Origin of the sequence: Palleronia caenipelagi, assembly GCF_007004065.1 — a bacterium.
Taxonomy (GTDB): domain Bacteria; phylum Pseudomonadota; class Alphaproteobacteria; order Rhodobacterales; family Rhodobacteraceae; genus Palleronia; species Palleronia caenipelagi.
This window is the reverse complement of record NZ_VFSV01000008.1, coordinates 113,356-158,992: the sequence shown is the minus strand read 5'-3', so window position 1 is coordinate 158,992 and position 45,637 is coordinate 113,356. Positions and strand designations below refer to the sequence as shown.

The window sequence follows — 45,637 nt, the reverse complement described above, 5'->3', positions numbered from 1 at the left end:
GGGCGATGTCACCGGGCTTGATCTTCGCACGGGCGGCGGCCTGCATGCCGATGGCAAAGGGCTCGACCATGGCGCCTTCGGCAAAGCTCACGTGGTCTGGCAATTTGTAGGTGAACGCGGCGGGATGCACGACCGAAGGCGTCAGGCAGCCATGGACCGGCGGCGTCGCCCAGAACCGCACTGATGGATCGACATTGTAGACCCCGAGCTTGGCGGCGCGCGAGCGCATATTCGGAATGCCCGGCTCCATGCAGACGCGGTCACCCACGGCGAGGCTGGTCACATCGCGACCGACCTCGCTCACCGTCCCGGCGGCCTCGTGGCCCAGCACCATGGGCTCGCGCACCACAAAGGGGCCGATTTTCCCATGGGTGTAATAATGCACGTCGCTGCCACACACGCCGACCGTGTGGATCGCGATCCGCACATCCTCCGGCCCGAGTGTGTCAGGCAGGTCGATCTCCCGCAGCGAGAGGCGGTCTTTTTCTTCGAGCACGAGGGCCTGTTGTACCATGGAAAGGATCCTGTTCCTGGGTCTCAGTCTCCAGCCGCCTCAAGCAGCCGGAGCGCAGTCGTCTCATCGGTCACCAGCGTATCCACCAGCCGCTACCGCACCGAACGTTGAAAGATCGTTACCGCGTTGAACCGGTCCGCCGCAAGGATCAGATGCAACGGTAATCCCCCGCGATTTTAAGGGGATGCGGAAGTAGAATTTTCTCGGCAGGGTGAACGGGGAGCTTCAGATGGGCCTTGTTGCACGAATCGAGTGAGGGATTCACTGCGTGAATCCAGCGTGATAGCTGGAAGTTATGAGCAGTTGGTCCCCTACGAAGGACAAGACCACGAACTGGTCGGCTTACAATGAAGCACTGTGCCAGCGCGGATCGCTGACGATCTGGTTCGATCCCGACATGATGTGGAAGCCGCCGCCCAGCGGGAAGCGTGGGCGGCAGCCGGGTTTCAGCGATGAAGCTATCCAGACGTGCCTGACAATGAAGGGTGAAGGGCGCTCGGAAAACAGTCCGGTGGACTGTTTTCAGCCCTGAACRGGCGGAGCCCCGGGCAAGTTTGGCATGGTCGCCATTGGGAGCGCCATTGGTCCGAGCGACAATGGCRACGAGACAAACGACCGGGTTCGTTCAGAGCCTCCTGCGGCTGGTTGGGTTGGATTGGCGAGTGCCGGACTTCAGCACCCTGTGCCGCCGCCAAAAGACGCTGAATGTGGCGATCCCGTATCGCGGCGGCACGGGCCCGCTAAACCTGCTGATCGACAGCACCGGCATCAAGGCCGAAGGCGAAGGTGAGTGRAACGCCCGCAAGCACGGCGGAGCCAAACGGCGCATCTGGCGCAAGGTGCACATCGGTATCGACGAGGAAACATTGGAAGTCCGGGCCGTCGAAGTCACCGGCAGCAACATTGGCGATGCGCCCATCCTGCCAGATCTCCTSGACCAAATCCCGTCTGACGAAGAGATCGGTTCCGTGACGGCAGATGGCGCCTRCGACACACGCAAGTGCCACGAGGCAATCGCTGCCCGTTGTGCCGCTGCGATCATCCCGCYCCGCAAGAACGCCAATCCCTGGAAACCAACGAGCCCCGGAGCCATCGCCCGCAATGAGGCACTGCGCGCGTCCAAATATTTGGGTCGTGCCATCTGGCGACGATGGTCTGGCTACCACCGCCGGAGCCGGGTCGAGAGCAAGATGAACTGCATCAAGCTGCTCGGCCAATCCCTCATGGCCCGAGACTTCGACCGCCAGGTCGCCGAGCTGCAAGTTCGTATCGCCGTGCTGAACGGCTACACCGCGCTCGGCGTACCCATGACTGTGGCCGTAGGATAGGTCCGTCCGGGAAAGGGAAACCGCGCTCAGACCCCGATTTGTGCAACAGCGCCCAGACGAAGCCTGGATTTCGTGCGAAATGGACTGGGAAAACATGCAAACTGCAGCATGAGGCTCCAAGGCTAATTCGACAGTCATTTCATTTTAAATAAAAATTTGGTGACCCCGGCAGGATTCGAACCTGCAACCTGCCCCTTAGGAGGGGCGTATTCATATTCCTATTTCCTATTTTCTTTCAGTTGCTTAATCGTTTTGAGGGTGTCCGACCGTGCACGACCTGTGCGAACTCGTTCTCGAATTTCAGCTTCATTCTGCTCGCCATGAGCATAAACTCTGTCGGGCAATGTTGGGTCTTTCCAGCGTCCAGCCTTTGCCGCTGACATAGGGTCAACGCCTTGGCGAACTCGCAGCTCGGTGTAGAATCCATGACGGCCAGCCGGATGGGCAGACAAATAGGGAATACCGGCATTTTTGCAGATCGTGCGCCAGCGTTTGGTGTAGCCTGTACTTGATCCATACCCGAACACGCGGGGTGACATGCGTTCGCCAGTTTTGCGGTTTGCAGGGCATTTCGGGGGCAGGTTAGCAAGCTGGATCATCATGTCATGTGATATAGCAACCCACTGCGCTGGATGCCCTTTCGCCGCCTTGAGCCAGACGCGCTTATTCATCAGGTCAATGTGATCCGGCTCAAGGCTTATTGCCTGATCTATCCGAGCTCCTGTTTCGAACATGAAGTTCGCAAGCGCCGCATTGTAAATGTCCGCATCAGCACAAAAGGCTGCCAACCATTCGCGATCTCCAGGGGTGCGCTCTACCCTGCTCTGCTTCCCTCTGAATTCGTCTTGGTCAATCCGCTCCTTTTCGGAATATCGTTTGACTTTTATGGGCGGACATTTCCCTAGATCATGCGCGTTATTGATAATGGCGCGGATTGGTGACACGATCTCGCGCCACATCGTATCTGTTGCGCAGTTTGGTTTGAGCTCCACACCAAGGTCGCGTAGATATTTCGGTGTGATCGTAACGACAGCCATGTTCAGGAAGTCGTCGGCTTTATGTCCGAGCGCCTCAATAATTTTAAGTATTCTCTCCGCTTCAGCGGGTTTGGCTTTGTAAAGTAGGATCGCCTCATTCATTGTGAGCCGCTCCGCTTCGTCTCCAATGAGGTAACGACGGATTTCCCGGGCCTCATAGTGCGCGATCCAGTCTTTTGCGCCTGCTTCTGTAGATGATCCAGTGCTGAGCCTGAGATACTTCGTGATTGGCCTGCCGTTGTAATCGACCCGACCGTGCGCTTGCCAGACTTCACTGTCTGGTCTGAGTTTTGGACGGAGTGGCATTCCATTCCCTCGCGGATGATTGCGTCCATTTGTTCGCCTGTGATGACAGGCGTCCCGAAGCATTTGTAGCGGTACCCGAGTTCGTTTGCCCGCTTTCTTATTGTGTCAGCCTGAACCTTGACGCCCCTTTGATTCAGTAACGCTGCCCATTCCTCAGGCGTTTTCCCACTATCTAGGATAGTAGAGCCTGTAAGAATCGGCATTCCTGAATCTGTGGGGCGGTTAGACATTAGACGCTTCCGTTCAACCGGACCCGGACGGTGGTGGCGGTATCCGCCGCGGCTTCGGTGGCCGCGCCGATCAGCTTGTTGCCGGTCGCGGTGGTGGTCACGTTGGCGGTGTCGGCCTTCCAGTAGACTTTCGCACCGGGGGCGATAGCTCCGGCGACCTTAGGCAGCTCGAAGACGCCCACAACGGAAGCCTCGAAGGGCTGATTTGCGGCGGCGCTGGTGGCGGCGATCCCAAAGAGAGCGTTCATCACGACACCTTGGCCAGAGGTCACGGGATCGGCGCTGGTGAAGGTCAGCGTGTCCCCTTTCTGGATATAGTTGCGCATCAGGTGAGTCCTTTGCTGGTTTTCGGGTAGATGGTTCTCGGGCGGGAGCCGCCAGAAAGATTGGTGATTTCCGCCTCGATGGCTGCCAGCGCTGCGGCCATTTGGGCGTCGGATTTGTAGGTCAGGGTTTCGCCATCAAGCGTCACGGTGGTAATCCCCTTGAACCGGGCGCGCCGGAGCCGGTCCCGCGCGCTCAGAAGTTCATCGAGCGTCATACGCTGCCCGCGATGCGGTGCGCCGGGCGCCAGTCCAGCCAGCCGCAGCCGAAGTCGAGGAAGGCGCGGAACTTGAGCCCCAGCGTATCCCAAGCCTCGGTGCGTTGGATCTGGACCCCCTGCGCCGCGCTGAGATACGCGTACTGCATGGCGGCCAGCCGGGCCGGGTCCGCGAAGACGTACCAAAAATCTGCGGGCAAGCGGGGTTCGACCAGCAGCGAGAGTTTCCCCCCAAACGGGTTCACATCGTCCACCTTGTTGGGCTGGATCGACGCGAGCGCCTTTTCGGCTTCGGTCTCATGGTCTGCCCCCACCAGAACGTAGCGCGGCGCGACGGAGATAATCGTTTTGCCGTCCTGTCCCGTCCGGGTGCGCATCTTGCGGCGCATTTCGATCAGCAGGTTGACGCTCGGAGCGCCCTCAAGACCTGGAGCGGAGACGTTGCCCCGGCTGTCATCGAAAACCGGAGTCCCATCCGACATTGCAGGGTTTCCAGTTATCAACTTCACCAGCTCGTCGGCTTCGGTCTGTGCCGCAGCCTCGCCCAGCGCAGCAGTCATATCGCCCAGCAAGCCGAGGTCATCATTGATAAGGTTCTCCCGCGACACGCTCAGCCCGCGCGCCAAGGTCCCGAGCTTCATCGTTTCACCATTTTCGGTGCGGCTGGTGGCCTTGATTTCGCCAGCCTCCGAAAGCGGTTCGAGCCGCCCCATTTCGCTCAGACGGATGGCCGTGTTTTCCTTGAAGTTCGGCAGTGTTCGCTGGCGACAGAGCTTTTTGAGCGGGCTTTCTGCGGCCTTGTAGGTGTCGAGCGCCACCTTGTTCGCCGCGTTCGAAACGACAAGAGGGAAGTCGCTGGACGTGTGTGCCGCCCGCGTGAACACCTCGTCGGAAGACATGCCCCGCGTCGAGACGCCGTTGCGGGCGAGGCTGTCAGCGGCCATGTCGCGCAGGCTCATGTTGACATAGGCGCGGGCATCTTCGGGTAGATCGCCACCCGCCATCCGATAGGCCATCGCCTCGGACTGGCGGCGGGTGATGACCGCCGGGTCATCATTGGCGGGGGCATGGCTGCGGATGATCGGTGCGCTGCGCTGCCGGTTCTGCTGGGCGTCGAAGATTTCGGCCTTGGCGCGGGTCAGGTCCGCTCCGGCGTCGATCAGATCATCGGCAACCTGGGCGTCGAGATTCGCAGAGCGGACCAGCGCCCGTATCTCCCTGCGGCGGGTTCGCTCAGCCTCGTCCACGACGGGCGGATCGGTCGTGATAATGTCTTCGGGCATGGTTTCTGTCCTTTCGTTGTCTCTCAGTCTTGCGTTCGGATCGGCAGGGTTTGAGGTCAGGGTCACTTCGGTCAGGCACCAGTCCACCGCGCGGCGGGTCCGGGTTCCACCGCTCGCGCCGTCCGCCCAGCGGCGGACGCGATAGCCGATGGAAACGCCCCGCAAGGTCCCGTCCGCGATCCGTTCCAGAACCGGGGTCACGTCCGCCGCAGCGCTCAGCTTGAGCAACGCAATCGCCTGATCGCCCTCGATCCTGATCGCCGCGACCGTGCCGAGGGTCGCCCGAACGCTGTCGGTGCGGTGGCTGTCGAGGACCGGGAGCCCGGTCACATTCGCCGTTTCGAGGCCCGAACAGACCAGAATTTCGGTGAACACGCCGCGCGCATCACGTCGCTGGACCGGGGTTCCGGTCGCAATCACCGCCTCGACGGTGCGCGCGTCGGGATCGAAGGTTGCCGGGGCCAGAGAAGCATCAAACGGCATCGGTGTTCCCCTTGGGGCTGGTATGGGTCGGGGTGAAGTTAAGGCCCAGCTCGGCCTCGCGGGCACGGTCGGCGTGGATTTCCTCGTCGATATCTTCGGCGGACCAGCCCAATTCATTGATCGCTTGGGACCGGCTTTTCAGGCCGAGGGCGAGCGCCTTCTCGACCGCTTCCAGATCCTTGGCCGGGTCCACCTGCTGCGGGCGCGGCATGATCCAATCGGCGGCAGTGTCGCTCGGAATATCCAGCCTGCCAGACAGGATCTCGCCCAGAAGCCAGCGCTCCCAGACGGGGCGCAGGACCTGCGGGACAAGGGTCGAATATTGGACCTGTTCCATGCGGACTCGGAAGGGGATCAGACCCGCCCGCAAGCTGCTGTAATTCGCGTTCGTCAAATCACCCGACAGCAAGAACTCAGGGACCCCAAGCGCTGCGGCCATCGCCTGCAAACTCATGCGCAGGAGCGCCGGGGCGTCCTTGATCTGATCGGGCGCGGAGAATTTTACATCGGTGCCGTAGGGCAGGAACGTGATCGCGCCGGGCTCCCATTCGGGATCTCCGAACACTTTATCGGTGCCGCCGGTGTCGCTCGTATCGGTGACAAAGGCTGCGGCCATTGCGGACAGCTTCGCGGCCATCAGCAGCGCGTCTTTCCACTGGTCCAGCTCATTGGCCGTCAGGATCGCAGGGGCCAGCCAAGACAGCCCGCGAACCTGACCGGGACCGATCGGGTGGAAAAGGTGCAGAACGTCCGCTGCGTCGATCCGGCGGGCGGGGCTCTCGTTGGTGAAAACGGAGTGCGGACGCTCGGGGTGCAGCCAGTAGGCGACCCTGCGACCCGCAGCGTCGAACTCGATGCCGTTCACAATCATCCGACCGCCTTCCAGAACAGCCGTGCGCGCGGTGTCGATGTGATCCGGTGCGAGGGTTTGCACCCGCAGCCCGTCCGGGGTGTCGTGCATCAGCGCCAGCCCCTCTCCCCAGACCACCATGTCACGCGCCATCTGGGCCAGAACGCCCGCGAGGTCGGTCCGCTCCGAGTGATCCGCCCGCCCGCTCCAACGCTCGAAAGCCAGCTCAACATCGCGGCGCTGGCTGCGCTGCAAACCCCGGACCGTCAGTCGCGGCCCGGTGCCGATCAGAAACGTGACCAGATTGGCGACCGCATTGGACAGGTAAGGATTATTCGCAGCCATGTAGGCTGCCCGGCTGCCGACGATGTGATGGCCCGCAGCAACTTCCGCGTTCAGTCGGTGAAACGTCCCCATGCCGTTGCCGCGACGCCCGCCGGTGGCGGCATCGAGGCTTCGATGGAAGGTGCCGCCCGTGCCAGCCTGCGGCGAACGGTAAGCCGCAGGGGTTTCGATAGCACGGGCGGCGGTCGCCAGAGCGCTCGCGGCCCACCGGCGCGCTCCGGCCATCCCGGCTGTTATGGTGCCAAAGTCCACCACCGGAACTACACGTCCACCCGCGACCGCGAGCGGATCTTTTCGACGTATTTCACGAAGTCATCGTAGGCCGCAGTGGCAACCTCCTCCCCGTATTCGTCCGCAAGGTCTTCCTTGAACTGCCGCGCGATGCGCCAGCCGTCATTTTCCAGAGAGAACGTGAGGAATACGTCTTCATACTCGTTCGGACCTCGGCCCGGTTTGCCGGGAACACAAAGCTCGCCGTCCACGAAGCCGACACGAACCTGCCCGCCGCTGATAAACGTGTTGAAGTTTCCATGGTGCGCGGCGGCGCAGGCATCTTTCACCGACACCCCAACGGACATCAGCTTTTGCGCGACCCTCGCTTGCAGCAGGTCACGGAACTGGAACCGCATTTCGGGCGCGCGACCCCGGCCCGGCCATTCCGGCGTCGGCACAAGACCGTGGCGCTTGCGCCACGTACGAAAGGTTTCAACAGGCACTCCAAGGATGTCTGCGGCGGTGCGGGCACCTACGTCCCAGTCAGTCAGCTTTACGTTCATGATGAACTCCTATTGTCTAGTATCAACAATAAGGTTCAGCATGAACCTTAGTCAAACACATTCGGTGTATCGCTGTTGAAACTGTGACAGGGTGATCCATGCGGGAATGCTCAGAACGTCACCGCCGCGTCGGACAACGCGACATCGAGCGGAATTCCGTGGTGAACGGTGGCTTTGAGGGCATCGCGCAAGCGGGAGCGGGCTTCACGGTCCATTGTCTTGAGTTTTTTCTGCATCCAGAAAGCGTTTAGACGTTGCTCACGGTAGCTCAGGACAAATGCTCGCACATCGCCAAGAAAGAGCCAGTCCAAGTTTATCCCTTCCTCCGCGCAGAACCGGAGTATGTCGGTGCTAATCTGAATATCGCCGTCCACGATTGTCAGAGACGGCGGGGCGGTGTCGGTGAGCTTCGCGAAATAGTCGAGCCGTCCTTGAACAGCTTCAACACGTGGGGTGTCGTCTCCAGTGGCAGCGGGTGCGCAGCCGACGGGTGCGGCGGCAAGGGCGGTCAGAGCGGTGCGGCGGGTCATTGACATGGCGCGCCCTCCATCAGCTTGCGGGTCTGACGCAGAGCCGCGCGGACATAGCTGCGGGCTTCGCGCTCGGACTGGCTGTAGCCGCCGCGACGCTCGGTTCCGTCGAGGGCGAGACACAAGCAATCATGGATTTCGTAGAGACGACCGGCAGGCAAGCCGGGGGCATTCGCGCAAACGCGTTCGTTGGGCATTGTCAGGGTCTCCTGATAAAGTTATCACATAAGGTGCAACACTGCACTTTTAGCGCAGGCTGCACTATTAGCGCAAGGTGAAAATGATGACTCCTTCACAATGCCGCGCTGCGCGTGCGCTGCTGTCCATTTCTCAAGACGCCCTTGCAGCAAAATCTGGAGTAGCCAAACGAACGATAGCCAGCTTTGAAAAAGAGGATCGCAAGCCATACGATAGAACGATTGACGCGATTCGCGTTGCGTTAGAGTGCGCCGGTGTTGAGTTCATTGCCGAAAATGGAGGCGGGGCAGGCGTGCGGTTTAGAAAGGCGAACAATGGACATTAGTGGTGCACTCAGTGCGCTGACCAACACGGTCACGCTGGTCAAGGCTATCAAGGATCTTGATCACTCGCTGGGCAAGTCTGAGCTCAAGGCAAAAATGGCAGACCTTTACTCTGACCTCGCTGAGGTCAAGATGGCTATGGTTGATGCAGGCAATGAAATAAAGCGGCTCGAAGCTGAGAAAGCCGAGCTCTTGAAAAGGTTTTCGGCTAAGGACGAATTAATTCTACATAAGGGGTATCATTATCGAGCAGACCCGAACGATAAATCAAAGCCAATCGGGCACGCGGTTTGCCCACTATGCCTTTCTGAGGAAGGTATCCAAATGACCTTGAGAGATGTGGGCTACAAGCCCACTTGCCCTCGCTGCAACACTACGTACGAAGATGCCTTCGTTTTTGGCTACCCATAACGGTGTTTTAACAGTTCGAAAAACAGCAACTAACGCTGTGGTTCTGACTGACCAGTTAGACACTAAGAAACTTTGAACGGATCACCCGCTTAGGTGCTGGCCGGTCCTGTAGCCCGCCCGCCTTCAACTGCCCCTCCCGGTCTGCAAAGTTCACATGTACAACCTGTCGGGCGGCGATGGCGTAGACGACGCAATCCAGCGCCTCGGCGCGGCGTCCGGGAACCCGCTCGAATCGGCGCTGCGGCTGGCCTCGGGAATATCGAACCACCTGCCGTTCGCTGGCCAATTGCTCAAACCACACGGGCGGCAGATCGGCGGAGAAGCGGACAGAGCCGGGCCGGGCGAGACGCGCCATCAGACTGACTTTGATCCCGTCCACTCCGATCAGCCATAGCCGCGCCGCTTGGGCCTTACGTGACCGCGACAGCTCGATGAATGGGCGCGCCCCAGCAACTCCCTTGCCCGCCATTATCCTGCGGCGCTGTCGCGGGCCACAGAAGCGCATCACGGCTTCCATTGTCGATCCGTCCCCGGAGTCGATCACAGTCGCCTCGACGCCCAGCGAGCCGCCCAGCGGATGCGCCCAGCGCATCTTTAGCAGCCCGTCCAGCTCCGACCATGTGCGATCATCGTCCCATTGCCCCCAGATCACCTCATGGCCCAGCACCAGCGCCGTTTCGTCCTGGGAAAAGCCGATCAGGGTGCATTCCAGCCGGTCGTGTTGCACGTCCACACCTGCGCTGATCGTCAGAACCTCCGGCGGCAGCTTATCCAGCCCGAAAGCCTCTCCCCGGCTGGCCAGATCGTCGGCGTCGAGTTCATCGCCCGCACCGCGCCAGCCTTGGCCCAGAATGGTATTCACAAAGGTTTGCAGCGTGGTCGGGTCCTGCTTCGCGGACAGAAACTCAGCCACCAACTGCGGCCAAGACGCGTTGGCGTGCAGTGACACCAGCGCGTTGAGCTGAAACCCGGCATGTCCCTTCACGTCGGGCCGGGTGGCGCGCCATTGGCCTTGCGCGACCATGGCGGGCTTGTGCCGTTCTGCGATCCCGGCCGCGCAATGGGGACAAGTCCAGCGGGCAGTTTCGGGCTGACCTTCATCCCAGCGGATCGCGTTCCAAAGGATCTCGGAGAGCGTGCCGCAGTCAGGGCACGGCACCTCGAACACCCGCGCGTCGGACTGGGCAAAGGCGCGCAGGACGTTGCTGGTTTCCTCGTGAACCGGTGTGCTGCCGAGAACAATCTTGCGGTCTGGAAAGGACAGGGTGCGCTTTTCTGCCAGAAGGATGGGCGAGCCTTCGGCGGTGGCTTCCATGCCGTCCACTTCGTCCATGAACAGCACCCGGACATTATGCCGGCGCAGGTTGCGCGGTGCCTTCGCGGCCACGACCTTGAGCGATCCGCCGGGGAAGCGCCGCGACATAAGCGTGTTGCGTTCGTCGCCGTCGAGGTCATAGGCCAGCGCCTTGGCGACGGCTGGCGACGCGGCAAAGATCGGTTCCACGTCAGACACCATGTAGTCCCTGCAATCGGCCTCGGCTGGCAGCAGGCAAAGGATCGGCGCGGGCTCATTGGCGACGAAGGATGCGACCGCAGAGGTCAGGAGCGTGGTGAAGCCGACACGCACCGGCTTGACCAGCGTCACCCGCTCGATGGTCGGATCACCGATGGCGTCGGCAATCTCACGCTGAAACGGCCAGAGGCGCACCGGGCCGGGCTGGGCGCTGACGCCTTCGGGCAGGATCACATGCGACTCGATCCATTCCGAGAGCTGCAGGCGGGGCGGCGGCACCAGCGATTGCAGCGCGTTGCGGGTGATCCGCTCAATCGTGTCCATGTGCGGCCTTCGTCAGAGCATCGCGCAGCGCCCGGTCCATGGCATCGAGAGTCGGGCGGTCGAGGTCGGGCAGGTCGGAGCGGAGCCGCGACGGCACCGCGAGGATGCGCGCGCGGACCTGCCGGAGAATGTCAGCCCATGCCCGTTCGACCTCGCCTGCGTCCACCAGCTCGTCGCGCAGTTTGGCATTCTTGAGAGCCTGTGCGTCGGCTTGCTCTTTGGCCAGCCTTGTCCGCTCGGCTGTCAGGTTCGCCGCCTGATCGGCAGAGCCCCAGCCCGAAGCGATGCCCCGCAGGTGCAGGACATAGGCCCGGACGGTTTCAGTCAGATCATAGGCATCGTGTCCGCAGTGAACCGCAAGGCCGCGCTTCTTGAGGTCCGACAATGCCGCCGGGGAAAGGTCCAGGAGGTCGCAGAGGTCCTTTCCGCTGACATGGTGGACCGGCGCGCCGTCCAGAGGCAATTCGCTGATGATCTTCACAAATTTCACCCCCTAGGACATTCTGCAGCGGCTGAAGCGTCGGGCGGAATCGCCCCCGCTAGGCTGACCGGCGGGAAGGACCCGGCAGAGAAAGAGCACGGCAGCGACTGTTGATTGCGTGGGCCTGCCGCCTGCTGGTCTTCTGTGGTGCGTGTCGCTCATTGCTGCTGTCTCTCTCTGTTCTAACGTTGCTCTATTCTCTCACTGCTTAGTGGTGAGGGTTTGAGCGAAGGGCATAGGACGACTGCCCCCAGCGCTTGGCTGAGGCAGTCCCTATGCCCTCTGCGTGAAGTCACCTGCTCAGCGGAGCCGGGCCATCGCTTTGGGCCTGTCTGGTCGTGCGTTCCCGCCAGTCAGTCGGTTGCTGCTTGCGACGCTTGAACGCTGCGCCGGGGATCGGGCCTCAACCTCTCGGACTGCCCTTTGCCTGTGATCCCGCCCGTGGTAGGCTTTCACCCGTGGCGCCACCGTTGCTAACCCGAACCGCCACTTTGGCCCTGCGTGTTGCGGCGCGCAGGGTCGCCGTTTTTCTCACCTCTCGATCAGCTCGAAGTCTTGTTCCGGCGCGGTGCCGAGTTCTGACACCAGCCGCCGCATGATCTGTTCTTGCTTGACGGAGGGGCGCCATCCGGCGCGCTTGCCGTGTTTGGCGATGGACCTGACAAAGCCTTTCAGCCAGTCGTCCGAGTCGTCGGCCATCACCCGCCGCAAAACAAACGGCCAGCGATAGGTCAGGATTTCATCCAGCTCGCGGTCAGTCATACCGCCACCTCAAATTCGCTGATGCGCCGGTAGAATGCTGCCTGATCGCGAGGGTTCATCGCGTCGAAAGCCGCGAGGGCGTATGCCTTGAGTTCGTCGCGCGTGGCGTGGTCAGCCCAATGTCGGGCGTCAGCCATCCCACCGCAGAAAGCGAGACGGGGCATCCCGGCGGCGTCGAGGGCGGCTGCGGCGGTCGCCTCGGCCTGACCGGGGTCCATCGAGGTCAGGGCAGCATAGGCAAGGGCAGCTCTCTCACGCGCTGTCAGGCGCGCCGCGAGAACGATACTCAGGCCCAGCCATGCAGCCGCATCGCCCAGAGCGACGCAGTAGCCAAGCATTCGGACTGCTTTCAGGTGCCGGGGTTCCATAGCCTTGGCGAAGGTCGGGCGCTTGCTCATTCCCCGATCCCCCAATGCTGGGCGATAATGGGGTGACGGGCCGCGACAACCGATATATGCTGCCAACTGAAACGACCAGTTTCACAATCCATCAGAGCGCCGTTGCGGGGACCAGCCGCAGCGGCGCTTTTTTTTATCTCATTCCCAAAATTCGCGCGGTCGCAAAGATTCTGTGCACGATTTGTGTAACATTGTGCTGCCGTGGCGCGGTTTGTTCGTGCCACGTTCTGCTGTTCAATGACTTGGGCAGATTTTTCGGTTCCATAAATGCCTGTATTTTCAGGCGTTTCTGGTGACCCCGGCAGGATTCGAACCTGCAACCTGCCCCTTAGGAGGGGGCTGCTCTATCCAGTTGAGCCACGGGGCCGATAAGGCTTGATTACGATGACCGGACCGTGAAGGCCAGAGGGGGAGGGGTCACGGATCGTCAGAAACCATGCCAAGATCTACGCCATCGCGGGTGAAAGCGTCGGGGACGGTGGCGAAATCGGAGGTGACCACAGCAGGGACGCCGAGCCGGCGGATCGAGGCGATGGCGGCGCGGTCGTCGTCGCTGGTGCCGGGGACGGGTTCGCGCAGGACCACGGCCTTGATCCGCCCTCCATGGCGGTGGCAGGCGTCGAGATAGACATGGGCGTCATGCTGTCCCGTATCACCGATCAGCACGAAGGGCAGGCCGGGATTGGCCGACATAATCTGGTCGATGGCCTGACCTTTATGACCACCATGGCCGCCCTGGGGGGTGATGAACTGGCTCTCCGAGAGTCCTAGATCGCGGAGGAACAGGGGCGCAAAGACCAGACCGGCGCGGTCAAAAACGCTGACGAGAAAGGCGTGCAGGTTCCACGGCGACGACGAGACGAAAAACACCGGGTTGCGACCATGATCCGAGAGGTGGTCGAGCAGCACAACCGCGTCCGGGTAGACATGGCGGGACAGGGCGGAGCCGGTGAAGGTCGTCCAGAGGTTTTTCGCCAGCGAATGCGCGCCGGTCTGCATGACCGTATCGTCGATATCGGAGATGACGCCGATGGTGGCGCCGGGGCCGGTGACCTGTACCGGGGCCATGACGCGGCTCGACGGGTCGCTCTCGATTTCCAGAAGCACATGATGGGGACCGGCTGCCATTTCGACGGGCACGACCATGGAGAAGTAACCCTCTTCGTCGCTGAGGGCGGAGACGTTGTAGGTTGGGGCAGTGACGCGGACGCCGGAGACCTCGTCGGTCATGAAGAGCGCGGCCATCTCACGCAGATTCTGCCACCGGCTCTGGGTCGGGTCAGGGGTGGTGCGGCGCAGGGAGGCGAGCACGCGCCCGCGCAGGACGATGCCGCCCTCGGCACTGTAGCCGCGATAGGGGTCGAGCACGGGCCGATCGGGGCGCGGGTTCGGGAACACACGCGCGAGCGCGCGCTCACCCGCCAATGCGACCCTATGCACCATTCGTTTCAGGCCACCCGTTGCCATGTCATCCTCGCGTGGTTGTCAGGCGCTCAAGCGCCCACTGCGCCGCATCCGAGACGGCGGTATCGGGATCTTGTGTCAGACCTGCTGCCACATCTGTCAAGCGTGGGTCGCCGGAATTGCCGATGGCATAAAGGACGTTCCTCACAAAACGGTCGCGGCCCGTGCGCTTGATCGGCGATCCGGCGAACCGGGCGCGAAAGCCGGCATCATCGAGATGGGCCAGCGCGCGCAGTGGCGGCGCGCGACGGGTACCGTCTCCCATCAGCCGTTGGTCCCGCGCCGCTTTGGCAAACTTGTTCCAGGGACAAACGGCGAGGCAGTCGTCGCAGCCATAGATCCGGTTGCCCATCAGGGGGCGCAGCTCCGGGTCCACGGGCCCCTCATGCTCAATGGTCAGGTAGGAGATGCAGCGCCGGGCGTCGAGCTGGTAGGGCGCGGGGAACGCAGCCGTCGGGCAGATATCGAGGCAGGCGCGGCACGACCCACAGTGGCTGATCTCGGGCGCATCGGGTGGCAGTTCCAGCGTGGTAAAGATCGCGCCCAGAAAAACCCAGTTTCCGATCTCGCGGCCCAGCAGGTTCGTATGCTTGCCCTGCCAGCCGAGCCCGGCGGCTTGGGCGAGGGGCTTCTCCATGACCGGGGCCGTATCGACGAAGACCTTGATCTGGTGGCTCTCGGCGCCGGGTTGCGAGAGCAGCCAGCGGCCTACGCGTTTCAGCCGTTTCTTCACCACGTCGTGATAGTCCCGCCCATGTGCGTAGACGCTGATTGCGCCGCGGTCGCGGTGCTCCAGATCGTCCAGCGGGTTGTGCTCGGGGCTGTAGCTCTCGGCCAGCATGATGACCGAGCGGGCCTCGGGCCAGAGCGCGCCGGGGTCGCTGCGCCAATGGGTGCGCTCCGCCATCCAACCCATCTGCCCATGGCGTCCGGCATCCAGAAACGCCGCGAGCCGACCGGCGGCCTCCGGGATCGCATCGGGGCGGCAGATGCCCATGCGCAGGAAACCGGCCTCAAGCGCCTCGGCACGCAGGGCGGCTTTCAGCGCGTCAGAAGTCGAGATCGGCATAGTGGGGCGGGGGCGGGAAGCCCGGCACCACATCCGAGAGAATCCCCCGGAAGGCCGGGCGGGATTTGATTTTGGCGTACCAGTCTTTGACCCCTTCGTTGCGGGTCCACTCCACATCCGAGGTGTAGTCCAGCGCCGAGAGATGCGAGGCGGCGGCGAAATCCGCCAGCGTCATGGTATCGCCGGCCAGCCAGCGCCGCTGATCCAGCAGCCAAGCCATGTAATCGAGGTGGAACTTGATCGCTTTCGTCCCGGCCTTGATCTTTGCGCTGTCGGGATAGCCCGTTCCCATGATTTTGCGGTTCACCCGCTCATAGAGCAGGTTTGCGGTCACCTGATTGAAAAAGCTGTCATCGAACCAGCCGCAGAGACGCCGCACCTCGTAGCGCTCTTCGGGCTTCGACGGCATCAGGGCCGGGCTCGGATGAATATGTTCGAGATATTCGCAGATCGCCATGCTCTCGGACATGTTGCGGCCTTCGATACGGAGGATCGGCACCTTGCCCACGGGGTTGCGCCGCAGGAAATCCGGGTCGCGCTCCCAATACCGTTCTTCGACGAGATCAACCTCGATCCGCTTTTCCGCCAGAACCAGCCGCACCTTGCGGCAGAACGGTGAGAGCGGCATGTGATACAGGCGATACATCGGCACCTCCGAAGCGACTCCGGCCTTGTGCCGTGTCACGCCAGCCGGATCAAGGGGCCGTCGCGCGTTCAAAGCAGGCCGCGCGCCCATCTCGCTGGATGGTGGCGGCGCCGTCGAGGATGCTGGCGGCCCGTTGCCGAACGAATTGCGACGGGTTCGAGGCCGAGCGGCCCTTGGGGTCGGGCAGAATGGCTGCGAGACGGGCGGCCTGCACCGGGCTCAGATCGGCAGCGCTGACACCAAAATAATGGCGCGCGGCTGCCTCGACCCCGAACACGCCTTCGTCGAACTCGGCCACGTTGAGATAGATCGCCAGCATCCGCCGTTTCGTCCAGATCAGTTCGGTCACCGGGGTCAGAGCGGCCTCCAGCGCCTTGCGCGGCCAGCTCCGCCCCTGCCAGAGAAAGACGTTTTTCACCACTTGCTGGCTGATGGTCGAGGCCCCGCGCGCCGCCCCGTCGTCCAGCGCCGCCCGGATCGCCTCCATGTCAAAGCCCCAATGCTGGCAGAACCGCGCATCCTCGGCAGCCACCGCCGAGCGCGCCATGACCGGCGCGATCTCGTCCATCGGCACCCAGTCATAGGAGACCCCGCCGAGACGGCGCGATTCGGACAGCATGTAGGGGGTGGTGATCGGGGAGATTACAGAGAGCAGGGCGATGCAGAGCAGACCCAGCACCAGAACGGCCAGCAGGCCGCGCAGGATCCAGAGCCTGAGCCGGGCCAGAAGCCCCGGTCCCTGTGCCTTGCGGCGGCGTGACTTGGATTTTGCCATGCTCCTCCCCGGTTTGTGAGCTGCAACGATGCGCGGATCCCGTTTTCAGTGTCCACCCGTTTCCAGAGGGCCCGGAAACTTTGCAAGTTTCCGGTTTGATTTTTTGCAAAAAAATCGCCCCCGCCCAGAAACGCAATTGCCCCGGCCGGGAGAGGGGCCGGGGCAATTTCAGGCTGTCACCGGTCAGAGCATTACTCCGCCGGGATCGCCTGATCCTCGATGCCGATCGGGTGAGGCAGCTTGCCCAGCATCTCGATCGGGCAGACCTGCACGAAATTCGGCAGTTCCTGCTCCCAATGGGTCAGGATCTCGGCCGCGCGCTGGGACAGGGTCTCCTCGTGATGGCGCTCGATGAGGCCCTTCAGGAAGTCCTGCCAATGCCCCTGCGTCACCGGGCAGGTCACCAGCGTTTCGTGGTTGATCATCACCGGCGCGGTGCCCTCGGGATCGTAGAGGAAGGCCATGCCCCCCGTCATCCCGGCGCCAAAATTGGCACCGATGGAGCCAAGGATCACCGCCGTCCCGCCGGTCATGTACTCGCAACCGTTGGAGCCACAGCCCTCGATCACCGCAAAAGCGCCGGAGTTGCGCACCGCGAACCGCTCACCCGCGCGACCAGCGGCGAAGAGATAGCCCGCCGTGGCGCCATAGAGCACCGTGTTGCCGATGATCGTGTTGTCCGACGCCACCAGCGGGCTGGCCATGGGCGGACGTACCGCGATGGTGCCGCCCGAGAGGCCCTTGCCCACGTAGTCATTGGCGTCGCCCGAGACCTCAAGCTTGAGCCCCGGCGCGGCAAAGGCGCCCAGCGACTGACCCGCAGAGCCGGTGAGCTTTACGTGCAGGTGGCCCGGCTGGAGATGGTTCCGCATGCCGAACTTTGACACGATATGGCTCGAGGTGCGCGTGCCCACCGTCCGGTGCGTGTTGCGCACGGCGTAGGAGAGCTGCATCTTCTCGCCTTCCTCCAGGAACCGGCGCGCATCGCGCACGATCTCGGCGTCGAGCGTGTCATCCACGACATTGCGCGGCTGGTTGCGGTCATAGGTGATCGCATGGGCGTCATCGACGGTGATCAGGAGCGGGTTCAGGTCCAGATCATCCAGATGCGACGAGCCACGGCTGACCTGGCTGAGCAGATCCGCCCGCCCGATCACGTCATCCAGCGAACGCGCGCCGATGGAAGCGAGGATCTCCCGCACTTCCTGCGCGTAGAAGGTGATCAGGTTCACCACCTTATCGGCGTTGCCGGTGAACTTGTCGCGCAGCGCCTGATCCTGCGTGCAGACCCCCACCGGGCAGGTGTTGGACTGGCACTGACGCACCATGATGCAACCCATGGCGATGAGCGCGGCGGTGCCGATGCCATATTCCTCGGCCCCCATCATTGCCGCCATGACGATGTCGCGCCCGGTGCGCAGACCGCCATCGGTGCGCAGCGTCACCCGCGACCGCAGGTTGTTCATGGCGAGTACCTGATGCGCCTCGGTCAGGCCCATCTCCCACGGCAGACCGGCATATTTGATCGACGTGGCGGGCGAGGCGCCCGTACCGCCGTTATGCCCGGAAATCAGGATGATATCCGCCTTGGCCTTGGCCACACCGGCGGCGATGGTGCCGACACCGGAGGCGGCCACCAGCTTCACGGTCACCTTCGCCTTGGGGTTGATCTGCTTCAGGTCATAGATGAGCTGCGCCAGATCCTCGATGGAGTAGATATCATGGTGCGGCGGCGGCGAGATCAGCGTCACCCCGGGGGTGGAGTGGCGCAGTTTCGCGATCAGGCCCGTGACCTTCATCCCCGGCAACTGGCCGCCCTCGCCGGGCTTGGCGCCCTGCGCGACCTTGATCTCCAGTTCCTCGCAGTTCAGCAGATATTCCGCCGTCACGCCAAAGCGCCCGGAGGCCACCTGCTTGATCTTGGCGGAGCGGTTGTCACCGTTCTCGTCGGGCAGGAAGTCCTTCGGATCCTCACCGCCCTCGCCGCTGTCGGATTTCGCGCCGATGCGGTTCATGGCGATGGACAGAGTCCGGTGCGCCTCGGGGCTGAGCGCGCCCAGTGACATCCCCGGCGTGACAAAGCGCTTGCGGATCGAGGTAATGCTCTCGACCTCTTCGATCGGCACCGGCTTGCCCAGCGGCTTGAAGTCCATCAGGTCGCGCAGGTGGATCGGCTCGGCATTGCTCATCCGCTTGGAATATTGCTGCCACATCTGGAAGTTACCGCTGTTGCACGCGCTCTGGAGCATGTGCATGGAGGTCGCTTCCCAGGCGTGGGTCTCGCCCGAGCGCCGCGCCTTGTAGAACCCGCCGATGGGCAGGACGCCCGCGCCGGTGTCATAGGCCTTGGCGTGGATTTCCTCGGCCTTGAGCTGGATGCCGTTCACACCGATGCCGGAAATCCGGCTGGGCATGCCGGGGAAGAACTCGGCGCACATGGCGCGGCTGAGCCCCACCGCCTCGAAGTTCAGACCCCCGCGATAGGAGGAAATGACCGAAATCCCCATCTTCGACATGATCTTCAGCAGACCCGCGTCGATGGCCTTGCGATAGCGCGCCACGGCTTCGGTCAGGGAGCCGTCGATCAGACCGCGCTCGATCCGGTCGGCGATGCTGTCCTCGGCCAGATAGGCGTTCACCGTGGTTGCACCGCAGCCGATCAGCACCGCGAAGTAATGCGGGTCGATGCACTCGGCAGAGCGCACGTTCAGCGAGGTGAAGGTCCTCAGCCCCTTGCGCGTCAGCCAGCTATGGACCGCGCTGGTGGCGAGGATCATCGGCATGGGCACCTTGTCCGCGCCGGCATGCTGGTCGGTCAGCACCAGATGCCCGGCACCCGAGCGCACGGCCTCTTCGGCGCGTTCGCGCACGGCGACCAACGCTTGCGCCAGCCCCCCCTGACCTGGCGCGAAGGTACAGTCGATTTCAACCATCGGCGCGTTGAACGCCTCGACCATCCGGTCGAACTGGGCATTGCCGACAAAGGGGCTGTCCAGCACGATAATCTCGGTCTGGGCCGAGCTCTCATCGAGCACGTTCTTCAGGTTGCCGAACCGGGTCTTCAGACTCATCACGCGGAATTCGCGCAGCGAGTCGATGGGCGGGTTCGTCACCTGACTGAAGTTCTGCCGGAAGAAGTGGCTGAGCGGGCGATACTTTTTCGACAGCACCGCCGAGGGCGTATCGTCGCCCATGGAGGCCAGCACTTCCTTGCCGTCCTCGGCCATGGGCGCGAGGATCTGCTCCAGCTCCTCCATGGTGTAGCCCGCCGCGATCTGACGGCGCCGCAGATCGTCACCGCTGAACAGCGGCTGTTCGGTCACCTGCGACAGCGCCTCGTCCAGTTCGTTGATCCGCTCGCACCACTCGCCAAAGGGCTGCGCGGCGGCCAGACGGTTCTTGATCTCGGCGTCGTGGAAGAGGGTGCCCTCCTCCATATTCACCGCCAGAAGCTGCCCCGGGCCCAGCGCACCCTTCTCAATCACATTGGCCTCGTCGGTGGGCACCATGCCCGCCTCGGAACCCGCGATCACCAGCCCGTCGCCGGTCACCACGTAGCGCATGGGGCGCAAGCCGTTGCGGTCGAGCCCGGCGCAGACCCAGCGCCCGTCGGTCATCGCCAGAGCCGCGGGACCGTCCCAGGGCTCCATCACCGAGTTGCAGTAGGAATACATGTCACGCCAGGCTTTGGGCAGTTCCTCGGCCTGCTTCGACCAGCTCTCGGGGACCAGCAGCGTCTTCGCCATGGGCGCATTCCGCCCCGAGCGCACCAGCACCTCGAACACCGCATCCAGCGCCGCCGAGTCCGACGACCCCTGCGGCACGATGGGCTTGATATCCTCGGCCATGTCCCCGAACTCGCCCGAGGCCATGCGGATCTCATGGCTCTTCATCCAGTTCAGGTTGCCCTTCAGCGTGTTGATCTCGCCGTTATGGGCCAGCATCCGGAACGGCTGCGCCAGCCACCACTGGGGGAAGGTGTTGGTGGAATAGCGCTGGTGATAGATCGCAAAGGCGCTCTCGAACCGTTCATCCTTCAGGTCGGGATAAAACTCGGCCACGTCCTGCGCCAGCATCATCCCCTTATAAATAATCGAGCGGCAGGACAGCGAGCAGATGTAGAGTTGCCCGACACCGGCGGCGATGGCGGCTTTCTCGATCCGGCGACGGATCACATAGAGGTCGCGCTCAAACGCCTCCTCGTCCTTGCCCTTCGAATTGGAGATCATGATCTGCTCGATCTCGGGCCGGGTGGCATTGGCCTTCTCGCCGAGGCAGGACACATCCACCGGCACATGGCGCCAGCCATAGATGGAATAGCCCATGCGCAGAACTTCGGTCTCGACGATGGTCCGGCAGGTCTCCTGCGCGCCGAAATTCGTGCGCGGCAGAAACACCTGACCGATGGCCATCAGCTCGTCCATGCGCGGCTCGTGACCCGTGCGCCGGATCTGATCGTAAAAGAACTTCGCCGGGATCTGCACATGGATCCCCGCCCCGTCGCCGGTCTTGCCGTCAGCGTCCACCGCACCCCGGTGCCAGATCGCCTTCAGCGCGTCGATCCCGTTCTCGACCACCTTGCGGCTCGGCTTGCCATTCACCGAAACCACCAGCCCCACGCCGCAGGAGGAATGCTCGTCCTCTTCGCGGTACAGGCCATGCTCGGCCATGAACGCCCGCTTCGCTTCCTCGCGGGCCACCCAATCGGCATCAAACTTCATCATATCGCCACTCCCTGACGGACCGTCACGGCCTTAATTTCCCGGACCAAAAGCGGCGAGAACCTCCGCTTCGGTCATTCTCTGTCTCTCCCCGGCAAATGCATAGCCCGCCGGTTTGTGATCGATGTAGATCTCCGAGGTCAGCTCCAGCCCGTCGAGGCTGTCCAGCGACCCCGCGCTGAGCGCCACCATCCCCTGCATCGGCCCCGGCGCGGTCAGCCGCCAGAACAGGTTCGATCCGCATTCCCTGCACCAGCCGCGCTCGGCCCAGTCGGAACTGGCATAGGTGCGGATCGCTCCCTCCCCCTGCCACGCCACTCCACCGGGCGACACCTGAACCGCCAGCAGCGCGCCACCGCTCCAACGCCGGCACATGCCACAATGACACGCCCCATACCCCTCGGGCGCCTCGGTCAGCCGATAGCGCACGGCGCCACAAAGACACCCCCCGGTCTGGCAAGCAGTCTCACGCATGATCCTTCACCTTTCCCCAAATACCCCGGGGGAGCGCCGCGAGGCGCGGGGGCAGAGCCCCCATCTCCCGCCAAACTCCCGCGTCACATCCCATCATCGCACCTGCCCCAGCCAGATCTTCCGGCTCCGTAAGCCCTCCGAACGGGGCAGAGGCGCTGCCGTTTTGCGACCTCTCCGGTCTTTGGGGCGGTTTCGTACGATCTGGCAGGGTAAATTGCCAAATGGCGTACAATTCCGGCCCCCAAACCGGACGAACCTCACTCCGCCGCGACCGCTGCCTTGCTGGCGAATTGCGCCAACATCGCGTCCGCCGCCTCGCGCCCGTCGCGGATCGCCCAGACCACGAGGCTCGCCCCACGCTGGATATCACCGCAGGCATAAACTCCGGGCAGGCTGGTCTCATGGGTCTGGAAATCGGCCATCACCGTGCCCCAGCGGGTCACTTCCAGCCCCTCGACGCCCCAAAGCGCAGTCAGATCCTCGGGCTCAAAGCCCAGCGCCTTGACCACCAGATCGGCCTCTTCGACGTAATCCGCACCCTCGACGATCTCCGGCACCCGGCGCCCGGTCGCGTCGGGCTGACCCAGACGCATGGTCTGCACCATCACGCGCTCGACGCGGTCCCCGGCAAAGCCCTTGGGTGCCGAAAGCCACACGAATTCAACGCCTTCTTCCTCGGCGTTGGCCACTTCGCGCTGCGAGCCGGGCATGTTTTCCCGGTCGCGGCGGTAGAGGCACTTCACGCTGGTCGCCCCTTGCCGGATCGCCGTCCGCACGCAGTCCATGGCCGTGTCACCGCCGCCGATCACGACGACTTTCTTTCCCTCGGCATTCAGCTCACCGCTATCAAACTCCGGCACATCATCGCCAAAGCTCTTGCGGTTCGATGCCGTGAGATAATCGATGGCGTTCACGATCCCCGCAGCCCCGGAACCGGGGCCTTGCAGGTCGCGGGTCTTGTAGACGCCGGTTGCGATGAGCACAGCATCGTGGGTCTCGCGGATCTCCGCAAACGAGATGTCGTCCCCGACATTGCAGTTCAGCCGGAACGTCACGCCGCCCTTTTCGAGCTGCTCGATGCGGCGCATGACCACGTCTTTCTCCAGCTTGAAGCCCGGGATTCCGTAGGTCAGCAGCCCGCCCGCGCGGTCATAGCGGTCATAGACCGTGACCTGTACGCCGGCACGGCGCAGCACGTCGGCACAGGCCAGACCCCCCGGCCCGGCACCGATGATGCCAACGCTCTCGGTCCGCTCGGCAGAGGGCGCGATGGGCTGGACCCAGCCATTTTCCCAAGCCGTATCAGTGATATATTTCTCGACAGCGCCGATGGTGACGGTGCCATGACCCGATTGCTCGATGACACAGTTGCCCTCGCAGAGCCGGTCCTGTGGGCAGATCCGACCGCAGATTTCGGGGAAGGTATTCGTCGCCTGGCTGATCTCATAGGCCTCCTGCAAGCGGTCGCTCGCGGTCAGCCGCAGCCAGTCGGGGATGTTGTTGTGCAAAGGGCAGTGGGACTGGCAATACGGCACGCCGCACTGGCTGCACCGGCTGGCCTGTTCCTCGGCCTTAGTGGCGGCAAAGTCGCGATAGATCTCACCGAAATCCTCGCGGCGCTCTTCCGCCGTCCGCTTTTCGGGCATGTCTCGCCCAACGCTGATGAACTGCAGCATCTTTCCGCTCGCCACGGCACTCTCCCTATCTGGCTTGGGGTCGAGATACACCAATCCCGGCCCCTGTGGAAGACTCCAAACGGGATAAAAGTCACCTTTACTGTCCTAAATTTACGTTTTCTTTAATTTTCACCGTGAAACCGCTTTCATGGACGCGAAAAAAGATCCGATACGGCCTAATATTTCCTCTATGCACCGCGCGGTCAGTCGCTATGGTCTCGCGCGCAACCGCCGAAAGCGCCAGAATGCCCCTCTTCCACCTGCTCCTCGTTGCCTGCGTTCAAGGGCTTACCGAGTTCCTGCCGATCTCGTCATCCGGTCACCTGATCCTGCTCCCGGCCCTGACCGGGCTGGACGATCAGGGGCTGGCCATCGATGTGGCGGCCCATGTGGGAACGCTGGCGGCGGTGATTCTCTTCTTCTGGCCGGACATAAAGATCGCGATCAGCGGCCTGCCCTCGGTGATCCGGGGACGTATCGACTCACAAGGGGCGTGGCTCTGTCTCTGCCTGATCGTCGCTACGATTCCGGTGGTGATCGCTGGCGTGATCCTGAAGGTCACGGGTCTCAGCGACGCCTTGCGCTCGGTGACGATCATTGGCTGGACGACAATTATCTTTGGACTGATCCTCTACTGGACCGACCAGACCGGCTCCCAGACCCGGAGCGCAGATCAATGGAGCTTGCGCCATGCCGTGACCATGGGCCTTTGGCAGGTGCTGGCGCTGATCCCCGGCACGTCACGTTCGGGCATCACCATTTCCGGCGGGCGGATGCTGGGCTATGGGCGCGAGGACGCGGCGCGGCTGTCGATGCTCATGTCAATCCCGACGATCATCGCCTCGGGCGCGCTGTTGAGCTTCGACGTGGCGCAGGAAGCCAACTGGGCATTGGCGCGGGATGCGGGGATTGCGGCGGTGTTCTCGGCCATTGCGGCCTTTGCGGCGCTGAAGCTAATGTTCCGGCTGCTGCAATCGGTGAGCTTTACGCCCTATGTCGTGTACCGGATGGTGCTGGGCGCAGGCCTGCTGGCCTACGCCTATTATTAACGACTCAGGTCAGGAGACCTTGTCGCTGTCCACGCCGCGCAGGTTCGCTGCTGAGTTGATCGATTCGGCGAACTGGCCTTCGGGGCGGAAACGCCACAGGTAGGTGGGCAGGATGGCTTCAAGCGCAGTCGGGCGGATGCCAAGATCTTCGAGGCCACGCGCATCCTCAGCAACGACGTTGTCATTGCCAAGATTGCGCACCTGATCGAGGGTAAGGGGGCCTTTGAGCAGGCCAAAGGTCAGTTTGCCCAGCAAATCGAAGGTCCAGCCCATGAGTTTCGCAACCGGCATCGGCGTGTTCAGGATCAATGCGCGGCGCTGGATCACGCCCAGCATCTCCTGCATCAGCTCGCGGAACGTCGCCACATCAGGGCCGCCGAGTTCATAAACACCCGCTTCGGCCTGACCGAGCACAGCCTTCTCCGCAGCCGCGGCCACGTCGTCTACATAGACCGGCTGGAACCGGGTCGAGGCGCCCACCAGCGGCAGGACCGGGGAAAACCGGGCCATTCCGGCAAAGCGGTTAAAGAATTCGTCCTCGTCGCCAAAGATGATCGAGGGGCGCAGGATCGTGGCGGAGGGGAAAGCCTCCAGCACCGCCGCTTCGCCGGCGGCCTTGGTCTGCGCATATTCGCTGTCGGAGTCGGCATCTGCTCCAATTGCGGAAATCTGTACCAGACGTTCCACTCCGGCCTCGGCGGCCAGCCGCGCGATTCGACCTGCGCCGTCCCGCTGGAGTGCCTCAAAAGTCTGCTTGCCGCCCTCAGCGAGGATACCCACGCAATTCACCACCGCGTCGGAACCCTGAATGATCATGCGCACGCTGTCATCGTCGCGGATGTTGCAGAACACCGGCTCGACCTGCCCCACAACCCCGTAGGTCCGGACAAAGGGCGCGTCGTTGGGGTTGCGGCTCGCGCAGCGTACCCGCCAGCCTTGCTGGGCCATGCGCCGGGCAACATAGCGACCGACGAAGCCCGTGCCGCCGAAAATCGTGACGAGTTTCATCGCAAGTTCCTCCTGCATTGCCGTCATCCGGATTTAGGCCGAGGACGCCCCGGACACAACCGGCAAAGCCGCGCAGAAAAAATCGAAATCGCCTCTGAAATGCCGTTGACACCCCCCTGCGCCAACTTTAAACGCCGCCTCACGACACCTGCCCAGGTGGCGGAATGGTAGACGCGCTAGCTTCAGGTGCTAGTGTCCGTATGGACGTGGAGGTTCAAGTCCTCTCCTGGGCACCAAATTTCCGATAAAAGCCCGTGATCTAAACTAATTGCGAGGTTTCTTGTTTTATCAGACCCATCCGCAGCCCCATCAGGCGCGTCCGGTAGGGCGGTGCGAAATGGGACTGGTTCGGGGTTAGTCGACATCCAGCGCGGGCAGGCTGTCTACAAGCCGCATCGTCTCCAGGCTCACGGTGATCACCCGGCAGGACAGGTCTAGCGGGTAGCGGGGATCGCCTATCTTTTTGTTCGCGTGATCATTGGCGTCGTTGACGATGCCGCTCGCCTTGTCGGTCTTGACCACGTGCCGTTCCATCACCCATTCCAGCGCCGGTTTGCGGTTGACCACGCAGTCATAGGCTTCCAGCGGAATGTTCTGCACGGTGAATCGGTCATTGTAGATAACGGTGGTCTTGTCCTGCTCTTTGCCCTTGCCGCCGAATTTCACCTTGGTCACGCGGTAGAAGCTGACGGGATCGGCTGCGGCCTCGGGGATCAGGCGGTGGTCGCCTTCTTTGAATGTGACCATGAAGGGAGGGACGGTCTCGAAATTCACATGCAGGTCGCCAAGAGCGCGGCCTGCCTCGCGGAAGGTGGCGAAATCGGCAAAGGTTTTGACCGCCGGTATGCGGGGGAGTTGCTTGGCGAGCTTGTTCTTGACCCTAGCCGGTAGTGGTTCACTTTAAATGATCAGAACTTCGGAGATCGATGAATCAGGCTCAGAACCCATTGATTTTCGCCTAATGGCGTGATTCACCACTGAAAAAATGGCGGTGAACATGTCTGCTGTTTTTTGGCTGACGGAAGCGCAAATGGCGCGTCTTGATTCCTTCTTTCCGAAGTCGCACGGCAAACCACGCGTTGATGACCGGCGTGTGTTGAGTGGAATTATCTTCATTAATCGCAATGGCTTACGCTGACGGGACGCTCCGGCAGCATATGGCCCGCACAGTTGAAGGGGACCGTGGCCCCAGTGGGGCCGCGTAAACCCCGGAAACGCTCTACAATCGTTGGAAGCGGTGGAGCGATAAGGGCATCTTCGCGCAGATGATGGTCGGTCTGGCCGCCGACCACGGCGACGAAAAGACTGTCATGATCGATGATGAGGCCGGCGGCGCCATCGGTCCGAGCAGACGGCCGAATGATCTGAGGGCCCACCGAACAGCGACCAGCATGGGCGTCAAAAAGGGGGGCGTGGACGTCTGATCGGTCGTACCAAGGGCGGTATGAACACCAAGCTGCATGCGGTCGGCGATAGCCGAGGCCGTCCTCTGAACAAGCTCATCACGGCCGGTCAGGTCAGCGACGACATCGGAGCACGGGCGTTGCTCAGCAGCCTGCCTGATGTTGAGTGGCTCCTCGGGGACCCCGGCTATGACGCGGATTGGTTCAGAGAAGCGTTGAACGATAAAGGGATACGCGTATGCATTCCCGGCCGAAAGCAACGCAAAAAGCCAGTGAAGTACGACAAGCGCCGATACAAACGACGTAACCGGATCGAGATCATGTTCGGCAGGCTGAAAGACTGGCGGTGGGTCGCAACACGATACGACCGCTGTCCGAAGGTCTTCCTCTCAGCAATCGCGCTCGCCGCTATCGTTATTTGCTGGCTATTAGCCCTTACCTTAAGCGCGTCATCCAGTGCCGTCCAAACGTCATCGGCCATCGGGTCGCCCCGGATCACGAATTGAGACATGACGAAGAGGTCGTCGCGGCCATGCCCCAGAAAGACCACTTCCAGCCGGTTTCTCTGTAAGTCCACCCCTCCGATCACAAAAAGCACGTCCGCTGGGATCGCTTCAGGTAACGCGAACGGTTCCGCCCGAGCGGCCAAGGCCGCTTCGTTGATCTCTTTCGCGGCCTCGCGCCAGCCTTGCGCCAGAATGGTGTTGACGAAGACCTGCAAGGTGTCGGGCTGCTTCTTGGCCTCCACGAACTCAGCCGCCAGCTTACCCCATGAGGCATTTGCCAACGTGCTGACCAGAGCATGAATCCGGTTTGGTGCGATCCCCAGCCATTCCGCAAGATCAACGGCATTCACCACAGGGGAGTCCTCGACGGGGGGCGCCTCGCTGAAAAGCATCGCGTCCACTGTCTCAGGGGAATATGTCACCGCTCAGTTCCTCTGCCTTTCCCGGAGGACTTCTCGGCGGGGTTTTATCGATTCCAAATTTTTCCAAGCAGGGACAGCCCGGGGCTCTGCTTTCCCCCGAAGCTCCCGTGCCAGAGGGACCCGCAATCCCCTCAGTTGCCCAGTCCCCCACGCCCACGTAGAAGCACGCTCCACAGGCAGCCCGCTACCGTCACCTCAGAAGCACCGCACCATCGCCGTCCGGAAAGTCGGAAGCCCCTTAAGGGGGCTTTCCGGATTTTCCGGGATCGACTGGCGAATTGGCCTTGGAAGCTTTCCGGAAAATTCCGGCTTTTTCCAACTTTCCGAGCCTCAGTCATCGTCGTCTTCCCCCAGATCAATGTCCCCGAGAAGATAAGCCGCCGTGGAAGGGGTGCGGTAATTACCTCCGTTGAAGACCAGCACGCCTTTCTCCGTCAGCCCCCTTAGCGCGTTGTCCAGCGTTCGGCGGCGACTGTCCGCGTTGTCGGATGTGGAAACCCGCCGCCCGTCGATACAGGCTTGGCGTAGCTTCGATTCCTCCACACCGTCTTCGTCCGCCAGTTCGCGGAAGTGATCCATCACGCCCGCTTCGCCCTTGTTGAGCTTGGTTTCCTTGACCACGCTGGCGTCTGCTTCCCGGCAGATAGCCGTGGTGAGGGTGTCGCCGTCTTCGTCTGCGCCCTGCGCCCTCCGCCACGGTAGCGACGGTGAAGGCAATCTTCTGGTCCGTGCTGCCATTCCGGTTCTTGGTGAGCTTGCCCGTCACGACCCCGTCTTCCCGCTTGAGGTAGAGGTTCGCGTCCAGCGCACCGTTCAAGATGGAGTGCCCACGGGGCAGCCCGTTCGCCCCGTCCTTTGTGTCGTGGTGGATCAAGACAACAGCTGCGCCCCACTTCGTTAAGGACCGGGCTACCGCGACGACGCGGCCCATCGCCTTGGCGTCGTTCTCTTCCAGCCCGGGGAACGCCAGCGCCACGGTGTCGATCAAGATCAGGCTGGGGCGTTGGTCTTTGACGGCACAGGTCAGGTCTTTCAGGTCCGGGCTGTTGTCCCTCAGAAGATCGGACACGCCCTCCACCAGCCGGAAGGCGTCGGCCTCGCCATGCTCTTCCCAAAGCGCCTTGACCCGGGCACGCATCCCCCGTCGGTCTTCCGCCGTTACATAGAAGACGGTCCCTTGGCGCGTGCGGCGGTCAAAAGCGCCATCGCCCCGCGCTACCATATAGCCCAGATACGGGGCCAGCAGAGACTTACCCGCGCCGGGCGCGCCCACGATCGTGGCCACGTCCCCAGCTGCCAGCAGGCTCTTCACCACGTAGTCGCGAGTGGGCAGCGTGTCGCAATCGGATGGTGAAAGGAAGGGAAGCCGCCGGGATTTGGTGCGTTCCTTAATCGGCCCCACCAGCTCTTCAATCGTCGCCCGCGTTTCTTCATCCAGCGCATCTGAGCCAAAGCCCGCTTCGTCTTCGTCGGACAACATGGCCAGCGCCGCCGCGTGGTCATTACCCCAGCAATGCCGCCTTACCTCATAGAGCACGCTAGCCCCGGTCGCGCCCTCACCACGGCGGAAAGAGCGCCACACCTCTTCTGTGTGGGTGTCGCTGTAGCTGACATGCTGAGCGGACCAGAGTTGCACCATCTCCAAGCCCTCTTCGGAGCCGTCCGTTTCGTGGTGAACCGCTGCCAGCATCTTGACCCACCAATCCCGGCTGCCGGCGTCGGGATTGGTGTCGTCGTTCGGGATTGCCATGAGTGCCGCCGCGAACTGTTCAAAGGAAAGCCCGGTCGGTTCACCAGTGCTTTCGTGCGGCTCACGGGTGGGCGGCTGGATAGCATCGGGCCAAGGTTTCAGTTCAGCCAAGACCCGTTTCAACGGGCCGCTGAGCCGCCCATAGCTGCCCTTGTCGCTGACTGCACCGGGGGCAATGTCGAGGCCGCCTTCGGCCCGCACATCCACGTCGGGACCAATCTTGTCGGTGGAACAACGTAGCCCCTCCACGTGCCAGAAATAGATGTGCCGCCAGCCGGAAGGCGTAGAGATCACATGAGATGACAGCGCGTCCGGGTCGTGCCCAGCTCGCGCAACGTCTTGCAGCCGTCCTTGCCGTTCTTCTGGTCAAGGTCCAGCACAGCAATGCCCGAGCGGCTCCCGGTCGGCACGACGGGCATGGCATCGGGCCACTTTCCCCACCAGCGCCGGAGCTGAGTCGCATCGGTCGTGGCCCGACGCTGCCAGTCCGTGATATGGGGCCGCTTGCTCTCAGCCCGGGCCGGGAAGATCGGATCACCGGCTTTGGCCAGCTCCTCCACCACGTCCAGATTGCCTTGCACTTATTTAGTTTTGCGGTATTCAGATACCGCATCGTGACTTTCCTTTTGTCGCTGTGGAAATATCTTCAAGCTCCCCGCCGTTGGTCTCGGCGGGGAGCTTATCTTTTTATTGATGGAGCGAAGGGAACGCCAAAGACCCGGCGTCCCGACGGAAACCGGATGAATCTGTGCCGAATCCCAAAGACGCCGAGAATGAAGCGTTTTCGAAATGCCGTTAAGTAATTGAAAGAATTGGTCGGAGTGAGAGGATTCGAACCTCCGACCCCTGCCTCCCGAAGACAGTGCTCTACCAGGCTGAGCTACACTCCGACCGTGGTGCGGCTCCTAATGTGTCCTGTCACGGTTTGCAAGCGCAACGTGGCCCGGAGGAACACGATTTGCGCGGGCCAGAATGGCGTTGGCAATCCGGGGCGTTCCCGGCAGTTCGGGACGGGTGCGGCCGCTGGTGACAGGTGTGTTTTCGGAGGAGCCGCGGGATTCGCGCAGGACGACGTACAGACCCGACGCGATGACAATACTGGCACCGATCCAGGTGTTTCGGTCCGTCGGTTCATTGAACAGGAACGTGCCAAAGCCTGCCGCCCAGATGATCTGGGAATAATGCATGGGTGCCACCACGGCAGCGTCGGCACGGGTATAGGCCGCGATGGTGATGAGGCCTCCGGCAAAGCCCAGAAGAGCGACACAGGCAAACAGCACCATGTCTCCGAACGGAGCAGGGCGGTAGAGGCCGGGCAGGAGCGTCGCCATAACGAGCAGGTTCACCATCATGGGGTAGAGCATCATCACCACGGGGCGTTCCTCACGCCCGATGCGACGCGAGATCACGGAGACCAGTGATGCGGCGAAGGCGGCCCCAAGCGCTGCCAGATGACCCGGCCCGAGGTCAGCGCTGCCGGGACGGAGCACGACCAGCACGCCGATCAGACCGACGATGACAGCGGCCCAGCGGTGCCGTCCGACTTTTTCGCCGAGCACTGGGATCGAGAACACGGTGACCAGCAGCGGAGCGGCAAAGATCAGGGCATAGGCCTGCGCGAGCGGCAGCACCGTAAAGGCATAGAAGCCGCAGAGGGCTGCCATAACGGCGGCGGCGGTGCGCAGGGCGACCCACCAGGGATGCACGGGGCGCAGGGTGGAGGCCTGTTTCTCCCGCATCATCAGCATCGTGGCCAGGGGAAAGCTGAACAGCACCGAAAAGAACAGGATCTGAGGCGGCGCATAGCGCGCGCCGAGGATCTTCACGACCGCATCGTGACAGGCATAAAGACCGAAGGCGAGAAGGGCGAGAAGCGGCCCGGCGAGACGAGGTGACATGCCCCCGTCTCACTCCCGTTTCCCGCCCCGGTCAAGAGGCTTGTGGCCTCACGCAGCGTCGGAAAGCGTGGCGATGGCGGCGATCACCGCGTCGCCCATCTCGGAGGTCGAGACAGGGGCCACGCCCTCTTCGCCCAGCAGATCGGCAGTGCGCAGGCCATCGGCCAGCACCTTTTCCACCGCGCGCTCGACCAGATCGGCCTTGTCGCCCATGTCGAAGGAGTAGCGCAGCGCCATGGCAAAGCTCAGAATACAGGCGATCGGGTTCGCCTTGCCCTGACCCGCGATGTCGGGGGCGGAGCCATGGACGGGCTCGTAGAGCGCCTTGGGGCGTCCGTTCTCCATCGGCTGGCCGAGCGAGGCGGAGGGCAACATCCCCAGGGAGCCGGTGAGCATTGCGGCGGCGTCGGAGAGCAGGTCGCCGAACAGGTTGTCGGTGACGATTACGTCGAACTGCTTGGGCCAGCGGCAGAGCTGCATGGCACCCGCGTCGGCGTACATGTGGCTCAGCTCTACATCGGGGTATTCATTATCATGGACCCACTGGACTTCCTCACGCCAGAGGATGCCGGATTCCATGACGTTGGCCTTCTCCATGGAGCAGACCTTGTTGCCGCGGCGGCGGGCCAGTTCGAAGGCGGACCGGGCGACACGGCGGATTTCGTCGGTGGTGTAGCGCTGGGTGTTGATGCCTACGCGACCGCCTTCGTTGTCATCCATGATGCCGCGCGGCTCGCCGAAATAGATGCCGGAGGTCAGTTCGCGCACGATCATGATGTCGAGACCGGCCACCACGTCCCGCTTCAGCGACGAGAAATCCGCCAGCGCGTCAAAGCACTGGGCGGGTCGCAGGTTCGCGTAAAGGTCCATTTCCTTGCGCAGACGCAGAAGGCCGCGCTCGGGCTTCACCGAAAAGTCCAGCACGTCGTATTTCGGACCACCTACGGCACCGAGCAGTACGGCATCGACCGACTGCGCTTTGGCCATGGTGTCGTCGTGGAGCGGCGTGCCATGGGCGTCATAGGCGGCCCCGCCGACGAGATCCTCGGACACGTCGAATTTCGCATCGGTGTTGGCGCCGAACCAGTCGATCACCTTGCGGACTTCGGCCATGACCTCCGGGCCAATCCCGTCGCCGGGCAAGATCAGAATTGACGGGTTCGACATAGCTGGATCTCCTGCAAAAATGGGTCAACGCGGCCTAGCCTGCCCGCTTCACCCGGTCAAGCAGAGCGGTAGGACCCGGCGGCGATCCCGGCGCCCGGTTCGATGTCGGAGATCAACCCCAGGTCGGATGAAACCGTCCCGCCGGAGACAGGGTAAAGATCTCGGCCCCGTCGGCGGTGATGCCCACTGAGTGTTCAAACTGCGCCGACAGAGACTTGTCGCGGGTGACGGCGGTCCATTGATCCGACAGCACCTTGGTCTCAGGGCGACCCAGATTGATCATCGGCTCGATGGTAAAGAACATGCCTTCCTCCAGCACCGGACCTTTGCCGGGGCGGCCGAAATGCACCACGTTGGGCGGAGCGTGGAACACGCGGCCCAGTCCATGACCGCAGAAATCGCGCACCACGCTCATCCGCTGGCCCTCGGCATAGCTCTGGATGGCATGGCCAATGTCGCCAAAGGTGTTGCCCGGTTTTGCCGCCTCGATCCCCAGCATCAGCGCATCGTGGGTGACCTGAATGAGGCGCTCAGCCTTGCGGCTGAGCTTGCCTGCCACATACATGCGGGACGTGTCGCCGAACCAGCCATCCACGATCACGGTGACGTCAATATTCAGGATGTCGCCGTCCTTCAGGACCTTGTCGCCGGGGATGCCGTGGCAGACCACGTGGTTCACGCTGATGCAGCTGGCGTGCTTGTAGCCGCGATAGCCAATCGTCGCGGAGGTCGCGCCCGCCTCGACCACCCAGTCGGTGATCAGCTTGTCGAGCGCGCCGGTGGTCTGGCCGGGAAAGACATGTTCGGCAATGCGGTCGAGGATCTCGGCGGCGAGATGTCCAGCCTTATGCATCCCCGCGAAATCCCCTGCCTCATGCAAGCGGATGCCGTCCTTCGTCAGTCGACCGCTGGTTTCGTCCACGTCACTCTCCGTTTTCTGCGCGGCAGCAATATAAACGCAGGACGGTCAATTTGCCAGTGCAGCCAAGGGCACTCATGGGGAGAGGGGCATCGCGCGACCCAGCGTCACCCCGTCGGTCGTGATCACCGTACCATAGGCCAGCGCCTCAACGCCCCGCTCGGCGGCCAGATCAAACGCCGCGCCATAGGCCGGGTCCAGATCGCGGGCGAGGCGGAACCGGGCGCAATCATCTCGCTGGATCAGGTAGAGCATCACCGCCCGATGACCTTGCGCCACCATGTCGCCCAACTCCTGCAAGTGACGGGCTCCGCGCGCCGTGACGCAATCGGGAAACTCCGCCCAGTCCTCGTCGCGCCGCAAGTGGACGTTCTTCACCTCTACATACACATCAGGCAGGCTAGGTTCGGTCAGCAGGAAGTCCACCCGGCTTTTTGCGCCATATTTCACCTCCGGACGCACGGTTGTGTAGGCGGCCAACTCTGGGATGCCCCGCGCCCGCAATGCCTCGCCCACCACCCGGTTCGGCACGGCGGTGTCGATCCCGGCCATGTGCCCGCCCGGCAGTTCGACCAGCCGCCAGCCGTATTTCAGCTTTCGCTTCGGGTCGTCATTGGGCTCCAGCCAGATCCGCATCCCCGGCTCGGCCAGCCCGAGCATCGCGCCCGGATTGGGACAATGGGCGCGCACGATGGTCCCGTCGGCCAGCTCGGCCTCGCTCAGGAACCGGTTCCAGCGGCGGATCAGCCGCGCGGGGATCAGGGGGGATGGAAACTGCATCGCAGAGGGCTATACCCGTGCCAGACCCTCAGGCCAAGGACGTCGCGCCATGACAAACCCCACTGCCGCCATGCTTGTAATCGGAGACGAGATCCTCTCGGGCCGGACCCGCGACTCGAACGCGCATCATCTGGCAAAGGCCCTCACCGAGCGCGGGATCGAGCTGTGCGAGATCCGCGTGGTCAGCGACAAACCCGACGCGATCACCGGCGCCGCGCGGGACCTGTCCGGGCGCTACACCCACCTCTTCACCTCGGGTGGCATCGGGCCGACCCATGACGACATCACCGCCGATTGCATCGCCGCAGTGTTCGACACGCCCATCGGGGTGCGAGACGATGCCCGCGCGATCCTTCAGGCCCATTATGCCGCCCGCGATGCCGAGTTGAACGAAGCGCGCCTGCGCATGGCCCGGATCCCCGACGGGGCGGAGCTGATCGACAACCCGATCTCTTCCGCGCCGGGCTTTTCCCTGCGTAACATCCACGTGATGGCCGGGGTGCCACAGATTTTTGAGGCAATGCTGGCCGGGCTTCTCCCGCGTCTGGCGGGGGGAGCACCGGTTCTGAGCCGCACCCTGCGCGTCTCCCGGGGCGAGGGCGACATTGCCGCGCCGCTGGCCGCGCTGGCCGCTGAATTCCCGGATCTGTCCGTAGGCTCCTATCCGTCGTGGACCGGCACCGGGCATCAGGTCGCCATTGTCCTGCGCGGCACGGACGGGACGTTGCTGGAGCAGGCCGTGGCGCGGCTGCGGCAGGACTTCCCCGAGGCGGCGGAATGATCGACCCGGAGAGGTTTCTGACGGACACCTGGCCCGCTGCTGCGACCGAGCGGCTGGGACCATTCACCCTGCGCGACGGGGCTGGTGGGGGTAAACGCACAGAGGCCGCGACCTGCAACGGCGTACCGGATGACGCGACGCTGGACGAGGCCGAGGCCGCTTTGACCGCGCGCCAAAGGCCCCTCCTGTTTCGCCTGCGCAGCGATGAAACGGCATTCGACGAGATGCTCGCCGCGCGGGGCTATGCCCGGATCGACCCGACCCTTTGGCTCAGCCGCCCGCTGACAGAGGCGCCCTCACCGCCGCCGGTCACTGGCTTTGCCATCTGGCCGCCCCTGCAAGTGCAACGCGAGATCTGGGACGAGGGCGACGTCCCCGAGACGCGGCGCGCTGTCATGGCTCGCGTCGCGGTGCCCAAGGTCAGCGTTCTGGGCCGCGCCTCGGACAAGCCCGCCGGGACCCTGTTCGTTGCCGTCTCGGGACGCACAGCCGTGGTCCATGCGCTTCACGTCCGGCCTGAGTGCCGGCGTCAGAGCATGGCGCGGCACCTCATGGCCCATGCCGAGCGCTGGGCCATGCGGCGAGGCGCGCGCGAGATCGGACTGTTCGTGACCGAAGCCAACGCTCCGGCCCGCGCACTCTACGGCACGCTCGGATTTGAGGGCGGGCCATGCTACCACTATCGCATCCGAGACTGAGCCGCCGAGGACCCCAATGACCAAAGACGCGCCCACCGCCCTCGACCTGCCCGCGGTCGATCCGCTGCCAGAGTCGACGCAGAAATATTTTGACATCTGTCAGGACAAACTCGGCCTCGTGCCCAATGTGCTGCGCGCCTATGCCTTCGATATCGACAAGCTCAACGCCTTCACCGCGCTCTATAACGACCTGATGTTGGGCGAGAGCAATCTGACGAAGCTCGAACGCGAGATGATTGCGGTCGCTGTCTCAGCCTGCAACCGCTGCTATTACTGCCTCGTGGCCCACGGCGCGGCGGTGCGGGAGCTGTCCGGCGATCCGATCCTTGGCGAGCAGATGGTGATGAACTGGCGGGTGGCGGATCTGGATGCGCGGCAGACGGCGATGCTCGCATTCGCCACCAAGCTCACCGAGCGCTGTCCCGAGGTCGTCGAGGAGGACCGGCAGGCGTTGCGCGATGCGGGCTTCTCCGACCGGGATATCTGGGACATCGCCTCGGTCGCGGGGTTCTTCAACATGACGAACCGGGTGGCGACGGCCTCCGAGATGCGCCCCAATGATGACTATCACGGGCAGGCGCGATGAGGGCAGAGCTGGCGCTTGCGGCGCTGCTCTGGGCTGGCGCTGCTCAGGCGATGGCACTGGATTTGCCAGATGGGGCCGAGCGGACCGCCGAAGACAGCGCCCGTGCCGCTGTGGCGCTGCCGGTCGGGCCGTGGCACGAGGGGACGCTGGAGACGCGGAATGCGACCGGAACGGTGACCCGGACCGCCTGGCGGATCAGTGACGACGCCGAGATCGCCTCTGCCGACCTCGCGGCCACCTTGGGCCAGCAATTGGAAGCCGCGGGTTATCAGATCATCTACGACTGTCCGGCCAGCGCCTGCGGCGGGTATGACTTCCGCTTTGCCCTCGAAACCTTGCCTGCGCCCGCAATGTTCGTGGATCTGACGGAGTATCACTACCTCCTCGCCGAAGCCTCCTTTGGGGAGCTGCTGTCAGTGCTGGTCAGTCGCGGCGGACGCGATGTCTACGTGCAGACCACGACCGTTCTCCTCGATGCCCCCCCCGACCTGCCCGAAGCCGTCGAGGCAGAGGCGACGACGCCGACCGCGATCCCCGACGGCGCGGGAATCTGGGCGCGGCTCCTGCGCGACGGGCATGCGGTGCTCAGGGATGTGCGGTTTGAAACCGGATCGACCGCGCTGTCTTCCACCGATTTGCCCTCGCTCAAAGAACTGGCGGCCCGGCTCAAATCAGATCCGGGCGCGCGTATCGCACTGGTTGGGCATACGGATACGGATGGCGGTCTGGACACGAACCGGGCGGTTTCGCGCAAGCGGGCCGAGGCCGTGCGGGCGGCGCTGATCTCCGATCACGGGGTCGCGGCGGCGCAAATCGAAGCCGACGGGGTTGCCTATCTGGCGCCGCTTGCCTCGAACCTCATCGATGCCGGGCGCGCACGCAACCGCCGGGTCGAAGCGGTGTTGGTTACCGCTCCGGGCGACTGAGCATCCCATCGCGAAAGGATTCCGATGACCCGAGCTGTTGTCTTTGACCTCGACGGCACGCTGATCGACAGCGTCCCTGACCTCCACGTTGCGGTGAACCGGATGCTCGCGGATGCGGGCAAGTCGCCGCTGACGCTGGCGGAGGTCATGGCATTTGTCGGCAACGGCATCCCAAACCTTGTGAAATGCGCGATGGAAGCACGGGAGATCCCCATGGGCGATCATGGCGCGATGATCGCCGCGATGCTGGGCCACTACGCCCGCGATCCGGTGACCCTGACGCGAATCTATGACGGGGTTCCGGAGACCCTCAGCACTTTGCGCGGCGAGGGCTATCGGCTTGGGGTCTGTACCAACAAGAGCTACACGCCCACGCTTCAGATCCTCACGGCCTTGAATCTCGACAGCCTGTTTGATGTGGTGATTGGCGGCGACAGCCTGCCGGTCCGCAAGCCCGATCCCGCCCCGCTTCACGCCAGCTTCAGAGCGCTGGGGGCATCCGGGGTCTTCGTGGGTGACAGCGAAGTGGACGCTGAGACCGGACAGCGGGCCATGGTCCCCTTTGCGCTCTACACGCGGGGATACCGAAAAACACCCGTCGAGGCCTTGCCTCATGACGCGGTCTTTGATGATTTCGCCCAATTGCCGCAGATCCTTCAGCGCCTGACAGCTGCGTGAGGACCCGCTGTCCCGGCTTGTGTCAGCCGGATGCCGGATCTAGCGTCCTGTGCCAATATGACGGCACCGGGACGCAAGGGAGAGATTTCGGAATGGCATGGTCTTTCAGAGGTTTCCGCAGGCTGGCCAGTGTTGTCACATTAGCGCTGCTGGGCTGGCAGGCCGCCGCGCAAGAGGCACCTGCGGTCGCCACCGCCGCCCGCTACGAGGGGCCGACCAACCGCTATCCGCACAACATCATGGGGTCGATCCCCGGGCGTACGGATCTGGTGGTCACTCTGCAAACCGGCGGCAGGACACAGACCGTCACGGTGCGTCAGCCGGATCATCTGGTCTTTGAGGATTTCGCGCCCCGTCTGATCGACCTGAACCGCGACGGACGCCCTGAGATCGTAACGGTTGAAAGCGACCGGGACCGGGGCGCCCGGCTCACCGTCTGGGATGTGATCACGCAGGAGGGACGGCCGGGCCTCCGCAGGGGTGCCTCGACCGAATACACCGGCACCGCGTTTCGCTGGCTGGCCCCCATCGGAGCTGCGGATTTTGACGGGGACGGGGCGATTGAGCTGGCCTATGTGGAAAAGCCGCATTTGTCCCGCGTGCTGAAACTGGTGCGCCGGGAGGGGGACCGTCTGATCGAGGTTGACCGGGTGATTGGCGTTACAAACCACGCCATCGGGCAAGAGACGGTGCAAAGCCGGATCGCGCTGTGTTCTGACGGACCGCGTGCGGTGTTGCTCGACGGGGGTGGAACACGGATGGTCGCGGTTCGGTTTGACCGAGCGGAGCCGCAGGTGAAGGATCTTGGTGCCGCTCCTGCACGGATGGTGCTCGGAGATACGGAGGCCTGCGACGGGTAACACATCCTAATGGCTAGACGTCGCGTTGCGTAAATTATGTCAGGGTCAATGAAGACCAGCCGGCTCTGCGAAGCATTGACCACAAAATTCGGGCGCGTTTCCGAGTAGGCGCGAGCTGTCTTCTGTTGCCGGAGTATCGCTTTCGTGACGACTCCTATCCGCCCTCGTGAAAGAACCCGTAGATCTTCTCCGCGAGACCGGCGCTGATCCCATCTACCGCCTTGAGATCCTCCAGTGAGGCGCGTGACACGGCCTTGGCAGAGCCGAAATGGGCCAGCAGCGCGCGCTTGCGGGTTGCCCCTACACCTGCAATCTCGTCCAGAGGCGTGGCGCCCACCGCCTTGGCGCGCTTGGCGCGGTGGGTGCCGATGGCGAACCGGTGCGCCTCGTCCCGCAACCGTTGGACAAAGTAGAGCACCGGGTCGTTATGCTTCAGGGCAAAGGGCCGCTCGCCGGGGCGGTGGAATTCTTCCTTACCCGCGTCCCGGTCGATCCCCTTGGCCACACCGACCATGGCCAGGTCCTCGACCCCCATCTCGGTCATGATCTCCTGCACCGCCGAGACCTGCCCCGCACCGCCATCGATCAAGAGCAGGTCGGGCCACATCCCCTTTTCCCGCTCGGGGTCCTCCTTCAGCAGCCGTTTGAAGCGCCGGGTCAGGACCTCTTTCATCATGCCGAAATCGTCGCCGGGGGTGAGGTCGTCGCCCCGGATGTTGAACTTGCGGTACTGGCTTTTCAGGAACCCCTCAGGCCCGGCCACAATCATCCCACCCACGGCGTTCGTCCCTTGAATATGGGAGTTGTCGTAGACCTCGATCCGCTCTGGTGGGGCGTCGAGATCGAAGGCGTCGGCAAGTCCGGCGAGCAGTTTCGTCTGTGTGGCGCTCTCGCTCATCTTGCGGGCGAGGCTCTCACGGGCGTTGCGAAGCGCTCCGGCCACGAGGTCTTTTTTCTCCCCCCGCTGGGGGACGAAGATTTGCACCCGCCGCCCGGCCCGCTCGGACAAGGCGTCCTCCATCAGGGCGCGTTCCTCGATATCGTCGGAGAGCAGCAAGAGCCGGGGCGCTTCCTTGTTCTCGTAGAACTGGCCGATGAAGCCTTCGAGCACCTCGGCCGCATCCGCGCCGGAGCCGGTCTTTGGGTAGTAATCGTGGTTGCCCCAGTTCTGGTTGGCGCGGATGAAGAACACCTGCACACAGGCCTGCCCGCCCTCCATATGCAGTGCAATCACGTCAGCCTCCGTCACGCCTGCCGGGTTGATGCCCTGAGAACCCTGCACATGGGTCAGGGCGCGGATCCGGTCGCGCAATGCAGCAGCGCGCTCGAATTCCATCGCTTCGGCGGCGGTCTCCATCTCGCGGGCAAGGTCGGCCTGCACGCGGGTGGTGCGGCCTTGCAGGAACTCCTCGGCATCCCGAACCGACGCCGCATAGTCCGCCTCGGAGACGTACTCGACACAGGGGGCGGAACAGCGCTTGATCTGGTACAGGAGGCAAGGCCGTGTCCGCGCATCGAAGGTCGCGTCGGTGCAGTTGCGCAGCAGGAATACCTTTTGCAGCTGGTTCAGCGTCCTGTTCACTGCGCCGGCACTGGCAAAGGGACCGTAATAGCTGCCCTTGTCCTTTTTTGCGCCCCGATGCTTGCGGATCATCGGATAGGCGTGGTCACCCGTCACGAGGATATTCGGAAAGGATTTATCGTCCCGCAGCAGCACATTGTAGCGCGGCTTCAGCTGCTTGATCAGGTTTTGCTCCAGTAGCAGCGCTTCGGTCTCGGTCTTCGTCGTGAGGAACATCATCGACGCGGTTTCAGAGATCATCCGCGCGATCCGGGGCGAATGGCCACCGGGCTTGGCATAGTTCGCCACACGTTTTTTCAGGTTCCGCGCCTTGCCCACATAGAGCACCGCCTGCCGTTCATCGAGCATCCGGTAGACCCCCGGGGATCCGTCGAGGGTCCGCAAATAGGAGTGGATGCAGGCATGGCCCCGCAGGCCGTCAGCGTCGCTCATTCAGAGAATCCCCCGGGTGACTCGGGCTGCAAGATATTGGGACCTGCGGCAAGGGAAAAGGTCTCCACGATTCCTGTGGATAAGTCTGTGGTGAAAACTCCGTGAAGCGCGATTTTTTCTTTGTTCCGGCACGGTTGGTTAAATTGCCTAATTTTTAGGCACATAATTAGACCATTGAATTTAAACGCTTAATTTTATATCTTGCGATTTTTTGAGGTGCTTAGGAAGCGCGTCAGCCCGATTCCCTCACAAGCCATCACGCAAGAATAAGTCGCGATAGCGCCCTTACTCGACGCCAAGAATATCGGGGGTCTGCCAGGCGAGATGTTGTCCACCGTCCACGCAGATCAACTGCCCCGTCACGCCCCGTGCATCGATCAGGTAATTCAGCGCCGCGCAGATCCCTTGCGGGTCGGAACCACGCTGAAGAATTGTCGCAGCCCGCTGGCGGGCAAAGTGCTCTTCGGTCTGGCGCCCCCCGCGAAGAGTCGGACCCGGGCCGATGGCATTGACGCGGATCGCCGGCGCCATCGCCATGGCCGCGGTCTGCGTAAAGGCCCATAGCCCCATCTTGGCCAGCGTGTAGGTCATGAATTCGGGCGTCAGTTTGCGCACACGCTGGTCGATCATATTGACCACCAGCCCGGTGGCTTGCGGCTCGCCGTTCTCATCCGGCTCCGTTTGCAGCCCTTGCGCCAGCATCGCCTGCGTCAGCAGGAATGGTGCGCGCAGGTTTGAGCCCATATGCCGGTCCCAGCTCTCCCGGGTGGCGCTGGCCAGCGTGTCATATTCAAAGATCGACGCGTTGTTGATCAGCAGATCAATCGGGCCGCCCAGCGTCTCGGCAGCGTTCGGCAGCAGGGATCCGGTCTCAGTGTCTGAGAGCAGATCCGCCCCGAGTGCGACCGCCTGCCGACCCATGGCGTGGATATCTGCGACGACCTCATCGGCTGCGTCTGACGAGCTGTTGTAATGCACCGCCACATCCAGCCCGCGCTCGGCCAAATGCAGCGCCATGGCCTTGCCCAGTCGGGCGGCCCCACCTGTGACGAGCGCACGTTTCATACGATGATCCATAGATAGGTGAGGTAGAGCGCGCAGAAGGCCAGACCCACGGGACGGGTCATGCGTGCGTGGGTGAAGATAAACGGCGCCAGCACCAGCGACGCGCCCAGCATGACCCACAGGTCGAGACGCAGGAACTGCTCTCCGACCGGGACGTCGCCCACCAGGCCAGTTATACCGATAATCGCCAGCAGATTGAACAGGTTGGACCCGAGGACATTGCCGAGCGCCACGTCGGCTTCCTTGTTCCGAGCAGCGGCGATAGTGGTCGCGAGTTCGGGCAGAGAGGTGCCCACGGCCACCAGCGTCAGGCCGATCACAGCATCTGACACTCCAAAGGACTCTGCGATGACGCGTGCGTTGTCGATCAGCAAGTTCGCGCCCAGCGGCAGGCCGATCAGGCCCAGCGCCAGAAATAACGCGATGCGCCAGCCGCCAATATTGGGGTCAGCGCCCTCAAGATCCTCTTCGCTGGTGCCATTGCGCTGCTTGAGACCAATCCGGGCCTGATCGAGCAGGATCACGGTGAGAACGGCCAGCAGGATTAGCGCGTTCCACACTGTGAACGTGCCGGTGAAAGCCAGCGCGATGAACAGGACCGAGCCGAGCAGCATGGTCACGTAGTGCTTTTGCACATGGCTGTCGCTGGTGTCGAAGCCGTAGATCAGCGCGGGCAAGCCCAGCACCAGCAGGATATTGGCGATATTCGAGCCAACCACGTTGCCCATGGCAATGCCGGGCACGTCCTTGCGCACCGCGTCTATGCTGACGAGGAGCTCCGGCGCGGAGGTGCCGAAGGCCACGACCGTGAGACCGACGATCAGCGCCGGAATTCCCAGCCGCAGGGACAGGTTCACCGCCCCTTTGACGAGGAAATCCCCGGCCACCACGAGGATCACGAGGCCCAGAATGGCGAGAACAAAGGTCATGTCAGGTTTTTCTGCAGGAACACGGCCCCTTGCCGATCCGGTAGCGACCGCAAGAGGGACATTTGCGCGACGAGAGGTGCTTTTGCCCGGGCAGACGCAGGCGCCCGAACATCGCGAGGACCAGCATTCCGATCAGGAACAGGGAGACGATCTTGATCACGACAGATCGTATCGCGATTGCAGGAGCTGATCATCGAGCCCCTCGACAACACCATTGCTGAGCTGCGCACCAAAGCGGGAGAAGAGCGACTTCTTCTGCCGATACACAGCAAAGCGCGTCTTTTCCCCAAATTTCTGCTTCATGACCGGCACCAGATGGCCAATCCCGTCCACGAGGCCCAGCTCATGGGCCTTTTGCCCGGTCCAGAACGCGCCGGTGAAAAGCTGCGGGTCCTGCGACAGGCGCGCGCCGCGACGCTCGCTAACATGGGCCTTAAACGCCTCATGGATCTCGCCCTGCAATTCTTTCAACCGGGCGACATCCTCGGGCTTTTCGGCCTGGAACGGGTCCAGCATACTCTTCGACTCGCCTGCCGTGTAGACACGACGCTCGATCCCATAGCGCTGGATGAAGTTGTTCAGCCCAAACCCTGCCGAGATCACTCCGATGGAGCCCACGACCGAGCTGGTATCGGCGTAGATTTCATCCGCCGCGCAGGCCAGCCAGTACCCGCCGCTGGCTGCCACATCCTCGACGAAGGCAAAAACCGGAACCTCCTTCTCCTCGGATAGACGGCGGATCCGCGCCGCGATCAGCGACGATTGCACAGGCGAGCCGCCCGGCGAGTTTAGGATCAGCGCCACGGCGGCGGGCTTGCCCTTGCGGAACGCCCGGTTGATCAGAGGTGCCAGACCCGCATCGTTCAACCGGCCTGACCCGCCATTGGCGATCACGCCTTGCAGGCGGATGACCGAGACGAGTGGCGCGCCGCGACGGGCGAGGAATTTCAGATGCTCTCTCATACGTCGGGACATATGCATTCGGAGAGCCGAGGGGAAGGCCCGCCGATGCCTTAGTCCCTCAGCCGCCAACCGGTTTTGAAGATCCAGCCGATGATCGCGGTGCAGATCCCGGTAAAGCCGAAAATCGCCAGCAGCGACCAGCCCAGCGACACGTCCGCCATGCTGTAGAACGACCAGCGGAATCCCGACACGAGATAGACTACCGGGTTGAACAGGCTGATCGTCTGCCACACCCCTGGCAACATATCGACCGAGTAGAAGGTCCCTCCGAGGAAGATCAGCGGCTGGATCAGCAAGAGCGGCACGAGCTGGAGTTGCTCAAAATTCGTGGCCCAGATGCCGACGATGAAGCCCAGCAAGCTGAAGCTGAGGCAGGTCAGGGTCAGGAACAGCAGCATCCACAGCGGATGATCGATTTGCAGATCAACGAACAGGAACGCCGTGAGCAGGATCACGATGCCGATGGCAAAGGCCTTGGTCGCCGCCGCCAGCACATAGCCGGTGGTGATTTCGAGGAACGAGGCCGGGGCCGAGAGATGTTCATAGATCGAGCCGATGAATTTCGGGAAATAGATTCCGAAAGACGCGTTGGAGATCGATTGGGTGATGACCGACAGCATAATCAGGCCCGGCACGATGAAGGCACCGTAGCTCACGCCCTCGACCTCGTCGATGCGACTGCCGATGGCGGCACCGAAGACGATGAAATAGAGCGACGTGGACAGGACCGGCGAAACCAGCGTCTGGGTGATCGTGCGCAGGCCCCGCGCCATCTCGAAACGGTAGATCGCAAGGATCGCCCGGAGGTTCATCTGTGCGTTCATGCCTGCCCCTCCGCTTCGACCAGATCGACGAAAATGTCTTCGAGCGAGGATTGCTCCGTGCGGATGTCGCGCACCTTCACACCCCGCTCCGCCAGCGCCGTCAGAAGCCGGGTGATGCCGGTCCCGTCACTCTGTACATCGTAGGTGTAGACCAGCTCCGCCCCGTCCTTCGCGAGGCTCAGTTCGTAGGTGTCGAGTCCCGCCGGCACCTCTGTCAGAGGCTGCGCCAGCTCAATCCGCAGCACCTTGCGCCCCAGCTCATGCATTAGCGCCTGTTTCTCGCGGACTAGCCGGATCTGCCCGTCAGAAATGATGCCGATCCGGTCCGCCATCGCCTCGGCCTCCTCGATATAATGGGTGGTCAGGATGATCGTCACTCCGCGCTTTTGCAGCTCGGCCACGGTCTGCCACATCTCCTTGCGCAAACTCACATCCACCCCGGCGGTGGGCTCGTCGAGGAACAGGATCTGCGGCTCATGACTCAGCGCCTTGGCGATCAGCACCCGGCGCTTCATCCCTCCCGACAGCGCGCGCACCTGCGTATCGCGTTTGTCGTAAAGGGAGAGCTGGCGCAGCACCTCGTCGATATAGGCGTCGTTGTCCTTCTTTCCGAACAGACCGCGCGAGTACCGAACGGTCGCCATCACCGTCTCGAACGGCTCAAGGTTGATCTCCTGCGGCACCAACCCAATCAGGGAGCGCGCCGCGCGGTATTCGGTGACATTGTCATGCCCAGCCACCAGAACACGGCCGGCGCTGATCGACGTTATCCCGCAGATGCAGGAAATCAGCGTGGTCTTGCCCGCGCCGTTCGGCCCCAGTAGGGCGAGGATCTCGCCCTCGCGAATCGTCAGATCCACGTGTTTCAGGGCCTGAAAGCCGCCCTTATAGGACTTTGACAGCCCCTCGACGCGCACAATGTCCGCCATGGATCCCCTCGTGTTTTGCAGGGA

General features: G+C 62.8%; 43 protein-coding genes, 3 tRNA genes and 4 pseudogenes. 12 read left to right on the top strand and 38 right to left on the bottom strand.

Annotated elements, in window-relative coordinates; genetic code table 11:
• A partial coding sequence (locus FEV53_RS06975) for an alcohol dehydrogenase catalytic domain-containing protein (protein WP_185962131.1) occupies positions 1-514 on the bottom strand: 514 nt, incomplete at its 3' end.
• 295 nt (positions 515-809) lie between these two features.
• Here FEV53_RS06975 and FEV53_RS06965 point away from each other — a divergent pair.
• Positions 810-1,842: pseudogene (locus FEV53_RS06965) on the top strand (IS5 family transposase).
• A 218-nt stretch (positions 1,843-2,060) separates the two neighbouring features.
• On the opposite strand, the gene FEV53_RS06960 reads toward FEV53_RS06965, so the two are convergent.
• From FEV53_RS06960 to FEV53_RS06925, 8 genes are all read right to left on the bottom strand, one after another.
• On the bottom strand, positions 2,061-3,185 hold the full coding sequence (locus FEV53_RS06960) for a tyrosine-type recombinase/integrase (protein ID WP_142834086.1): 1,125 nt from the start codon (positions 3,183-3,185) through the stop codon (positions 2,061-2,063).
• A gap of 229 nt (positions 3,186-3,414) precedes the next feature.
• Complete coding sequence (locus tag FEV53_RS06955) at positions 3,415-3,741, bottom strand: DUF2190 family protein (protein ID WP_142834085.1); 327 nt, start codon at positions 3,739-3,741, stop codon at positions 3,415-3,417.
• Complete coding sequence (locus FEV53_RS06950) at positions 3,741-3,956, bottom strand: phage head-tail joining protein (protein ID WP_142834084.1); 216 nt, start codon at positions 3,954-3,956, stop codon at positions 3,741-3,743. The genes FEV53_RS06955 and FEV53_RS06950 overlap by 1 nt, the downstream gene beginning before the upstream one ends.
• Positions 3,953-5,722: a prohead protease/major capsid protein fusion protein gene (locus FEV53_RS06945; protein ID WP_185962130.1), complete on the bottom strand. Its 1,770-nt coding sequence runs from the start codon at positions 5,720-5,722 to the stop codon at positions 3,953-3,955. Before FEV53_RS06945 ends, FEV53_RS06950 begins: the two co-directional genes overlap by 4 nt.
• The gene (locus FEV53_RS06940) at positions 5,712-7,142 is read right to left on the bottom strand and encodes a phage portal protein (protein WP_221931591.1); all 1,431 of its coding nucleotides are present in this window, start codon (positions 7,140-7,142) and stop codon (positions 5,712-5,714) included. The genes FEV53_RS06945 and FEV53_RS06940 overlap by 11 nt, the downstream gene beginning before the upstream one ends.
• A 35-nt stretch (positions 7,143-7,177) precedes the next feature.
• Positions 7,178-7,693, bottom strand: coding sequence for a MerR family transcriptional regulator (locus FEV53_RS06935; RefSeq protein WP_142834082.1), 516 nt, complete (start codon positions 7,691-7,693; stop codon positions 7,178-7,180).
• Positions 7,694-7,803: 110 nt separating this feature from the next.
• Positions 7,804-8,229, bottom strand: coding sequence for a hypothetical protein (locus tag FEV53_RS06930; protein ID WP_142834081.1), 426 nt, complete (start codon positions 8,227-8,229; stop codon positions 7,804-7,806).
• A complete protein-coding gene (locus tag FEV53_RS06925) occupies positions 8,220-8,420 on the bottom strand; it encodes a hypothetical protein (RefSeq protein WP_142834080.1) in 201 nt (66 codons plus the stop codon). The genes FEV53_RS06930 and FEV53_RS06925 overlap by 10 nt, the downstream gene beginning before the upstream one ends.
• Positions 8,421-8,503: 83 nt before the next feature.
• Between FEV53_RS06925 and FEV53_RS06920 the strand changes: the two genes are divergently transcribed.
• Together FEV53_RS06920 and FEV53_RS06915 are read left to right on the top strand one after the other, a co-directional pair.
• Positions 8,504-8,746 carry a helix-turn-helix domain-containing protein gene (locus tag FEV53_RS06920; protein ID WP_342778283.1) on the top strand — a complete coding sequence of 81 codons (243 nt, stop codon included), beginning with the start codon at positions 8,504-8,506 and terminating at the stop codon, positions 8,744-8,746.
• Entirely contained in the window at positions 8,676-9,155 is a 480-nt protein-coding gene (locus tag FEV53_RS06915) for a hypothetical protein (protein ID WP_221931593.1), read from the top strand. Before FEV53_RS06920 ends, FEV53_RS06915 begins: the two co-directional genes overlap by 71 nt.
• A 55-nt stretch (positions 9,156-9,210) precedes the next feature.
• Here the strand turns inward: FEV53_RS06915 and FEV53_RS06910 are convergent, their stop codons facing one another.
• The 12 genes from FEV53_RS06910 to FEV53_RS06855 form a co-directional block, all read right to left on the bottom strand.
• The gene (locus tag FEV53_RS06910; RefSeq protein ID WP_142834078.1) at positions 9,211-10,992 is read right to left on the bottom strand and encodes a phage terminase large subunit family protein; all 1,782 of its coding nucleotides are present in this window, start codon (positions 10,990-10,992) and stop codon (positions 9,211-9,213) included.
• Complete coding sequence (locus FEV53_RS06905; RefSeq protein ID WP_142834077.1) at positions 10,979-11,473, bottom strand: terminase small subunit; 495 nt, start codon at positions 11,471-11,473, stop codon at positions 10,979-10,981. Before FEV53_RS06905 ends, FEV53_RS06910 begins: the two co-directional genes overlap by 14 nt.
• Positions 11,474-12,004: 531 nt before the next feature.
• Positions 12,005-12,235 carry a hypothetical protein gene (locus FEV53_RS06900; protein WP_142834076.1) on the bottom strand — a complete coding sequence of 77 codons (231 nt, stop codon included), beginning with the start codon at positions 12,233-12,235 and terminating at the stop codon, positions 12,005-12,007.
• A complete protein-coding gene (locus FEV53_RS06895; RefSeq protein WP_142834075.1) occupies positions 12,232-12,633 on the bottom strand; it encodes a hypothetical protein in 402 nt (133 codons plus the stop codon). Before FEV53_RS06895 ends, FEV53_RS06900 begins: the two co-directional genes overlap by 4 nt.
• A 290-nt stretch (positions 12,634-12,923) precedes the next feature.
• A tRNA-Arg gene (locus tag FEV53_RS06890) sits at positions 12,924-13,000 on the bottom strand.
• A gap of 50 nt (positions 13,001-13,050) precedes the next feature.
• The gene (locus FEV53_RS06885; protein WP_142834074.1) at positions 13,051-14,100 is read right to left on the bottom strand and encodes a phosphatase domain-containing protein; all 1,050 of its coding nucleotides are present in this window, start codon (positions 14,098-14,100) and stop codon (positions 13,051-13,053) included.
• Position 14,101: 1 nt separating this feature from the next.
• A complete protein-coding gene (gene queG / locus FEV53_RS06880) occupies positions 14,102-15,166 on the bottom strand; it encodes a tRNA epoxyqueuosine(34) reductase QueG (protein ID WP_142834073.1) in 1,065 nt (354 codons plus the stop codon).
• Complete coding sequence (gene fzlA / locus FEV53_RS06875; protein ID WP_142834072.1) at positions 15,147-15,812, bottom strand: FtsZ-binding protein FzlA; 666 nt, start codon at positions 15,810-15,812, stop codon at positions 15,147-15,149. Before fzlA ends, queG begins: the two co-directional genes overlap by 20 nt.
• A 49-nt stretch (positions 15,813-15,861) precedes the next feature.
• Positions 15,862-16,587, bottom strand: coding sequence for a monofunctional biosynthetic peptidoglycan transglycosylase (gene mtgA, locus FEV53_RS06870; protein ID WP_142834071.1), 726 nt, complete (start codon positions 16,585-16,587; stop codon positions 15,862-15,864).
• Positions 16,588-16,778: 191 nt separating this feature from the next.
• A complete protein-coding gene (gene gltB / locus FEV53_RS06865) occupies positions 16,779-21,311 on the bottom strand; it encodes a glutamate synthase large subunit (protein ID WP_142834070.1) in 4,533 nt (1,510 codons plus the stop codon).
• 30 nt (positions 21,312-21,341) lie between these two features.
• A complete protein-coding gene (locus FEV53_RS06860) occupies positions 21,342-21,782 on the bottom strand; it encodes a GFA family protein (RefSeq protein WP_142834069.1) in 441 nt (146 codons plus the stop codon).
• Between the two features lie 257 nt (positions 21,783-22,039).
• Positions 22,040-23,473 (bottom strand): NAD(P)-dependent oxidoreductase, encoded by a 1,434-nt coding sequence (locus tag FEV53_RS06855; RefSeq protein ID WP_142834068.1) that lies wholly within the window; start codon positions 23,471-23,473, stop codon positions 22,040-22,042.
• Positions 23,474-23,703: 230 nt separating this feature from the next.
• On the opposite strand from FEV53_RS06855, the gene FEV53_RS06850 reads away from it, so the two are divergent.
• On the top strand, positions 23,704-24,507 hold the full coding sequence (locus tag FEV53_RS06850; protein ID WP_142834067.1) for an undecaprenyl-diphosphate phosphatase: 804 nt from the start codon (positions 23,704-23,706) through the stop codon (positions 24,505-24,507).
• A 9-nt stretch (positions 24,508-24,516) separates the two neighbouring features.
• Here the strand turns inward: FEV53_RS06850 and FEV53_RS06845 are convergent, their stop codons facing one another.
• Positions 24,517-25,515 (bottom strand): complex I NDUFA9 subunit family protein, encoded by a 999-nt coding sequence (locus tag FEV53_RS06845; RefSeq protein WP_142834066.1) that lies wholly within the window; start codon positions 25,513-25,515, stop codon positions 24,517-24,519.
• A gap of 150 nt (positions 25,516-25,665) precedes the next feature.
• Between FEV53_RS06845 and FEV53_RS06840 the strand changes: the two genes are divergently transcribed.
• Positions 25,666-25,751: transfer RNA gene (locus FEV53_RS06840), tRNA-Leu, on the top strand.
• Between the two features lie 118 nt (positions 25,752-25,869).
• Here FEV53_RS06840 and FEV53_RS06835 read toward each other — a convergent pair.
• Positions 25,870-26,379: pseudogene (locus FEV53_RS06835) on the bottom strand (type ISP restriction/modification enzyme); the annotation flags it as partial.
• A 133-nt stretch (positions 26,380-26,512) separates the two neighbouring features.
• Between FEV53_RS06835 and FEV53_RS06830 the strand changes: the two are divergent.
• Positions 26,513-27,346 (top strand): annotated as a pseudogene (locus FEV53_RS06830) (IS5 family transposase); the annotation flags it as partial.
• Positions 27,347-27,399: 53 nt separating this feature from the next.
• Here FEV53_RS06830 and FEV53_RS21435 read toward each other — a convergent pair.
• From FEV53_RS21435 to sfsA, 8 genes and pseudogenes are all read right to left on the bottom strand, one after another.
• Positions 27,400-27,816: pseudogene (locus FEV53_RS21435) on the bottom strand (terminase gpA endonuclease subunit); the annotation flags it as partial.
• Between the two features lie 430 nt (positions 27,817-28,246).
• Entirely contained in the window at positions 28,247-29,890 is a 1,644-nt protein-coding gene (locus tag FEV53_RS06820) for an AAA family ATPase (RefSeq protein ID WP_142834065.1), read from the bottom strand.
• Positions 29,887-30,177: a bifunctional DNA primase/polymerase gene (locus FEV53_RS06815; protein WP_142834064.1), complete on the bottom strand. Its 291-nt coding sequence runs from the start codon at positions 30,175-30,177 to the stop codon at positions 29,887-29,889. The genes FEV53_RS06820 and FEV53_RS06815 overlap by 4 nt, the downstream gene beginning before the upstream one ends.
• A 232-nt stretch (positions 30,178-30,409) precedes the next feature.
• Positions 30,410-30,486 (bottom strand) — tRNA-Pro (locus FEV53_RS06810).
• Positions 30,487-30,501: 15 nt separating this feature from the next.
• Complete coding sequence (locus tag FEV53_RS06805; protein ID WP_142834063.1) at positions 30,502-31,494, bottom strand: DMT family transporter; 993 nt, start codon at positions 31,492-31,494, stop codon at positions 30,502-30,504.
• 48 nt (positions 31,495-31,542) lie between these two features.
• A complete protein-coding gene (gene leuB / locus FEV53_RS06800; protein WP_142834062.1) occupies positions 31,543-32,661 on the bottom strand; it encodes a 3-isopropylmalate dehydrogenase in 1,119 nt (372 codons plus the stop codon).
• A 112-nt stretch (positions 32,662-32,773) separates the two neighbouring features.
• A complete protein-coding gene (gene map / locus FEV53_RS06795) occupies positions 32,774-33,583 on the bottom strand; it encodes a type I methionyl aminopeptidase (protein WP_142834061.1) in 810 nt (269 codons plus the stop codon).
• A gap of 72 nt (positions 33,584-33,655) precedes the next feature.
• Positions 33,656-34,360 carry a DNA/RNA nuclease SfsA gene (gene sfsA, locus FEV53_RS06790; RefSeq protein WP_142834060.1) on the bottom strand — a complete coding sequence of 235 codons (705 nt, stop codon included), beginning with the start codon at positions 34,358-34,360 and terminating at the stop codon, positions 33,656-33,658.
• A 49-nt stretch (positions 34,361-34,409) separates the two neighbouring features.
• On the opposite strand from sfsA, the gene FEV53_RS06785 reads away from it, so the two are divergent.
• The 6 genes from FEV53_RS06785 (at position 34,410) to FEV53_RS06760 (ending at position 38,889) form a co-directional block, all read left to right on the top strand.
• Positions 34,410-35,141 carry a competence/damage-inducible protein A gene (locus FEV53_RS06785; protein WP_142834059.1) on the top strand — a complete coding sequence of 244 codons (732 nt, stop codon included), beginning with the start codon at positions 34,410-34,412 and terminating at the stop codon, positions 35,139-35,141.
• Entirely contained in the window at positions 35,138-35,839 is a 702-nt protein-coding gene (locus tag FEV53_RS06780; RefSeq protein ID WP_142834058.1) for a GNAT family N-acetyltransferase, read from the top strand. Before FEV53_RS06785 ends, FEV53_RS06780 begins: the two co-directional genes overlap by 4 nt.
• Positions 35,840-35,855: 16 nt before the next feature.
• Complete coding sequence (locus tag FEV53_RS06775; RefSeq protein ID WP_142834057.1) at positions 35,856-36,425, top strand: peroxidase-related enzyme; 570 nt, start codon at positions 35,856-35,858, stop codon at positions 36,423-36,425.
• A complete protein-coding gene (locus FEV53_RS06770) occupies positions 36,422-37,351 on the top strand; it encodes an OmpA family protein (RefSeq protein ID WP_142834056.1) in 930 nt (309 codons plus the stop codon). Before FEV53_RS06775 ends, FEV53_RS06770 begins: the two co-directional genes overlap by 4 nt.
• Positions 37,352-37,375: 24 nt before the next feature.
• Positions 37,376-38,029, top strand: a complete 654-nt coding sequence (gene gph / locus FEV53_RS06765) for a phosphoglycolate phosphatase (RefSeq protein ID WP_142834055.1) — start codon at positions 37,376-37,378, stop codon at positions 38,027-38,029.
• 92 nt (positions 38,030-38,121) lie between these two features.
• The gene (locus FEV53_RS06760) at positions 38,122-38,889 is read left to right on the top strand and encodes an FG-GAP repeat domain-containing protein (protein WP_142834054.1); all 768 of its coding nucleotides are present in this window, start codon (positions 38,122-38,124) and stop codon (positions 38,887-38,889) included.
• A 154-nt stretch (positions 38,890-39,043) separates the two neighbouring features.
• On the opposite strand, the gene uvrC is transcribed toward FEV53_RS06760, so the two are convergent.
• The 7 genes from uvrC to FEV53_RS06730 form a co-directional block, all read right to left on the bottom strand.
• Positions 39,044-40,903, bottom strand: coding sequence for an excinuclease ABC subunit UvrC (uvrC, locus tag FEV53_RS06755; RefSeq protein WP_142834053.1), 1,860 nt, complete (start codon positions 40,901-40,903; stop codon positions 39,044-39,046).
• A 285-nt stretch (positions 40,904-41,188) separates the two neighbouring features.
• On the bottom strand, positions 41,189-41,968 hold the full coding sequence (locus tag FEV53_RS06750; RefSeq protein WP_142834052.1) for an SDR family oxidoreductase: 780 nt from the start codon (positions 41,966-41,968) through the stop codon (positions 41,189-41,191).
• A complete protein-coding gene (locus FEV53_RS06745) occupies positions 41,965-42,897 on the bottom strand; it encodes a calcium/sodium antiporter (RefSeq protein WP_142834051.1) in 933 nt (310 codons plus the stop codon). Before FEV53_RS06745 ends, FEV53_RS06750 begins: the two co-directional genes overlap by 4 nt.
• A 1-nt stretch (position 42,898) precedes the next feature.
• Entirely contained in the window at positions 42,899-43,057 is a 159-nt protein-coding gene (locus tag FEV53_RS20820; protein WP_185962133.1) for a hypothetical protein, read from the bottom strand.
• Positions 43,054-43,860 carry a S49 family peptidase gene (locus FEV53_RS06740; RefSeq protein WP_142834050.1) on the bottom strand — a complete coding sequence of 269 codons (807 nt, stop codon included), beginning with the start codon at positions 43,858-43,860 and terminating at the stop codon, positions 43,054-43,056. Before FEV53_RS06740 ends, FEV53_RS20820 begins: the two co-directional genes overlap by 4 nt.
• A gap of 50 nt (positions 43,861-43,910) precedes the next feature.
• Positions 43,911-44,672, bottom strand: coding sequence for an ABC transporter permease (locus FEV53_RS06735; protein WP_142834092.1), 762 nt, complete (start codon positions 44,670-44,672; stop codon positions 43,911-43,913).
• Between the two features lie 8 nt (positions 44,673-44,680).
• Positions 44,681-45,613 carry an ABC transporter ATP-binding protein gene (locus tag FEV53_RS06730; RefSeq protein ID WP_142834049.1) on the bottom strand — a complete coding sequence of 311 codons (933 nt, stop codon included), beginning with the start codon at positions 45,611-45,613 and terminating at the stop codon, positions 44,681-44,683.
• Between the last annotated feature and the right edge of the window lie 24 nt (positions 45,614-45,637).

Bases quoted from the DNA above. Each gene is read 5' to 3' on its own strand.
- FEV53_RS06750 (WP_142834052.1), bottom strand. From the start codon at position 41,968: ATGAAACGTGCGCTCGTCACAGGTGGGGCCGCCCGACTGGGCAAGGCC.
- queG (WP_142834073.1), bottom strand. From the start codon at position 15,166: ATGCCGATCTCGACTTCTGACGCGCTGAAAGCCGCCCTGCGTGCCGAG.
- FEV53_RS06925 (WP_142834080.1), bottom strand. From the start codon at position 8,420: ATGCCCAACGAACGCGTTTGCGCGAATGCCCCCGGCTTGCCTGCCGGT.
- FEV53_RS06760 (WP_142834054.1), top strand. From the start codon at position 38,122: ATGGCATGGTCTTTCAGAGGTTTCCGCAGGCTGGCCAGTGTTGTCACA.
- FEV53_RS06730 (WP_142834049.1), bottom strand. From the start codon at position 45,613: ATGGCGGACATTGTGCGCGTCGAGGGGCTGTCAAAGTCCTATAAGGGC.
- sfsA (WP_142834060.1), bottom strand. From the start codon at position 34,360: ATGCAGTTTCCATCCCCCCTGATCCCCGCGCGGCTGATCCGCCGCTGG.
- uvrC (WP_142834053.1), bottom strand. From the start codon at position 40,903: ATGAGCGACGCTGACGGCCTGCGGGGCCATGCCTGCATCCACTCCTAT.
- FEV53_RS06910 (WP_142834078.1), bottom strand. From the start codon at position 10,992: ATGGACACGATTGAGCGGATCACCCGCAACGCGCTGCAATCGCTGGTG.
- FEV53_RS06785 (WP_142834059.1), top strand. From the start codon at position 34,410: ATGACAAACCCCACTGCCGCCATGCTTGTAATCGGAGACGAGATCCTC.
- FEV53_RS06860 (WP_142834069.1), bottom strand. From the start codon at position 21,782: ATGCGTGAGACTGCTTGCCAGACCGGGGGGTGTCTTTGTGGCGCCGTG.
- FEV53_RS06745 (WP_142834051.1), bottom strand. From the start codon at position 42,897: ATGACCTTTGTTCTCGCCATTCTGGGCCTCGTGATCCTCGTGGTGGCC.
- FEV53_RS06945 (WP_185962130.1), bottom strand. From the start codon at position 5,722: ATGCCGTTTGATGCTTCTCTGGCCCCGGCAACCTTCGATCCCGACGCG.
- FEV53_RS06850 (WP_142834067.1), top strand. From the start codon at position 23,704: ATGCCCCTCTTCCACCTGCTCCTCGTTGCCTGCGTTCAAGGGCTTACC.
- FEV53_RS06950 (WP_142834084.1), bottom strand. From the start codon at position 3,956: ATGACGCTCGATGAACTTCTGAGCGCGCGGGACCGGCTCCGGCGCGCC.
- FEV53_RS06770 (WP_142834056.1), top strand. From the start codon at position 36,422: ATGAGGGCAGAGCTGGCGCTTGCGGCGCTGCTCTGGGCTGGCGCTGCT.
- gph (WP_142834055.1), top strand. From the start codon at position 37,376: ATGACCCGAGCTGTTGTCTTTGACCTCGACGGCACGCTGATCGACAGC.
- fzlA (WP_142834072.1), bottom strand. From the start codon at position 15,812: ATGTATCGCCTGTATCACATGCCGCTCTCACCGTTCTGCCGCAAGGTG.
- FEV53_RS06885 (WP_142834074.1), bottom strand. From the start codon at position 14,100: ATGGCAACGGGTGGCCTGAAACGAATGGTGCATAGGGTCGCATTGGCG.
- FEV53_RS06775 (WP_142834057.1), top strand. From the start codon at position 35,856: ATGACCAAAGACGCGCCCACCGCCCTCGACCTGCCCGCGGTCGATCCG.
- FEV53_RS06740 (WP_142834050.1), bottom strand. From the start codon at position 43,860: ATGAGAGAGCATCTGAAATTCCTCGCCCGTCGCGGCGCGCCACTCGTC.
- FEV53_RS06940 (WP_221931591.1), bottom strand. From the start codon at position 7,142: ATGGCCGGAGCGCGCCGGTGGGCCGCGAGCGCTCTGGCGACCGCCGCC.
- FEV53_RS06805 (WP_142834063.1), bottom strand. From the start codon at position 31,494: ATGTCACCTCGTCTCGCCGGGCCGCTTCTCGCCCTTCTCGCCTTCGGT.
- FEV53_RS06930 (WP_142834081.1), bottom strand. From the start codon at position 8,229: ATGTCAATGACCCGCCGCACCGCTCTGACCGCCCTTGCCGCCGCACCC.
- FEV53_RS06955 (WP_142834085.1), bottom strand. From the start codon at position 3,741: ATGCGCAACTATATCCAGAAAGGGGACACGCTGACCTTCACCAGCGCC.
- FEV53_RS06780 (WP_142834058.1), top strand. From the start codon at position 35,138: ATGATCGACCCGGAGAGGTTTCTGACGGACACCTGGCCCGCTGCTGCG.
- FEV53_RS06895 (WP_142834075.1), bottom strand. From the start codon at position 12,633: ATGAGCAAGCGCCCGACCTTCGCCAAGGCTATGGAACCCCGGCACCTG.
- FEV53_RS06920 (WP_342778283.1), top strand. From the start codon at position 8,504: ATGATGACTCCTTCACAATGCCGCGCTGCGCGTGCGCTGCTGTCCATT.
- leuB (WP_142834062.1), bottom strand. From the start codon at position 32,661: ATGTCGAACCCGTCAATTCTGATCTTGCCCGGCGACGGGATTGGCCCG.
- FEV53_RS06845 (WP_142834066.1), bottom strand. From the start codon at position 25,515: ATGAAACTCGTCACGATTTTCGGCGGCACGGGCTTCGTCGGTCGCTAT.
- FEV53_RS06960 (WP_142834086.1), bottom strand. From the start codon at position 3,185: ATGCCACTCCGTCCAAAACTCAGACCAGACAGTGAAGTCTGGCAAGCG.
- mtgA (WP_142834071.1), bottom strand. From the start codon at position 16,587: ATGGCAAAATCCAAGTCACGCCGCCGCAAGGCACAGGGACCGGGGCTT.
- FEV53_RS06900 (WP_142834076.1), bottom strand. From the start codon at position 12,235: ATGACTGACCGCGAGCTGGATGAAATCCTGACCTATCGCTGGCCGTTT.
- FEV53_RS06735 (WP_142834092.1), bottom strand. From the start codon at position 44,672: ATGAACCTCCGGGCGATCCTTGCGATCTACCGTTTCGAGATGGCGCGG.
- FEV53_RS06935 (WP_142834082.1), bottom strand. From the start codon at position 7,693: ATGAACGTAAAGCTGACTGACTGGGACGTAGGTGCCCGCACCGCCGCA.
- gltB (WP_142834070.1), bottom strand. From the start codon at position 21,311: ATGATGAAGTTTGATGCCGATTGGGTGGCCCGCGAGGAAGCGAAGCGG.